We start from the raw sequence: 57671 nt of genomic DNA, 5'->3' as shown, positions 1-57671 counted from the left end.
GTCACGGACATACAGGTGCTGCGGCTGCTCGCCGACGGGCGGCAGTCGCAGCGGCCTCGTGCGGAACGGCCGGAGAAAACTCCTCCGGCTGTGTAAACGGCTACATCGCCCGCCGCGTTTCGCGGCCAGGCTTGATCTGTCACCACGGCACAGGGGGAACAGTGAGCAGTGTGGGAGCGGTCAGCAGACTGGTGGTCTTCGGCGACGTCAGTGGTTCGGGCACGCTGGGGATGGAAGCCAAGAAGCGGATGCGGAACGCGCTGTACGGGGCGTTCGACGAGGCGTTCGCCGCGGTGGACATCGATACCCACGGCCTCCACCAGGAGGACCGCGGGGACGGCATCCTCGCCGCGCTCGACCCGGGCACACCGTCGTCGCTGATGGTCGGCGGCTGGCTCGAAGCGCTCCACCAGTACCTGCGCGAGCACAACGAGGACAGCGCGCGGCGGCTGCGGCTGCGGATCGGGATGAACGCGGGGCCCGTGTTCGACGACGGCAGGGGGCTGGTGGGCCGGGCGGTGGACCTCGCCTGCCGGCTCTGCGACAGCCCGACGGCCAAGCGGATCATGGCCGACGCGCCCGGCTCCGACCTGCTGCTGGTCGTCTCCGACTGGCTGTACGTGAACGTGGTGGCGGAAGGCGGGCGCCAGGTGGAGCCCGAGCACTACGTGGGAACACAGGTCCGGTTCAAGGAGACGGACGAGACCGCCTGGTTCCACATCCCGCGGTTATCCGCGTCCGCGCTCTCCGGCCTGGCCGGGGTGTCCGGAGCGCCCGACGGGGGCGCGCCCCCGGACGGCGGGGGCGCGGCGCGGCAACAGACCGGCGGTGGGCCGACACCGGGGGACGGCCCACCGCCACCTTCCACGGGGAGGGTCATCACCGCCCAGGGTGACCTCCAGTACTTCGAGAACAACGTGATCCACGGATTCACCGGCATCCGCAAGAGCCGGGGCCCCGCCTCTCCGGAGCCGGGTGAGCCCGCATGAGCGACCTGGACGAGGCACCGGACGTACCGGATCCCCAGGACGAGTCCGAGGACCGGTCGTCCGAGAAGAACGCGGCCGACAGGAAGTCCGACAAGAAGGCCGACAAGCCCGAGAAGGGCGCCGACCGGCGGACGCCGGGCGACGGCCCCGAGCCCCCCGAGCCCAACCCCTTCGACCAGGCGGGCCGCAACCCGCTCGGCAGCTCGGGCGGTACGGGCGGCTCCGGTACGGCGCACGCGGCGCTCCAGACCTTCGCGGCCGGCAAGACGGGACGCGCCATCGGATTCGGCGCGGACGGCCAGTACTACGAAGGCAACACCTTCATCGGCCGGCTCGGCATCGGCGCCGGGCACGCCATGGTCCAGGGCCCGGTCCCGGCCGAGGAGCTGACCCGCCTCGCCGGTGTGTACTGCGAGGCCCCGGACTACGAGGAGATGGAGAAGCGGCTGCGCAAGCGCGGTCTGCTGGTGCTCTGCGGAGAGCGCAACAGCGGCCGTACGGCGACGGCGCTCACCCTGCTCGCGGGCGTGGCGGGGGACAAGGTGACCCGGCTCGACCCCGGCGTCAAGGTCCACGAGATCGAGGAGATCCAGCCGGGCCACGGCCATCTCCTGGCGATCGAGTCCGAGGACACCGGATGGCAGGAGACGGAGCAGGTCAACGGCCGCGCCAGGACCCGGGTCCGGCGGGCGGAGCCGACCGAGCTGCACCTCGACGGCCTGCGCAGCAAGCTCGTCAAGGCGGGGGCCTTCGGCGTGCTCCTCGTGGAGAACGGCGAGCTGGCCGACCGGCTGCTGCGCGGCCGGTACGGAGTGGCCTGTGCCTCGCCGTCCTCCGAGAAGGTCCTCCTCCAGCACCTCCGGGTGCTCCTGGCGGACGCGCCCGACGGCGCCCTGGACGAGGCCCTGGCGCTGGCCGCGGAGGAGGACGTCACCGCCGCGCTCGGCCTGGACGAGCTGCGCCCCGGCGAGGCCGCCCGGCTCGCCGACCATCTCGCCCGCCGCCAGAAAGGAGAACTGACCCACCGTCAACTCCTCGCCGACTGCGCGACCTTCGTCGACGCGCAGGCCAGGACCTGGTTCGCGGGCGCGGACCGCCCCGGCACCCTGCCCGAGGCCCTGCCGACCCTGAGCGCCGCCGCGTTCCGTATCGCCGTCGCCGTGTTCAACGGTTCGCCGTACAGCCTCACCGCGGAGGCGGGCGAACAGCTCGCCTGGGAACTGGCGGTCACCCTCGACCCCGGGACCCCCGCCGGGCGCAGGCTGTTCGGCACCCACGCCGTGGCCAGGCCCGTCGCCGCCAGGTCCGTGCTCCAGAACGGTGAGCTGGACCTCGGCTACGCCAAGGTGCCGGTACGGGCCATCCGCTTCCAGGGGGAAGCCCTCGCGACCGCGGTGCTCCGGGAGGTCTGGGACGGCTACCACAACGCGCGCGGCCCCCTCGTCCGCTGGCTGCGGACCCTGTGCGACGACCCGCGGCCCGTCCTGTGGGTACGGGCGTCCATCGCGGCCGGGGTGCTGTGCTCCTGGGACCTGCCCTACGTGTCGGGTGAACTGGTCGTGCCCATGGCGGCCTCCGACAGCCCGTTCCAGCAGATGTCGGCGGCGACCGCGCTGGCGGAGGCGGCGCGTGAGCCGTCCGTACAACCCGCGGTCGCCGCCCTGCTCAAGGAGTGGGCCAAGAGCGGTCACGAGGAACTGCTGACCACCGCGGTCCTGGCGCACGGCTACGGGATGGCGGCCGGGTCCGTCGCCGCGTCGCTCGACGCCCTGGCCAAGGTGGCCGTCCGCGCGCACGACGACACCGACTCCGCCCATGACACGGACATCCTGAACGACGCGTCGTTCAGCGTCGCCCGGCTGCTGGCGGGACCGGAGCCGGAGGTCGTCGTCCAGCGTCTCGACACCTGGCTGCGCGGCACCCGGCGGGGGCCCGCCAACCTCGCCCTGATGACCGTGATCAAGGCGCTGCGCACCCGTACGACCTTCCTGTGGGGCCTCCATGACATGCCCGACTTCGAGGCGCACGGCAAGCGGATGCTGGTCTCCGCCCTGCTGGAGACCAACCCCGAACTGACCGGGCGGCTGGCCTCCCTGGTCCGGCGGGCGCTGGCCACCCCGCGCGCCGGCGCCGCGACCCAGGACGCCCTCGCCCTGCTGCTGCCCCAGGCCGCCGCGGACAGCCACCAGTTGGACTTCGTCTGCCGCCTCCTGGTCCGGCTGGCCGAGGAGCGCAGGGACCGCGACCGACTGCGCCACCTGCTGGCACGACTGGTCAAGGACCCGGACGAACCGTTGGACAAGAGCGCGGCCCGCACGATGTGGGACGCGGTGGGAGAGGGGGCCGAGGCATGAGCCCGTCACCGTACGAAGAGCGATCCGCGGAGGGGAACCGTGACCGCCGCGGCGAAGAACAGTACGCGCAATGGCTGCACGAGGAACGGCCCCGCCGACGCGCCGGCGAACAGCGCGCCGACGATCCGCGTGAGGGGGAACGACGCAACGGTGAGCAGCGGTACGGGGAGCGGCGCCCGGGGTACGGGGCGCCGGACCGGCGAGGCCCGGACCTGACGGAACAGCCGGTGGACGGCGACGGGGTGGAGCAGTACCGGGACAGCCCGGTCGGCCCGCTGGTGCGCGAGCGCAGGCCTCCCTACCGGCGCGAGAGCGGCCAGATCGCCGCCGTACTGCTGTACCAGAACGGCGGGCACAGCGTGGTCTGGCCCGACCGCAGGGACGACCACGACAAACCCAGACTCCGGCCCCCGTACACCGTGTTCGAGGTGCTGCTCGGCCGGAACGTGACCTCGTTCGAACTGGCCCTGCCCGCCGCGGGCGACGCCCAGTTCTTCGAGGCCAGGGCCGAGGTGCACTGGGAGGTCGAGGAGCCGCACACGGTCGTCATGAAGCGCGTCTGGGACGTACGCGAACTCCTCCACGGCGAACTCCTCCTCGCGCTGCGCCAGCTCTCCCGCCGCTTCCGGCTCACGGACGCGCAGCGCGCCGACGAGGCGGTCCAGGAGGAACTGGCCAAGGGCCGTATCGACCTGGGACGCGATCTCGGACTGCGGCTGCGCATACACGTGTTCATCGATCTGAGCGATGTCGTCCGACAGCGCAAGAGCGAGCGCGACGACATCGACTTCGACATGTCCAGGGACGAGGCGCAGGCCGAGGCCGACCGCCGCAAGGACGCGATGGAACGCAGGCTCGTCAGGGAGCGCGCGGCCGAACTCGAAGCGGTGTTCCGGCGGGGCCAGGAGGCCGAGATCATCCACCTCATGGCGCGCAACCCCGCCAAGGAGTGGGAGATCCGCGAGGCCATCCGGGAGCAGAAGCGCGAAGGACAGACCGACCTCATCAACCTCTTCAACCGGCTGCTCGACACCGGACACCTCGAACGCCACGACATCGGCGACCAGATGTTCGAAACGCTGCGGCTGCTCCGTGAGAGCGGGGGAGCGGTGCTCGGCGGCGTCACGGACCAGATGCTCCTCGGCCAGCGGCCGAGGCACGAGCTGGAGGAGGGCCCCGCCGCCCGCCGCCGCCGCGAGGAGGCGCCCCGCGCCCACCGGACGGACGACGGGGACGGCTTCGGCGACGACGCCCGGAGCGGCCACCGGGACGACCGGGGGAACGGCTACGCGGACGACCACGGCGAACCGGACCGCCCCCCGTGGGACGACGAACCGCGGGTCTACCGGCCGACCAGGGTCGAGTCGTCCGCGGAACGCGACCGCGACGCGCGCCGCGAGCGCGCCGACCGGGGCGACGAACACGGCAGCGCACGGCGCGGCTCCAGGCCCAGCGCCGACTTCGACGACTGGGGGGACGAATGAGCGGCGGAGTCCCGGCCTTACGGCCGGAAGGATCCGACAGCGCCGATGTCAGGTATCTGGCCGAACGCCTGGTCGTCTCGGTCCGCGAGGACATAGGGAGGGCCGACACGAAGGCCGCGATCCTGCTCTCCGGGGCCATCGCCTTCTGCGCCGTCGCGTTCACCAAGGACGGACTGCACGAACCCCTCGCACCGGTGAGGCTCTCCCTGCTCTCCGCCGGCGGAGTCCTCTGCGTCGCCGGACTGCTGATGCTGATCGCGGTCGTCCTGCCCCGCACCCGGATAGGAGCGGAGAGCACCTTCCTGCACGACCTGCTCTCCGGCACCCCGTCCGACGAACTGCTGGTCCGGCTGAACACGACGGGCGAGGACGTCGTGGGCTGGCTGCTGAGCCAGGCGACCGTGCACGCCGCGGTGCTGGCCGCCAAGTACCGCTGGCTGCGCATGGGGGGCTGCTCCCTGATGCTCGGCGCGGTGCTGGTCCTACTGAGTGAGCTGTGGTGAGAGACGGTGCACATGAGAAACACGACGCGCGCGACACACCTGGCCGGAGTGAGACATCTGGCCGGAGTCCTGCTCGCCCTGGCCGGACTGCTCGCCGCCACGGGGGCGGCCCCGGGCCACGCCACCGGCGCGCCCGGCCGGGTCGGGGCGGTGGCCGAAGGTGCTGATCCGATCGACTTCGCCGTGGTCGTCGACCAGTCGGACAGCCTCTCCGAGGACGACCTGAACCGTGAGGTGGAGGCCGCGGCGCTGATCGCCCAGGGAGAGATCTCGGACCGTTCACGCGCCACCGTCATCGGCTTCGGCAGCTCCGAGAAGCCCGGCCAGACCCCCGTCGACGAGGTGTGCCCCCCGACCGTCGCCGACTCCTCGGGACGCTCGTACCTGAACGGCTGCGTCAAGGAACTCTCCCGCCGCGACGCCACGATGGGCCCTGGCACCGACTTCCCGGCCGCCCTGCGCCAGGCACTGACCCGGCTCACCGAGAAGGGCGCGCCCGACGCGCCGAAGGTGATCTTCCTGCTCACCGACGGCAAGCTCGACGTCCGGGACAGCCCGGAGTACGGCGCCGACGCGGCCAGCCGCCAGACCGACGCCGCCCGCCAGCTCGGCGAACAACTCGCCCGCGCCCGCGAGGAGTCCGTGCAGATCTGGCCGCTCGGCTTCGGCGACGCCATCGACCGGGACGCCCTCAAGGCGATGGCCGAGGGCGGCTTCCGCAACGGCTGCGCCGAACTGGCGTCCGCCACCCCGCGGCTGCGGGTGGTCGACAGCGCCGCCGGGATCGACAAGGCGCTCCAGGAGACCTTCGCCGCCGCCCGCTGCGCCCAGGTCGTCCAGGGCACGGAGGGCAAGCCGCCCGCCGACCTGTACGTGACCATCCCCAAGATCGCCACCGACGGTTCGATCACGGTCAGCAAACACGATCCGAAGGTGAGCGCGACCTACTACGATCCGCGCGGCCGGAAGGTCGTCACCGACGGGTCGTTCGACGGCTCGACCTTCGAGATCACCGGCCAGAGCGGCCCCGTCGAGGCGCTGCGGGTGAAGAATCCACGCCCCGGACGCTGGCGCGTCCACCTCGACGCGCCCGAGGGACACCGGGAACGCGTCGTCGCCGTGCGTGCCATCTGGCAGGGCCGGCTGCGCTCCTCCGTCATCCTCGACCCCGCGTCTCCCCGCCCCGGCGAGAAGACCTCCGTCGAGGTACGGATGCAGACCCGGCGCGGCGTCGTCATCGACGACCCGGACGAGCTGAAGGGCATCACGGTCGCGGCCCGGCTCACGGGCAGCGGCTTCGAACCGGTGTCCGTGCCGCTCACGGACGACGGCAAGGCACCGGACGCGCACGCGGGGGACGTCCGGTTCGCCGGGACGCTGACCGTACCGTCCAGCGCCGACGGCGACCTCGCCCTGACCGCCGAGATGTCGGCGCCCGGAGTCACCGGCGACCACCGGCCGTTCAACGCGCGCATCACCTCGGGCCCCCCGCCGGTCACCGCCGCGCTGACCGTGGAGCGGGACACCGTGCACCCGGGCGGGACGGTCACCGGCCTCCTGAAGGTGGACAACAAGAGCAAGGAGACGCGTACGGTACGGCTCGCCCTCGCCGATCAGCCGCCCGGCAAGGAGCTGACGATCAGCCCCGCCCAGGTGGAGGTCCCCGCGGGCGAGGGCAAGAGCGTCCCCTTCCGGGTCGGGATCGGCTCCGGCACCGCGCCCGGCGAGATCGACGCCCGGATCACGGTCGCCGACACCGACGACGGGGGACGCGTCCTGGACAACACGTTCCTGGAGGTCGACGTCGACCCCGTGCCCACCTGGTGGGACCTGTGGTGGTGGGTCGTCGCCGTGGCGGGCGCCGTGCTGCTGGCCGTCGCCGTGTTCCTGGCGGTGCGGTACGCGGCACGGCGCCGCCGCCGCGATCTCGTCGGCGTGAAGCTGGAGTTGCGCGGTGAGGGGATCCGGTCCGACGAGCTGACCGTACGGGCGGGACAGAGCCCCGGCGGAGAGTTCCACTTCGTGATCGACCGCGCCCGGGGCGGCGCGCCCTCGCTCCAGCGCGGCGGCCCTGGCGCGGCGGCCTCCCACCGGCTGCGGCGCACCGCGGCGGGGGAGTTCCTGCTCAAGCCGCCGCAGGGCCGTGAGCGCGCGCTGCGTCCTGAGGAGGCCGCCGCGCTGGGCGACGGGCTGGAGCTGGTGGTCCACGACCGGCGCGCCGCCGCAGGCCGGGGCCGCGGCGGCCGTGACCGGACCAGGGACGGCAGGGGAAGCCGTACCGGCGACCGGGACAGGGATCGGGACAGGGACAGGGACCGCAGCAGGATCCGGGGCAGGAACCGGGACCGTACCGAAGGCCGGGACGGCGCCCGCGTCAGGCCGCCCCGTACGCCCGCCGGGGGAGAGAACAGACCGTCGGGCGACGGCGGCAGCGCTTCTCCCGGGGAGGGGGAGCAGCGGGCGGGCGCGAGCCGGTTCGACCCGAATTTCTGAGTTCTGAGTGACGACGGGCCGTCGTCGCGACGCGGCGACGGCCCTACGGGAGACGACATGAAGATCTACCAGCCCATGCTGTTCGTCGGTCTGGGCGGCACCGGAGGCAGAATCGGCGCCGAGCTGGAACGCGGTCTGCGCCGGGAGCTGTGCGGCCCCGACGGTACGAAACTGGTGTCGGACGGCCGGCGCGCGCCCTTCCAGCTTCCGGACTGCCTCCAGTTCGTGTACGCCGACTTCAGCGAGTCCGAGCTGAACCGGCTGCCGCATCTCAGCGCCAAGGGCACCGAGGCCGCGGCGTACGCGCGTACCGCGCGCGTGATCCACGACCTGCTGCCGGCCAACTACGACAGTTCGCCCGAGGTGACCCGCATGCTGCGGGTCGCCCTGCACGACGAGACCCACGACTGGCTGCCGCCCCAGGACCGGCAGCCGCGCGTGGCGCCGCTGCACAACGGCGCGGGACAGCTCCCCACGGTGGGCCGCGCCGCGCTCTTCGCGACACTGCGCAGCGGCCTGGAGCCGGTCCTGCGCCAGCTCCGCGCCGCCATCGGCACGATCTCGGGATCGGCCGGTGATCTGCGCGAGATGGGCGGCCGGCAGATCCGCGGCTGCGACGTGTTCGTGGCGTTCTCCGTGGCGGGCGGTACCGGAGCCGGTATCTTCTACGACTTCCTCCACCTCATCGGGCACGAGTTCCGCAAGTCCAAGGTGCCCGGGGTGAAGATCTATCCGCTGGTGGTCATGCCGTCCGCGTTCCCGCCCGAGGCCGGCGGCGGCCGGGAGGCCGAACTGAACTCGGCCCGCGCGCTGGTGGACCTCTCCCGGCTGGTCGACGACCAGAACGTGCCCGACGCGCAGGACGACCTCGGCGATGTCGCCCAGCGCGGTGTGCTCGGCGTCCGCTACCCCGGGGACGGTTTTGTCGCGCTGCGCCCCTCGACCGTACAGACCGCGTTCCTCTTCAGCCGGCCCTCCGGCATCCGGCCCGAGGACCTGCGCCGGTCCATCACCGCCATGGTGCTCTCCCTGATCGGCACGGAACTCGGTGACGAGAACAGCCAGGGGCGCGCGGAGGGCGACCACCAGTCGTTCGCCGCCGGTTTCGTCAACAAGAGCGTCGAGCGCTCCACCCCGTCCCGCTCGGGCATCGGCTACCGGGGCATGTCCACGAGCCTGGCGGCCTCCCTCACCGTCCCCGTCGACGACCTCGCGGAGATCGTGGCGGGACGGCTGCTGGCCCAGGCTGTACGCGGCATGGCCGAGGACGCCCGGCGCCACGACGAGGACGGCACCCAGCTCGTCAGGGACCTCTTCGACCGGTCCGGCATCGGACGGCTGTGGACGCGCGAGTCGCCCGAGGTGCCCGCGCCCGACCCGCTGCCCAAGGGCAGCCGGGCGATCAGCCAGGCGCTGCGCGACCGGATCGGCGACATGGAGGACGGGCTCGGCCGGCTCGACCGGGAGCTGGACCGGGAGATCCCCCGGCTCGTGGAGGACTTCAAGCCGGGCACCGGCGCCCGCGAACTGCTGGGCCTGCTCGGCCCGTTCCGGCTGGAACGGGTGATCGCCGGGCTGCCGGGACACCCGCAGCGCCCGGCCGAGGCCGGATTCGCCGGGATGCTGGACAACCGGAAGAACGACCCGGAGCGCCCCGAGGGCGTCGAGCCCTCCGCGCCGCAGATCCCCCGCATCAGGCGTTCGGCGGGCGGTATGGTCCCGGCCCGCTGGGGCGACCCGGACGTACAGGACGCGGTGGAGGAGCAGGACGCCTGGTACCGCTGGCGGGCCAACCGGCAGTGGCACCGCGGCTGGAAGGAGCACGAGGCCCGCTGGCGCCCGCCGCTGATGCGCTCCATGAAGGAGGTCACCGAACTGGTCCGGGCGCTGCGGGCGCACGAGGAGGACGAGCGCAAGCTGTTCGCCGAGCGCCGCAAGGAGCTCTACCGCGACGACCGCACGGGCGTGTCGTACCTGCTGCCCCCGCAGAACAACCTCCGGGCCTTCTACGACGATGTCTTCGACCGGCTGGCCCAGCACGAGAGCCTGCCGGAGAACGCCGACGCCGCCGGGCTGCTGAGCAGGCTGGTCCACGCCGAGGACTGGCAGCGCGCCCTGGACGCGGTACGCCGCTCCCCGCGTGCCGCGGTGAAGGAGATCAAGCAGGTCGTGGAGCGCCGCGTCAAGGCGCTGTTCGGCGAGGCGAGCGTGCTGGACGACCGTCCCCTGCTGCCCTCCCTCGGGGTGCTGCTGCGCGCCGCGGCCGGGGACGAGGACGCGGTGGCCACGGTCGACAGCCGCTGGCTGGAGCAGTTCCGCTCACAGCTCGCCGGGCTGCTGCCGGTGGGCTTCACCCCGGACGGCAGCGGCCCGCTCAAGGTGCTCATCGTGCACCCGCAGAGCGAGGCCGACGGACGCGCCGCCCGCTACCTCCAGCAGGAGCTGAACCTGCCCAGGGACCCGGGCATCGCCCCGGAGTTCCGGGCCGTGGAGGCGGAGTCCATCACGGTCGTGCTCTTCCGCAGCGGCATGAGCCTCACCGACGTCTCCGAGGTCCGGCACGCGCTGCGGCTGTGGGCGGAGGCGCGCGAAGCCTCCGGCGGGGACGACTTCCTGCACTGGAGGCAGCGTCTCGGCCACCGCGACGACTGGCTGGCCAGTACGGAGGAGGACCGCACGCGCATCCTGCACCGGCTGCTGTGCGCGATGTGGAACGACCGGGTCGACATCGAGGGCGACCCGGCCTCGCCCGGGCTGATCCGTATCCGGCTCCAGGACGGCGACTCCGCGACGATGACGCTGCGGCTGGACTCGTTCGACGGAAACGTGTCGAGCTGGGCGGGGCTGCTGCGCGCCTACGAGCAGTGGGCCCTGCTGGACGAGGGGCAGATCATCGAGGACTTCTGCGACCGGCTGATGCGGACCCAGCCCACCGGCCTCTCGACGACGCCCGCCCCGCCCTCGCGCATCTTCCGCAGGCTGGTGCACGAGGTGGCGCCCCGGCAACTGGCCCTGCTGAACGAGTTGTCGGGGCAGTTCACCGCGGAGGACGAGGAGTGGCTCGTACCGCTGCGGCACTTCTGGGAGGAGACCTTCGCCGCCGCGCTCGACCTGCGCTTCCCGGGCGCGCAGCGGCCCACACGGCCCACGCTGCGCGCGCTCGACCAGCGGCACACCCAGGGCCCGGGGGCGGGCAGGGGAGCCGCCGCCAGGACCAACGGCCACCGCCGCGCGGCGCCGTCCACGGAGCAGCGCGAGGAGGAGCCGAGGGTCGTCAGGCCGCGCCACGAGGAGCCACCGCGCCACGAGGAACGGACCCGCCGCGAGGAGCCGGTCCGGTACGACGAGGACTCGCGGTACGAGGCGGACCGGCGGTACGACGAGGGGCCCCGGTACGACGACGCGCGCCACGAGCCGCCGCGGTACGACGACACGCGCCACGACGACACGCGCCACGACGACACGCGCCACGACGACACGCGCCACGACGACGCGCGCCACGAGCCGTCGCGGTACGACGACGCGCGGTACGAGGACACGCGGAGCGAGTCACGGCGGTACGAGGACCCGCCGTACGAAGACCCGCCGTACGAGGAGCCCCGTGACGAGCGGCCGCGTGTCGAGGAGCCGCGTGACGAGCGGCCCCGTTACGAGGAGCCGCGTGACGAGCGGCCCCGGCGCACGGGGTCCCGCCACGACGCGTCGCGGTACGAGAAGCCGGCCCGGCACCGGGAGCCCAAGCCCGACGAGCGCGGGGGCGCGGCGGCCCCGGCACGCGGGGCGGACCCGTGGGACGACGACGAGTGGGGCGACGGCGAACCCGACGACATGGGGCGGGGCGCGCCGCGCCGGCGCGACGACGGACAGGAGGGGACCAGGCTGTGATCACGGACCGACTCCAGGCCGGGGTGGTCTGCCTCGACCTGCGCCACCGCGGCGATCCGGCCGACGCCCCCGCCGCCCTCCACGGCGAGGTGGGCGATGCCCTGGCGCGTACGCGGCAGTCGGACGTACGGCGCTTCCTCGTCCTCGACGACGCCGCCGAACTCGTCGCGCACCAGCTCCTCTACGAACGGCTCTACGCGTACGGACCGGCCCAGGTGCTCTGTCTGGCGCAGGGCGGCGGGGGCGACCGTGCCCTGCGCCGCCCGCACGCGCTGAGCCCGCCGTCCGCCGGAGTGCTGTGGATCCCCGACGTGTTCGCCGGGGCGGGCGGCCGGGACGGCGGACCCGTACCGTCCCCCGGCGAGGCCGACGAAGCGCTGCGCCCGCTGGTCGAACTGCTCGCCGACGCCTCCCTCTTCGACACCGTCCTCGGCGAACTGGGGGAGGTCCTGCACAGCGTCGCGGTGCCCGCCGCTCAGGTCCTCGAACACGATCTGACGGAGGAGGCCAGGACCCGTACCTGGCGGCGGACGCTGGAGAACCTGGCGGGCCAGGACATTCCGGCGCCCGTCCTCGTCACCGACGGCTCCCCCTCGGGCGCGGGCGACTCCGTCCCCGCCGAGCTGGCCCGCTTCCTCGGCGACGTGCAGTCGGGGACCCTGGCCGACGGCTCCTGCCTGGTGCCGGGAGGCCCGGCCGACGAGGCGCGACGGGACGGCGACCGGGCGCTGCGGGACGCCGAGGACGGATACGAACAGGTGCGCCGCCCCACCTCCCTGTTCACCCCGCGCGCCCGCGCCGTGGACCTGCCCGAGCGGCTGGAAGCGCTCTCCGAGGCGCTCGGCTCGTACCGCGACACCATCGCCGGCGCCCTCAGTGACGGGGGCGGCGACCGGCTGCGGCCTGAGCAGCGCGGCCGTCTCCTCAAGCGGGGCATCCGGCTGCCCGAACTCCCCGAGGCGCCCCGCGCCGATGTCGGCCCCGGCCTGCGTACGTACACCGAACGGCTGCTGGCGTACGGGCTGCCGCTGCGCTCCGTCGCCGCCCGGCTCGGCGCGGTCTCGGACCTGTCCGCCCCGGCGGGCAGCGCGGCGCGGCTGGCCAGGCTCGACGAGATCTGCCCCGGCCGCCGCGTGGCGGAGCTGGCCGTGCCACCCCCGTTCACGGTGCGCGGCTCGCCCTTCGCGCACGCGGCGCCCGTCTTCCTGCTGGCGTTCGTCGCCGGGCTGTGGCCCCTGCTCGGCTGGGTGCTGGGCCCGCTGACGGGGTTCGCCGCGGCGGCTCTCACCCTGCTCATGGTGCGGCGCAGGCCGAGCCGCTCCTACGACGGCCGTCTCGACGGCGGCGGCAGCACCCGCTCAGGGCTCCGACTGATCGCGGGCCTGGTGGGCGGTGCCGGCGGCGCGCTGACCGGACAGTTGCTCGATCTGCCGCTCTGGGCGGGGGCGGCCGGGCTGGGCGTGGCGCTGATCGCTCTCGGGCTGCTCGTGGCGCGGGACTGGACGGACGCCGTCGACCTGTGGTGGCGGGAGACGGAGGCGGAGTTCGCCGCGGACGCCCTCTTCGCCGTCGACGGGCTGCTGACCGAGACCGTCCTGCACGACTGGCTCTTCGCCGACGCCCGCTACCACTGCTCGGACGGGGCGCGCGCGGTCTCCCTGATGGTCCGGGGCCTCGCCGAGACGGTCGAGGAACGGCTGATGACCGCCGCCGCGCCCTCCGCCGCCCGGGGCGGAGCCGAACGCACGGCCGGTCAATCGTCATACCTCACGACCCAACACCCCACCACGGAGGGCGCCTTCGGCCAGGACGGTCCGGCTCATCATCCCGGCGACGCCTGGAACTGGGACAGTTGGGGCGACAGCTCCGCCGACGACGGCTGGTCGGGCAGCGTGGCGGGTACGGAACCGGCGGCGGCCCCCCTGGAGTACGACCTCCCCGAGGACCCCTGGCACCCCGCCGCACCGGCCGATCCGCCCTGGCTGGAGCGGGAGTGGGGCGACGGCGGCCCGGCGCTCGTGGACACGCTCCTCGCCGACCTCGCCCACGGCGTCCGGGGGATCCTCGCCGGACGGTGGGCGGCCGTCGAGCGTGACCCGGCCGAGGCAGGCAGGGTCTCCCTGCACCGCCCGCTCCTCGACGTGCTCGACGAGGAGCACTCCGTCCTGCTGCGCGACGGCGGCACCTCGGCGCCGCACTTCGCCCGCGATCCTGAACTGCGCCCGGGAGCCGCCGAGTTGCTGGGCGTGGAGGCCGACCACGCGGCCCGGCTGATCGCCACCGCCGACGAGGAGGACGAGGTGGTGCCGTTGTGCGCCGCCGAGGACCGCAGGATGCTCTCCAGGGATCCGACGGGCATACGGCGGGTCAGATTCGCCCCCGAGGCGATGCGCCGGGGCACCGAACAGGATCCCGCGCACGACGGCGGAGCCGGGGCGGGCGAAGACGTGGTGTGGACACCCGGAGGCCGGCACGCGGGCGTGCTGCGACTGGTCCCGCTGCGCGGAGAGATCGTCAGGACCGTCCGGGCCGAGCAGAGGGACGCGCCATGATCACAGGCAACGACGGCACGAGGAAGGGCAACGACCCCACGGCCGGGGGACCCGGCCGCGCAGGCCCCCGCGACAACGGAGGCAACGCAGGCAACGCAGGCAACGCAGGCGACCCCGGCGGAGGCGGGGCCGGCGCCACCTGGGCGCACGGCGACTCCGTGGAGCTGGAGTTCTTCACCCACGGCGGCGAGGCCGTCCGCTTCGCGGCCCGGCTGCACAGCGACCTCCGGATGCCCGAGCCCGCACCCCTGCTGGCCCGTCCCGTCACCCTCGGCGAGGGATGGCGCGTCCTGCAGTACCGGCTGCCGTACAGCGCGCAGAGCGACCCCGCCGCGTACAGCGCGCTGGAGCGGCAGGTGAGCGCCGGCGTCGCGATGGAACGGCGGTACGGCTCCGAGCGGTACGGCGAGGTCTTCACCCGCATGATCGGCTTCGACCTGGAGGCACCGGAGCCCTTCGTCCTCTACCGCGTCCCGGACGGCGAGCCGATCGCCCGCCGCCAGGGCACCCTCACGGTCGAGGAGCAGGGCAAGGTGATCGCCCAACTCGTCCTCGCGGTACGCCTGCTGGACGAGGTGGGACTGGTCCACCGGGCCATCACCCCGTACACCGTCCGCTGGGACGGGACCCACGTCCGGCTCGCCGAGCCGTACGGCGCGCTGCGCGCCGACGAGCCCCGGGAAGCCTACGGCGCCGCGCCCTGGGCCTCGCCCGAACAGCGGGAGGGCACCGGCAGGACCGACCCCAGGGACGACCTCTGGTCCGTCGCCCAGCTCGTCTACTTCCTGCTGGCGGGGCGCCCGGGACCCGGCTCGGGGCCACCCGCGGACCTCGGGGAGTTCCGCCGGCTCGCGGCGCTCCACGAAGGCGGCGCCTTCGCCCCGCGCGCCGACCAGCGCCCGTCCGCCGGTGAGCTGATGCGGCTCCTGAACGTCCCCGACCCGCTCGCGCACGCGTCCGGCGGCGCGGACGTACTCAGCAGGGCACGCGCCGAGTTCGACATCCAGCGCGCCAAGAAACGCCAGGAGACCGGGCGGGACGACCCGCCCGAGGAGGCGGCCGAGGACCGGACCTACTACGAGTCGCCGCCCCCGCGCCGTTCCCTGCGCTCCTGGCTGACCGGTACGGACCCGGCCCCGCCGCCCCGGCCCGTCGAGCACACCCCGCGCCCGGCGCAGCCGCTGCGCCGCCCCACGCTCTGCCCGCACTGCCTGCTCCCGGTCTCCTTCGACCAGAGCCGGCTGGTCACCCTCGACTCCAAGAAGGTGGCCAAACCGCTGGACCTCAGCGCGGAACGGCGCCCCATGCACTACCAGGACGCGCTGCGCCAGGCGTACCAGGCCTGCCCGCACGCCCCGGCGGCGGCGCCGCACTATCTGCCCGTGCCCTACCTCAACAGCGGCGAGCCGCTCACCATCGCCCTCGTGGGCAGCTCGGCGGCCGGCAAGACCCATCTGCTCGCCGCGATGCTCGGCGAGATCGAGCAGGGCGGCCTCGAACCGTACGGACTGAAGTGCCTGCCCCTCAACCCCGACACCCACCGTGAGTTCCTTCAGGAACGGGTCCAGCGGCTGCACCGCGGCAAGGTGCTCGAATCCACCGGACACGCCTCCTTCGCGCACTTCACGGACGGACTGCTGGTCACCGGGGCCGACGGCACCCGGCCGGTCGTCTTCTTCGACCTCGCGGGCGAGGACCTCGCGCAGAACGGTGAGGTGACCAGCTTCCTCATGGGCGTGGGCGCCTTCATCTTCGTCCTCGACCCGCTGCGCGCCCTGCGGCTGCCGTCGCTGGACCCCGTCCGCGTGCGGACCAGACTCCAGCAGCGCGATCTGGGCGACGAGGCGTTCACCACCGTCCTCAACCGGATCCCGCGGCTCGGCGCCTACATCGAGGCGCCCGCCGCCGTCGCCCTCAACAAGAGCGACCTGATCCGCTTCGACCCGTCCGCCGACCGCTGGCTGAGCCGCGCCCTGCCCGTGGAGCTGGACGAGGAGACCCTGCGCGCGGAGAGCCGTGACGCCTACGCGTTCGTCGCCCACCACGGCAGCCCCGCCTGGCTGAAGCCGTTCGACGACTGCGCGCGCTGCACGCTCCACTTCGTGGCGGCGACCGGGGCGCAGGAGCGCGGCGACGTCTACCCCCACGGCGTCAGACCGCGCCGGGTCCTGGCACCACTGCTGTCGATCTTCGCCATGTGCGGGCTCCTCCCCGGAGCGGAACTGAGAGAGGTGGGGACCTGATGGCCCTGATCACCCGTCAGGAGGACCTGGTGGACCAGATCGTCTTCCGCTGGGACACCGAGAACAGCCTGGGCACGACCGGATTCGGCCCGGTGGCCTGGTCCTGCGACCGGGACACCGCCGAGAGCCTGTTCAACGGCGCCGCGCCGCTGCTGCGCACCACGGCCTCCGAGACCGTCCCGGCCCTGGTCAAGCTGGAGAGCCGGGGACAGGTGGTGCTCGTGCGCCGGGCCCCCGTACTCGACCTGGACGGGCACTCGGGGGCGGTGTGCCACGCGCTCTTCGGCCCGGCCAAGACCCTCGACCCCGAGACCTGTCTCGGGCTGCACGACTGGGCGTGGGAGGGCGGTGGGCTGCCGCTGGGCGAGGTCAGGGGCGTACTGGAACAGGTGCGCGTGGCCGGGTTGCTGGCATCGGCCGAGGACGGACAGCGAGTGCTGCTCGCCGGACTGCCCGAGCTGGCGGAGCCCCTGACCACGATGGCCGCGGAGCTGCTCCGCCACCCGGGCCAGCGGTTCACGGTGCTCGACCGGCACGGCGGCGACGCCCCCTGCCGGATGCTGTGGGGGCTGTACGGCATCTTCAGCGGGCTGTTCCCCGAGGGCTGGACGTTCGCGACACACGACACGGTCGAGACCCCGGCGACCCGCTTCGTCTTCGTACGGCGCTGGCCCGGACCGGCCCCGCAGTCCACGGAGCGGCTGCGGACGGACCCCGAGGAACGGACCGACGACCGCGCCCAGGCGCTGGCCGCCGGGCTGGTCGGGCACTATCTGCGCCGGGTCGAACGGGGCGAGGGCCGCGAGTACGAGGTGGCCGAGGCCCTGGCGGCGATCTCGGGCCCGTGGCCGCCCGGCGCCCGCGGCACTCTCCTGGACACGGCGGAGGACGCGCTCGCGCGCCTGGCCGAGCGGCAGCCGCGCGGAAGGGGACGGGACCCGAGGGAACGCGACCTGTGGGAACAGGTCCCGAGGGAACAGGCCCCGAGGGAACGCGACACCAGGGAGCGGGATCCGTACGAGGAGCGCCCGCCGTCCCCGAAACGGGTGCCGTACGACCGCGACCGCCCGGAGGAGCCGCGGGCCCCGTACGAGCAGGGCGACGCGTACGACCGCCACCGCCGCGACCGGTTCGGCGACGGCGACCGGTACGGCGACGGCGACCGGTACGGCGATGACGACCGGTACCCCGCCCCCTACCGCGACCGGCGGGACGACCGGCACGACGACGGTTACGCGCCCTCGTACACCCAGGCGCCCCCCGTACAGCAGGCGCCCGAGCCGCGGCGGCAGGGACGCCGGATGTTCCGGCCCGTTCCGCCCGAGTGGCCGGTCGCGCCCGACTCGGCCGGGTTCTTCGCGACCCGCCGCAAGATCACCGTCGAACTCGATCACCTCCTGGCCGTGCTGCACACCTTCCAGGAGCCGAACGCCTCGGCGCGCAACGTCAAGGAGGCACTGCGCGGCAGCGGCAGCAAGAGCCTGATCGCCGCCGTGGGGGAGGACGGGCTGCACTACGCGGCGGTCACGGCCCTGGTGGGCGAGATCGCCACGCGGTACGCCGAGTGGCCGCGGAACCGACGCCAGGAGCTGTGCGAGGCCGTGCTCAAGAGGGAGCTGTTCGTGGGGGACCGGGCCTGGCCGGCCGCCGTGGGCCTGCCGTCCCGCGAGACCCGCGCGGCCAACGCCGCCGCGCTCTACGGCTGGGCGGTGGGACCGCTGGCGGGCATGGCGCCGGTCAGGGCCAGGCTCCTCGAACTGCTGCCGCGGCTGAGCGGCGACGCGGGCGGCGCCGGCCGGGCCGCGGTCGAACAGATCCTGGAGGGGGAGAAGGACCCGGGGCTGGGCAAGGACGTCTGGCTGGCGATCGTCAGGTCCGGATGGCGCGACAGCGGACCCTCCCCGGTCGCTTCCTTACCGCCCACGCCACCCGGTACGCCTCCGTACGCACCGCCTCCGTACGCACCGCCACCGCCACCACTGCCGTCGCCACCACCGCCGTCGCCACCGAATTCGCCGCCCCCGCCCCGGCAGGAGACCCGTCCGGGTGTCGCGGCCGGCCCCGGCGTGCCCGGCCCTCCTCCGTACGAGCCGCCCCGGCCGGAGCGGCCCCCGGGCCGTCCTGCCGGCCCTCCCCTCCTGCGCCGCCTCGCCCGCTTCTTCGGAGCCGACGCCACCGCCGGCCCGGACGACCGGCCCGAGCCGGGGCCCGAGCCGGGGCCCGAGCCGGGGCGGCGACCGCCCGACGGCCGGAACTTCGTGGCCGGTCTGATGGTCGTCTTTGTCGTATTCGTCGTCTGTCTGGTGATAGCGCTGTTCCACTGATCGGGCGACGATGGGGGCATGGGATTCCATGTCGACTCCGAGACCGGGCGGCTGCGCCGCGTCATCCTGCACCGCCCCGATCTGGAGCTGAAGCGCCTCACCCCCGGGAACAAGGACACGCTGCTCTTCGACGACGTGCTCTGGGTGCGGCGCGCCCAGGAGGAGCACGACGCGTTCGCGGCGGTCCTGCGTGACCGGGGGGTCCAGGTCCACCTCTTCGGGGATCTCCTCGGCGACTGCCTCGACCTGCCCGAGGCACGCGGCCTCGTACTGGACCGGGTCTTCGACGAGAAGGAGTACGGTCCGCTCGCCACCGGCCATCTCCGGGAGATCTTCGACGGGCTGCCGACGGCCGAACTGGTGGAGGCGCTGGTCGGCGGGGTGACGAAGCGGGAGTTCCTGGAGCGGCACGAGGAGCCGACCTCGGTCCGGTTCCATGTGATGGCCCTGGACGACTTCCTGCTCGACCCGCTGCCCAACCACCTCTTCACCCGCGACACCTCCGCCTGGATCTACGACGGCGTCTCCATCAACGCGATGCGCTGGCCCGCCCGGCAGCGCGAGACCGTGCACTTCGAGGCCATCTACCGGCACCATCCGCTCTTCGCCGCGTCGTCCGCCGGGGCCTTCCACCACTGGTCGGAAGGGCAGGACGACTACCCGTCCACCATCGAGGGCGGCGATGTCCTGGTCATCGGCGCGGGCGCCGTACTGATCGGGATGAGCGAGCGCACCACCCCGCAGGCGGTCGAGATGCTGGCCCGCGGGCTGTTCGCGGCCGGTTCCGCCACCACCATCGTGGCGCTGGACATGCCCAAGCGGCGGGCGTTCATGCACCTCGACACCGTGATGACGATGGTCGACGGCGAGACGTTCACCCAGTACGCGGGGCTCGGCATGCTCCGCTCGTACACCATCGAACCGGGCGGTGACGGTACGGAGCTGAAGGTCACCGACCATCCGCCGGAGCACATGCACCGGGCGATCGCGGCGGCGCTGGGGCTGCCGGAGATCCGGGTGCTGACCGCGACCCAGGACGTGCACTCGGCGGCCCGGGAGCAGTGGGACGACGGCTGCAACGTGCTGGCCGTCGAGCCCGGTGTCGTCGTGGCGTACGAGCGCAACGTCACGACCAACACCCATCTGCGCAAGCAGGGCATCCAGGTGATCGAGATCCCCGGCAGCGAGCTGGGCCGGGGCCGCGGCGGCCCCCGTTGCATGAGCTGCCCCGTCGAGCGGGACGCCGTGCAGCGGAGCGGGCAGTCCGTATAGCAATACAGGTCATCGTATAGAGTTCCAGTCTCCACCATGACCGTCCCTCACGATTCGCGCCCCAGGAGCAGCCACCATGGCCATACACCTCGAAGGCCGCCACTTCCTCAAGGAGCTGGACTTCACGGCCGAGGAGTTCCGCGGCCTGATCGATCTGGCCGCCGAGCTGAAGGCCGCGAAGAAGGCCGGTACCGAGGTGCCGCGGCTCCGTGGCCGGAACATCGCGCTGATCTTCGAGAAGTCCTCGACGCGTACGCGCTGCTCCTTCGAGGTGGCGGCGGCCGACCAGGGCGCGTCGACCACGTACATCGACCCGGCGGGCTCGCACATCGGCTCGAAGGAGTCCGCGAAGGACACGGCCCGCGTCCTCGGCCGGATGTTCGACGGCATCGAGTTCCGCGGGGCGGACCAGGCGACGGTCGAGGAGCTGGCCGCGTACGCGGGCGTCCCCGTCTTCAACGGTCTGACGGACGACTGGCACCCCACACAGATGCTCGCCGACGTGCTCACGATGACCGAGCACAGCGCCAAGCCGCTGCCGGAGATCGCCTTCGCCTATCTGGGCGACGCCCGGTTCAACATGGGCAACTCGTATCTCGTCACCGGCGCCCTCCTCGGCATGGATGTACGGATCGTCGCGCCGCGCGCCTACTGGCCCGCCGACGAGATCCTGACCCTGGCCCGGGAGGCCGCCGAGGTCAGCGGCGCGCGGCTCACCCTCACCGAGGACATCGCGGAGGGCGTGGCCGGCGCGGACTTCGTGGTCACGGACGTCTGGGTGTCGATGGGCGAGGCCAAGGAGGTCTGGGACGAACGGATCGCGGCGCTCGGCCCGTACGCGGTGACCATGGACGTGCTGCGCGCCACCGGCAACCCGGACGTGAAGTTCCTGCACTGCCTGCCGGCCTTCCACGACCTGGGGACGGTGGTCGGCCGCGAGATCCACGCGCGGCACGGGCTGACCGAGCTGGAGGTCACCGACGAGGTCTTCGAGTCGGCGCACTCGGTCGTCTTCGACGAGGCCGAGAACCGGATGCACACCATCAAGGCGGTGCTGGTCGCGACGCTGGCGAAGGACGAGACCGAGGCCGGGGCCTAGCTAGGCCGAGGGCGAGGCCCGGGGAGAGGCCTGAGGGCGAATCGCCCCGGCCGGGTGGCGCGTTCCCGCTCAGACCGCGGGCAGCGTGAACCAGACCGCCTTGCCCTGGTCCGTGGCGCGGTGGCCGCAGGCCGAGCTGAGCGTGCTGATCAGCAGCAGGCCGCGGCCGTCCTCCTGCCAGGGGTCCGGCATGGACCCGGGGTGCGTCAGATTGCCCGGCGGCGCCGGGTCGCAGTCGTGCACCTCGACCTGGCAGCCGGTCGGCAGCAGCTCCACGACCAGCTCGATGGGCTCGTCCCCGTCGGTGTGCTGGATGGCGTTGGCGACCAGTTCCGCCGTGAGCAGTTCCGCCGTGTCGCTGTGGATGGGCTCGGCCAGGTGCGCCAGCGCCGAGCGGACCATGGCGCGCGCGAGCGGCACAGCTTCGACGCTGTGCGGCAGCGTGACCCTCCAGGGGGAGGGTCCGGCGGCTTGTGGCATGCGGGGCGTTCCGATCGGGGCACGGTGGGGGCCGTGGTGGGGACGAGGGAAATTGCTATCGCGTTCAACCATACGGAGCGTGAGCAGGTTGACAAGGGGCGGCGGCCTGCCGGACTTGGGACCTATGTCCTGTGTCGCCCGGGACCTTTGGCAGCCTACGGGAGGGATGTCGCGGTCACGTCACGGGTCTATCGCGTACTCGTGACGGAAGTCACGAAGGGGTGATACGGTTCTGTGGCGAGGCTGTGACGAGGGCCGTACATCGGTGGTGGCCGCCACCGCGAGCCCACGGCGCTCGCCGAGGGAGGCCGCTCCATGAGCCCGTTCTCCGGTTCCGCACCCCGCACCCCGGACTGGCGCCACCTACGGCTCACGCGCCGTGACGACGGGGTCGCCACCGTCACCCTCGCCCGCCCCGCGAAGCTGAACGCGCTGACCTTCGGCGCCTACGCCGATCTGCGCGACCTGCTCGCCGAGCTGTCCCGGGAGCGTTCCGTACGGGCCCTGGTGCTGGCCGGCGAGGGGCGCGGCTTCTGCTCGGGCGGCGACGTCGACGAGATCATCGGCGCGACCCTCGGCATGGACACCGCCCGGCTCCTCGACTTCAACCGGATGACCGGGCAGGTCGTCCAGGCGATCCGCGCGTGCCCCTTCCCGGTGATCGCCGCCGTGCACGGGGTGGCGGCCGGCGCGGGCGCCGTCCTCGCGCTCGCCGCCGACTTCCGGATCGCGGACCCCTCGGCCCGCTTCGCCTTTCTCTTCACCCGGGTCGGTCTCTCCGGCGGCGACATGGGCGCGGCCTATCTGCTGCCCCGCGTCGTCGGCCTCGGCCACGCGACCCGGCTGCTGATGCTCGGCGAACCCGTCCGGGCCACCGAGGCCGAACGCATCGGCCTGATCAGCGAGTTGACCGAGGAAGGGCGGGCCGACGCGCGCGCCGCCGAGCTGGCGGGGCGGCTCGCCTCGGGTCCCGCGCTGGCGTACGCGCAGACCAAGGCGCTGCTCACCGCCGAACTGGACATGCCGCTCGCCGCGGCCGTCGAACTCGACGCCGCCACCCAGGCGTTGCTGATGCACGGCGAGGACTACGCCGAATTCCACGCCGCGTTCACCGAGAAGCGGCCCCCGAAGTGGCAGGGGCGCTGACCATGCACCCGACGCCGACACGGAGCAGAGGCATGCGGAGCAGTGCCGCACAGAACAGCCCCCGGAGCGTGACGCGTGTCGCCGTCATAGGCGGCGGCCCCGGCGGCCTCTACGCCGCGGCCCTGCTCAAACGGCTCGACCCCGCCCGCGAGGTCACCGTCTGGGAACGGAGCGCCCCCGACGAGACCTTCGGCTTCGGGGTCGTCCTCTCCGACGAGACCCTGGGCGGTATCGAGGACGCCGACCCCGTCGTCCACCGGGCGCTCCAGGCCGAGTTCGTCCGCTGGGACGCCATCGACATCGTGCACCGCGGCCGTACGCTCACCTCCCGCGGCCATGGCTTCGCGGCCCTCGGCCGGCGCAGGCTGCTGGAGATCCTGCACGAGCGGTGCGTGTCCCTCGGCGTACGGCTCCTCTTCCGTACGGAGGCCCCGCCCGCCGGTCAACTGGCCGCCACCCACGACCTGGTGATCGCCGCGGACGGCGTGCACAGCCGCACCAGGGAGACCCACGCCGAGGTCTTCGCCCCCACCGTCACCACCCACCGCTGCCGCTACATCTGGCTCGCCGCCGACTTCGCGTTCGACGCGTTCCGCTTCGAGACCGCCGAGACCCCGCACGGGGTGATGCAGCTCCACGGCTACCCGTACTCCCCGCACCGCAGCACCGTCATCGTCGAGATGCGCGAAGAGGTCTGGCGGGCCGCGGGCTTCGACGGCCTCGACGAGCGGCAGTCCACCGAGCGGTGCGGCCGGATCTTCGCCGACGCTCTCGGCGGACGCCCGCTGCGCTCCCATGCCTCGGCCTGGACCGCGTTCCGTACCGTCGCCAACGCCCGCTGGAGCGACGGCCGTACGGTACTGATCGGCGACGCCGCGCACACCGCGCACTTCTCCATCGGCTCCGGCACCAAGCTCGCCGTCGAGGACGCCCTCGCGCTCGCCGCCGCCGTCGAGGCCCACCCCGACCTCCCGGCCGCGCTCGCCGCGTACGAGAGCGAACGCCGCCCCGTCGTCGAGTCCACCCAGCGCGCGGCGGCGGCCAGCCTGCGCTGGTTCGAGGAGCTGGCCACCTACACCGGACAGCCGCCCCGCCGGTTCGCCTTCGGGCTGCTCACCCGCAGCCGCCGCGTCACCCATGACAATCTGCGGCTGCGCGACCCCGGCTTCACCCGGGACGTGGAGCGGGACTTCGGCTGCCCGCCCGGCACCCCACCGATGTTCACACCCTTCCGGCTGCGCGGACTGACGCTGCGCAACCGGATCGTCGTCTCGCCCATGGACATGTACGCGGCGCGCGACGGAATGCCCGGCGACTTCCATCTCGTGCACCTCGGCGCCCGCGCGCTCGGCGGCGCGGGCCTCGTCATGACCGAGATGGTGTGCGTCAGCCCCGTGGGCCGGATCACCCCGGCGTGCACCGGGATCTACACCCGGGAACAGGGCGACGGCTGGCGCCGTGTCACCGACTTCGTCCACGCGTCCTCGCCGGGCACCGCCATCGGTATCCAGCTCGGCCACTCGGGGCGCAAGGGTTCCACCCGGCCGATGTGGGAGGGCATGGACGAACCGCTTCGGACGGGCAACTGGCAGGTGTGGGCCGCCTCCCCGCTGCCGTACCGCCCCGGAGTCAGCCAGCTCCCCAAGGAGTTGAGCATCCGCCAACTCGACACGGTGCGCGAACAGTTCGCCTCCGCCGCCCGACGGGCCCGGCGCAGCGGCTTCGATCTGCTCGAACTCCACTGCGCCCACGGCTACTTGCTCTCCGGTTTCCTCTCCCCGCTGACCAACCGGCGGACCGACGCGTACGGCGGCTCGCTGGAGGGCCGGCTCCGCTTCCCCCTCGAAGTCTTCGACGCGATCCGCGCGGACTGGCCCGACGACCTGCCCATGACGGTACGTATCTCCGCCACCGACTGGGCGCCGGGCGGCACCACCGCCGAGGAGGCCGTCGAGATCGCCCGCGCCTTCACCGCGCACGGCGCCGACGCGATCGACGTGTCCACCGGTCAGGTCGTCGCCGACGAACGCCCGGAGTTCGGCCGCTCCTACCAGACGCCGTACGCCGACCGGATCCGCAACACCCTGCACGTCCCGGTGCTGGCGGTGGGCGCGATCTCCTCCTGGGACGACGTCAACTCCCTGCTCCTGGCGGGCCGTACGGACCTGTGCGCCCTCGGACGGCCCCATCTCCACGACCCGCAGTGGACCCTGCACGCGGCGGCGGCCCAGGGGTATACGGGACCGGGCGCGCCCTGGCCGCTCCCGTATCTGGCGGGCAGCCGCCCGCCCCCGACCGGCCGGAGCGACCCACCGAAGCCGCGTCTCACCCCGCGCTGAGGGGCGGCTGCACGAACGCGAGCCCCGCGTCCCGCAGCCGTGCGTGCAGTTGGGCGAACACCTCGGCGGAACGTTCCCCCGGCCAGTCCTCCGGCAGGAGTTCGGCAGGCAGGCCCGGATCCGCGTACGGCAGGCGCCGCCAGGAGTCCAGGGCCGGCAGATAGTCCCGGTAGGCGTCCCGTGGCGCGTCCTCGGCCGCCCCGGGGGGCCCGTTCTCCCAGCGGCGCAGCACCGGCTCGTGCACCGCGAGGAACTCCTCGTGCCGGCCGGCGATCGCCGCCAGGTCCCACCAGCGCGCCACGGCCTCGGCCGTCGCCTCGAAGCCCAGATGCCGTCCGCTGAACAGATCGACGTACGAAGCGAGTTGGAGCCGCTCCAAGGTGTGGCGCGTCTCCTCGTGGAGCCGCGCGGGGGCGATCCAGACCCCCGGCGCGACCGTCCCGAAGCCGAGCCGGCCCAGCCGTGAGCGGAGCAGATGGCGCTTGTGGCGCTCGGCCTCGGGGACGGTGAAGACCGCGAGCACCCAGCCGTCGGCGAGCAGCGGCGCGGGACGGGCGTAGATCCTGCGGTCCCCGTCGTCGAGGAGCTGGCGCGCCTCGTCCGACAGGACATAGCCGGCCGCGCCCGCCGCCGTACGCTCGGAGAGCAGCAGACCGCGCCGCTTGAGCCGGGAGACCGCCGAGCGCGCCGACGGCGCGTCCACCCCGACCGCCTCCAGCAGCCGGATCAGCTCCGCGACGGGGAGCGGCGCGTCGTCCGGCGCCCGGCCGTACGCGCCGTACAGGGTGACGATCAGGGATCGGGGGGTGTGCTGGTCGGCCACATGGTCACTTTAGGCCAGGGGCCGGCGGCGCGACCGGGCCCGGGGTGCGCAACAGGTAGCGCTGGAGTTTGCCGGTGGGGGTACGGGGGAGCGCGTCCCGGAAGACGAACACGCGCGGGCACTTGTACGGCACCAGCCGCGCCCTGACGAACTCCCGCAGCGCCGACGCCATCCGCTCGTCGCGCGCCGCCCCGTCCCGCAGGACGACATACGCGGCGACGATCTGGCCGCGCAGCTCGTCAGGGCGGCCGACGACCGCCACCTCCAGCACGTCGGGATGGGCCAGCAGGGCGTCCTCGACCTGGGGCCCGGGGATGTTGTAGCCCGCGGAGATGATCATGTCGTCGGCGCGGGCGACATAGCGGAAGTAGCCGTCGGGCTCGCGTACATACGTGTCGCCGGTCAGATTCCAGCCGTCCCGCACATACTCCGCCTGGCGCGGATCGGCGAGATACCGGCACCCCACCGGACCCCGTACGGCCAGCAGCCCCGGCTGCCCGTCGGGCACCGGCGCCCCAGCCCCGTCCACCACGCGCGCCTGCCACCCGGGCACCGGCACGCCCGTCGTGCCCGGTCTGATCGCCTCGTCCGCCGCGGAGATGAAGATGTGGAGCAGTTCGGTCGCCCCGATGCCGTTGATGATCCGCAGCCCGGTGCGGCGGTGCCAGGCGTGCCAGGTCGCGGCGGGCAGGTTCTCGCCGGCCGAGACACACCGCCGCAGACTGGAGACGTCGTACGGTCGGGCACCGGCACCGTGGGTCGTTTCCGCCGCGTCGAGCGCGTCGAGCATCACCCGGTAGGCGGTCGGCGCGGTGAACAGGACCGACACCCGGTGCTCGCCGATCGCCGCCAACAACGCCTTGGGCTGGGCCTGTTCGAGCAGCAGCGCGCACGCCCCCGCCCGCATGGGGAAGATCACCAGACCGCCGAGGCCGAAGGTGAAGCCGAGCGGCGGGCTGCCCGCGAAGAGATCGCCGGGCTCGGGGCGCAGCACCTCGCGCGAGAAGGTGTCCGCGACCGCCAGCACATCGCGGTGGAAGTGGACGCACCCCTTGGGCCGCCCCGTCGTCCCCGAGGTGAACGCGATCAGCGCCACATCGTCCGCCGCCGTCTCCACCGCCGCGTACCGCTCCGGCTTGCGGCGGGCCCGTAGCAGCAGATCGTCCGGCGCGTCCCCGCCGTACGCCATGATCCGCAGCCCGGGCACCCGTGCCCCGGCCAGATCGTCCAACGACCGTACATCGCACAGGGCATGGCGGATCCGGGCGATCTCGCACATGGCCGCGAGTTCGGGCGACCGCTGCTGGGCGAGCACCGTCACGGCCACCGCGCCCGCCTTCAGCACCGCCAGCCAGCACGCCGCCAGCCAGGGCGTCGTCGGGCCGCGCAGCAGCACCCGGTTGCCGGGCACCACCCCGAGGTCGTCGGTGAGCACATGCGCGATCCGGTCGACGTGGCCGCGCAGTTCGCCGTACGACCAGACCTCACCCGCGGCGGTACGGAAGACGGGACGGTCCCGGCCGGACCGTTCGGCCGTACGGTCCAGCAACTCGACCGCGCAGTTGAGGCGTTCGGGAGTGTGCGTCCCCTGTGGGAAGGGGAGGAGCCGGGGCCACTGCTCCGCCGGAGGCAGCTGGTCGCGGGGGAAGGTGTCGATGTGGGCGGACGGTGTCAGCTCCATGGTTCGCCCCCTGGTGATGTGTGGGGTCGCCCATCGAGCGTATCGTGAAGTTGACGACAGTCAACGGCGCGTCATAGGCGCGCTGGAGGTGGTGCCCGGATGTCCGTGTTCTCGCTCGATCCGGTACGGACCGCGTGGTGCGCGGAGCTGCGCGCCCTGACCGCGCGACGGCTGCGCCCGCTCGCGGAACGGGGCGAGCCGGGCCGGGTGAACCGCCCTCTTGTCGCGGAGCTCGGCCGACTCGGTCTGCTCGAACGGGTGTTCACCTCTTCGGCGCTGGACCTCTGTCTGCTCAGGGAATCCCTCGCCCAGGAGTGCACGGAGGCCGAGACCGCGCTCGCGCTCCAGGGGCTCGGTACGTACCCCGTCGTCCTGGCCGGTACGGAGCGGCAGCGCGCCCGGTGGCTGCCGGAGGTGTGCGCGGGGCGCGCGGTCGCCGCGTTCGCGCTGAGCGAGCCGGGCGCCGGGTCGGACGCTGCGGCGCTCGCGCTGCGGGCCGCACCGGACGGCCGGGGCTGGCGGCTCACCGGGGAGAAACGGTGGATCTCCAACGCGCCCGAGGCGGACTTCTACACGGTCTTCGCCCGAACGGCCCACGGCGCGGACCCGGCCGGGGCCCCGGACACGGCCGGGGCCCCGGACACGACCCCGGTCGCGGGCACGGCCCCGGAACACGGCACGGCACCGGCACCGGCACCGGCCCCGACCCCGCGCTCCGGGTCCCGGGGCGTGACGGCCTTCCTCGTCCCCGCCGACCGTCCTGGGCTGACCGGATCGCCCCTGGAGATGCTCTCCCCGCACCCCGTCGGCGCCCTCGCCTTCGACGCCGTGCCCGTGACCCGCGAGGACGTCATCGGCGAGGTGGGCCGGGGCTTCCGTACCGCGATGACCACCCTGAACCTGTTCCGCCCCAGCGTCGGCGCGTTCGCCGTCGGCATGGCGCAGGCGGCCCTGGACGCGACGCTGGAGCACACGTCCACCCGTACCGCGTTCGGCGGCCCGCTCAAGGACCTCCAGAGCGTCGCGCACCAGGTCGCGGAGATGGCGACCAGGACCGAGGCGGCCCGGCTGCTCGTGTACGCGGCGGCTTGCGCGTACGACACCGGCGCCCCGGACGTGCCCGCCCGCTCGGCCATGGCGAAGCTGTACGCCACGGAGGCCGCGCAGTACGTCGTCGACGCCGCCGTCCAGCTCCACGGCGCCCGCGCCCTCCAGCGCGGCCATCCGCTGGAACACCTCTACCGGGAGGTCCGCGCGCCACGGATCTACGAGGGCGCGACCGAGGTCCAGCGCACGATCATCGCCAAGGAGCTGTACGGATGAGCCCGGAGCGCGTCAACCCCGCAGGCCTCGCGCCCGCCACCGGCTTCTCGCACGCCGTGGTCGCCACGGGCGGGCGGATCGTCCTGCTGGCCGGGCAGACCGCGCTCGACGCGGGCGGCAGGATCGTCGGCGCCGACCTGCCCGCGCAGTTCGCCACCGCCCTCGGCAACCTGCTGACCGCACTCGCGGCGGCGGGCGGCGCGCCGGGCGATCTGGCCCGGGTCACCGTCTACGCCACCGATGTCGCGGACTATCGCGCCCACACCGCCGAACTCGGCAGGATCTGGCGCGAGTTGGCGGGCCGCGACTACCCGGCGATGGCGGTGATCGGAGTCGTACGCCTGTGGGACGAGCAGGCGCTGGTGGAGCTGGACGGCCTCGCGGTCCTGCCCTGAGACGGCCCGTACCTGTGCGGCGGGCGCCGTACCCCCGTGCACCACGACGGGCCGTGACGGCGACTCCCCGGCCGGAACCGGTGCGCGGTCCCGGCCGGGGAGAGTCGTTACGGCCGGGGAGAGCCGTCGGCCGTCACGAGTCGATCGGCGTCGTCTTCGTGCAGTTGGTGAACGGGACCCAGGGGCGTCCGCCGCCGCTCTGCGGGCCGGTCGCGTACGTCGGGTTCCCGGTGATCTTCTGGTTGCGCTCCTCATGCGTGATGTCGATGCCGAAGAGCTTGAAGCCGAGGGTGAACTGCCCGGCGGAGACACCGAATCCGATGCCGAGCGAGGCGTTCCACCAGTCGGTGTTGGCCTCGTAGTCCAGCCGGGTGAGCTTCCCCTTGTCGTGCAGCAGCCGGTCGATCGGGCCCGCGTCGTCGGTCAGCGGCTCGGCCGCCGAGGTGGGGGAGGGGATGGACTTGCCGGCCGGGTTGTCACCGCGCCCGCGCAGCCAGTCCTCCACCGCCTGGCTGTCCGCGTCGTTGTCGAGCTTGACCTCGGCCGACTCGGTGTGGACCTGCGACTTGATGGTGCCGCCCCCGCCGCCGACGTCGATCGTCACCGGACCCGCGTTGGCGCCCCCGCCGACCTGGACGCCGGGGCCGTCGCCGCTCTCCTGGCTGGAGGTGATGACCAGCTTCTCCGGGTGGTGCGGCTGGTCGTCCTTCTCCTCCTGGTCGTAGGCGGCGGCGTCGTACGTGATGGCTATCTGCTGCATCCGGCTGCCCTTGGCCTGCGCGACCGCGCCGACCGTACCGTTCAGGGAGAAGGTGTAGATGAAGGTGATCTTCCCGGCGTCGGGCCCGGTCTTGGTGCGCATCACCACCACGTCGTTGCTCATCGCACCCGCCAGCCCGTCGGCGGAGACATTGCCGACCTCCTTGGTGTCCTTGGCCGAGCCGATGACGCTCTTGCTCTGGGACTCCTTGATGAGTTTCTCCAGCGCCTCACCCTTGACCTTCGGGTTGTTCTTGGTGACCTCCTTGGCGATGTTGTCCTTGAGGGCCTTGACCGCCTTGTCGTCCTTGGCGAACGACTTGCCGAAGCTCACCCCGCCGGACAACTCCGTGGAGGCCTTGGTGATGTCGACGTCCGGCGCCTTCTCCGGATCGATGTCCGGCCTCTTCTTCTGCGCTTGGTGGCCGCATATCATCCCCAGCTCGGCGGAACGGGCCCCGGCGGGACGGCTCTGACACTTCTCCGCCGCCTTGAGGAATTCGGCGAACTGCTTGGCGTCCTCAAGGTTCGCCTCCAGGTCCGCCTGCGCGTCGCCGCTCTTGTTCCCGTTGAACAGCCACTGGCCGCCGCTGCCGCTGCTCTTCATGTAGCTGCCGCTCAGCGAGGCGCTGCCGCCCCAGTCCTTCAGCCCGGGGATCTCCGCCGAGATGCTCGCCGTGACACCGCCCCCGGTCTCGGTGACGCGCTCCAGGGTGACGGTGCCGTCCGACCACTGGCTGACCTTGATCTGCTCCGAGCTGCTGATCTTGATGAAGAGGATCTGCACCACGACGGTGGTCTTGGTCTGGTCGACGGAGAGCAGGCACTTCGCGGGCTGGAACGGATCGTCCACGGGGACGATCGGATCGTCGCCCTTCCCGTCCCCACCACCGCCGTCGTCGTCCTTGCCGTCCCCGTCCCCGTCCTTGCCGTCTTTTCCGTCCTTGTCGTCCGAGACATCGACCTTGGCGCAGGACTCGGCCCCGCCCCACGGGTTCATGGCACGGCACGCCGCGTACCGCAGGCCCTCGTTCTCCGCCCTGGACAGGGCCGCCACCGAGATCCCACCGATGAGCAGGACCACCACACCGAGGAGGGCGAGGTACTCGATCCCGGTCTGGCCTCTGCTGCCGCGATAAGGGTGACAGGCCGAATATCCCGGATATCCGTCCTGCGTGTGCCTCTCGCGCACCCCTCGGGAGCGCCTCATCCGTACTCCTCACCCGTGCCGTCGCCGTTCCCCCGAGCGCCGGTAGCCTAAAGATGAACATGGGCCCAACGGCAGGGTCCGAGGGCCCAGTTCAGGGCCCAGGTCCAGACCTATGACCGGGTGTCGCATAGGCCCTGAGCAGCCCGGCGAGGGCCGGCGGCGGCGCGGAGGGGCACGGGACGGTGTGGGCCCGTGCGGGCCGGCGCGGGGAAAAAAATCGGATCCGGGCACTCCGCGAATGAACCGGCCGGGGCCAACTCCCGTCTTCCGGGCCGATCCGGGTTGGTCAAGTCTTTACTTCATCTCTTTACTTCATCATTGGGGGAGAGTTGCACCGAAGCACACGCAGAGCCGGCGCGGCCATGGTCGCGGCACTGCTCACCGCGGGACTCACGACCGGGGCGGCCGCGGCCGGCCAGGACACGGCGGGGACGGCGGGGAACACCGCCGGGGACACCACCGCCACCCAGGCGTTCGAGGCGAAGGCCCGCCAGGCAGCGCGCGGTTCGTCCGTGGTCACCCTGATCACCGGGGACCGGGTGCATGTGGACGCCAAGGGCCGGGTGGCCCGTATCGAGCCCGCGCAAGGGCGCGAGGGCATACGGATATCCGTCAACCGGGTCGCCGGTGCCACCTACGTCGTCCCGTCCGACGCGAACGCGCTGATCGCCCAGGGCACGCTGGACCGGCGGCTGTTCGACGTCACGGGGCTCATCAAGAACAAGTACGACGACGCGCACCGCTCCACACTGCCGCTGATCGTCTCGTACACGAAGGACAAGGCGCGGGCGAAGTCGGCCATCTCGGCCGCGGACGTCTCGGTCCGCCGGAACCTGCCCGCCGTCAAGGGCGAGGCCGTGACCGCGCCGAAGACGGACTCCGCCGACGTGTGGCACGCGCTCACGGCGTCGTCCACCGCGCGCCGCGGCGCCGACCGTACGGTGGCGACCGGCATCGAGCGGGTGTGGCTGGACGGCAAGCGCCGGGCGAGCCTGGACAAGAGCGTCCCGCAGATCGGCGCGCCCACCGCGTGGAAGGCCGGCTACGACGGCAAGGGCGTGAAGATCGCCGTCCTGGACACCGGAGTCGACCAGACGCACCCGGACCTCAAGGGTGTCGAGATCGCGGAGAAGGACTTCTCCGGCTCGGGCAACATCGTCGACCACGTCGGCCACGGCACGCATGTCGCGTCGACGGCCGCCGGTTCCGGCGCCAAGTCCGGCGGGAAGTACAAGGGGGTCGCGCCCGGCGCGAAGATCCTCGACGGCAAGGTGCTCGACGACGCCGGCTTCGGCGACGACTCCGGCATCATCGCCGGTATGCAGTGGGCCGCCGACCAGGGCGCGCAGGTGGCCAACCTCAGCCTCGGCGGCGGGGACACGGCGGAGGTCGACCCGCTGGAGGCGGCGGTCGACAAGCTCTCCGCCGAGAAGAACATCCTGTTCGTCATCGCGGCGGGCAACGACGGTCCCGACGCCAGGACGATCGGCTCGCCCGGCAGCGCGGCCTCCGCGCTCACCGTCGGCGCGGTCGACCGCAAGGACGCGATCGCGGACTTCTCCAGCGTGGGCCCGACGGCCGACGGCTCGCTCAAGCCCGACCTCACCGCGCCCGGCGTGGACATCGTCGCGGCGAAGGCGGCCCAGGGCCAGCTCGGCGACCCGGCCGCCGACGGCTACGTGGCCATGTCCGGTACGTCGATGGCCACCCCGCACGTGGCGGGCGCAGCGGCGATCCTCGCCCAGCAGCACCCGGACTGGAGCGGGCAGCGGATCAAGCAGACGCTGACCGCCTCCGCCAAGCCCGGCACCGGCCTGACCGCGTTCCAGCAGGGCACCGGCCGCACCGACCTGACCAAGGCGATCACCCAGACCGTGGTCAGCGAGCAGACCTCGGTGAACTTCGGCGCCCAGCAGTGGCCGCACACCGACGACAAGCCGGCGACCAAGAAGATCACCTACCGCAACAGCGGCAAGGCGCCGGTCACCCTCGACCTGTCGGTGGAGTCCACCGGCCCCCAGGGCAAGCCCGCCCCGGCCGGCTTCTTCACGACGGGCACCGGCCGCGTCACCGTCCCCGCCGGCGGCACCGCGACCGTCGCGCTGACCTCGGACACCCGGGTCGGCAGCCTCGACGGCACATACTCCGGCGCGCTCGTCGCCAAGGCCACCGAGGGCGGCCAGAGCGTCCGTACCTCCTTCGGTGTGAACCGTGAGGTCGAGTCCTACGACCTCACCATGAAGTTCATCGACACCAAGGGCAAGCCCGCCGTGTCGGCGGCATCCGTCTACGGCCACGACGGCGACGTCTGGGAGAACACTCCCGGCAACGGCAGCGTCAAGGTCCGGCTGCCGAAGGGCACGTACCTGCTCGAAGCCCCGGTCGAGACCCCGAAGGCCGGCGGCGGTGACCCGGACCTGGCCGTGATGGCGCAGCCGAAGTACTCCGCCACCAAGAACGGGACGGTGACCTTCGACGCCCGCAAGGCGAAGCCGATCTCCATCACGGCGCCGGAGTCCGCGAAGTCCACGGACGCCTTCCTCAACTACGCCCTGGAGACGCCCGACACCAGCTACGGTGCCACCTACTTCCTGGGCAGCTTCCAGGGCATCCGGACCGCTCAGGTCGGCGCCGCACTGCCCGCGAAGCAGTTCGACGCCCAGGTCGGCGGCCTCTGGCAGAAGGGCGGCACCAGTTACAACCTGCTCTACACGCGCACCGGTTCGCTGTACACCGGCTTCAGCCACAAGACGGCTACGAGCGAACTGGCCCAGCTCAACCTGAAGATCGGCTCCTCCGCCAAGAGCCGCTACGGTGTCGTCAACCCCTTCTGGTCCACGCCGTCGTACGGCATCGGCATGGTGAGCGACCCGTTCGCGCTGCCCGCCACGGCGAAGACGTATGTCACCGCGCCCAAGGGCATCAACTGGGAGTTCTTCGTCAGCCAGCAGGGCCGTACGGAGGACGGCGGCGAAGCGTACCTCGGCGCCGACCCGGCCAGGACGTACGCCCCGAAGAAGACGTACGACCGGACGTACAACGTCGGTGTGTTCAGCCCCAAGGTGGACGAGAACAACCTGGCCCAGCGTCTCGGCAACGAGATGATGGTCTGCGTCGAGGAGTTCAGCGACGGCGCCGGGCACTCCGGGTCCTCGCCGGTGACCAAGCAGCAGACCGTCATCAGCGCCGACGGCAAGAAGCTCGTCGACGTGAAGGAGCCGCTCTGCCAGTACTCCGACGCGCTGCCCTCGAAGTCCTCCCGCTACGTGATCAGCACGGACGTCTCGCGCTCCACCAAGGTCGCGGGCGTCACGAGCCGCCTCACCGCCGCCTGGTCGTACACCTCGAAGAAGCCCACGGCCGACACGCCGGTGACCCTGCCGCTCTCCACCGTCCGCTTCGCCCCGAAGCTGGACCTGGCGAGCACCGCGGCGGCGGGCAAGAAGCTCACCGTTCCGCTGTCGATCCAGGGCCCCGCCGCCGGGAAGGGCTTCAAGTCGCTCTCCGCGCAGGTCTCCTACGACGGCGGCGCCACGTGGACCAAGGCGCCGGTCACCACCGCGAAGGACGGCAGGAAGAGCCTGTCGCTGACCCACCCGAAGAAGGCCACCTCGGTCTCCTTCAAGGCGAAGCTGACGGACAAGAACGGCAACACCTACGACGTGACCGTCCTGAAGGCCTACCTGCTCAAGTAGCCAGGACGCACAGGGAAGTTACGTCACCATCCGCGCCCGGGGAACGAACACCGTTCCCCGGGCGCGGCCCTTTTCCGGCCTCGCCGCCGGACGTGAGTACGGGTACTCAGCGGCCCGGCGCCCGAGTTGAGTACGCAGGCCGTGCCGCCCCGCCTCCCCTGCCGCGAAGCTGACGCCATGGAGCTGAACACACGTGCCCTCGCCGCGGCCACCCCGGCCGGCCGGGACCGGTACATCGATCTGCTGCGCGTGGCCTCCCTGGGCACCGTCGTGCTCGGGCACTGGCTGATGGCGGCGGTGACGGTCGACGCGGACGGCCGCGCCGGGGTCGGCAATCTGCTGGCGGTCGAACCCTCGTTGCAGCTCCTGACCTGGCTGCTCCAGATCATGCCCGTGTTCTTCTTCGTGGGCGGCTTCTCGCACGCCCTCTCCTACCGCTCACTGCACCGCCGGCTCGAAGGACAGGGTGTGTACGCGGCCTTTCTGCGGGCCCGGCTGCGCCGGCTGCTGCGGCCGGTCATGCTGTTCGTCACCGTCTGGGGCCTCACGGCCTTCGCACTCCAACTCATCCTGCCGGAAAGCCAGTTGGCGAACATCGCGGCACGGCTGGTCGCCCAGCCGCTCTGGTTCATCGGGATCTATCTGGCGATGGTCGCGCTCACCCCGCCACTGCTGAAGCTGCACGAGCGTTACGGATGGGCCGCGTTCGGCGCGCTCACCCTCGCCGCCGCCACCGTCGACCTGCTGCGCTTCGCCCTCGCCGTACCCTACGTCCCGTTCCTGAACTTCGCGTTCGTCTGGCTCGCCGTCCACCAGCTCGGCTTCCTCAGGGCGGACGGCCGGCTGCGCACGCCCCGGCTCCCGGCCGCGCTGGCCGCGACCGGGCTGATCGCCGCCACCGCGCTGGTCGCCCTCGGCCCGTATCCGCTCTCCATGGTCGGCATGCCGGGGGAGAAGATCAGCAACATGGCGCCGCCGACGTTCGCGCTGCTCTGCCACGGCGTCTGGCTGGTCGGCGCCGTCGAACTGCTCCGCGCCCCCGCCGCCCGGCTGCTGGCACGCCCCCGGGTGTGGCGTGGGGTCGTCGCCGCCAACGGCGTCGCGATGACCGCCTTCCTCTGGCATCTCACCGCGATGCTCGGGGTGTACGCGCTCGCCCTCGGGCTCGGCGCGCCCTTCCCGGCGCCGGGGACCGGGGCCTGGTGGGCCCAGGTCCCGGTCCGGCTGGCGGTCGCGGCCGTAATCACGGCACTGCTGGTCGCCGTCTTCCGCGCCGCGGAACGCCCGCCGGGCCCGGTCTCCGCCCGTACGGTCGCGGTGTCCGGCCGTACCACCGCGGAGCGCGCCCGGACCGTCCGGTGGGGCGGTCCGGGCGCGGCCCTCGGTGTCACACTCACCCTGTTCGGTGTGCTCGGGCTGTCGGCGGTCGGCTTCGCCGGGCTGCTGGAGGGGCACTCCGCGGTGCTCGTCGCGGTCCCGGTCACCGCTCCCGTCGCCGTGGCCATGACGGCCGCGGGCTGGCTGCTGGTCGAGGCGGCGGGCCGGCAGCCGTCACCCGGCGGGACATCAACTCACGGTGCAGGCCGAGCCGTTCAGAGTGAACGCCGCAGGCTTCCCGTTGGTCCCCGTCCATGAGGCCGTGAACCCCACGGCGACCGTGGCGTTCGGTGTGATCACCGCCGTGTAGGAGGCGGCGGCGACACTGACGGCGGCCCCGCTCTGGGACGCCGTACCGCCCCACACGTTGGTGATCCGCTGCCCGTTCGGGAAGGTCCAGCCGAGCGTCCAGCCGTTGACGGTGGAGCCGCCGGTGTTACGGATGACGATCTCCCCCTGGAACCCGCCGCCCCACTGGCCGCTGACCGTGTAGGCGACCGCGCACGACGCCGTCGACCCGCCGCCCGGCGCGGTGGTCACCCGGACGGTCGCCGACCGCGCCGACCGGTTGCCCGCCGCGTCCCGCGCGTAGACGGCGAAGTCGTAGGCCGTGGCGGCCGACAGACCGGTCACCGTCACCGACGGGGTGGCGGAGCTCGCCGCGCTCGTCTCGGCCGTCCCGCTGACGCGGACCACGTCGTACGCCGTCACCCCCACCGCGTCGGTGGACGCGGCCCAGGACAGGGCGACCGAGGTGGCGGTGACGTTCGAGGCGGTCGGTGTTCCGGGGGCGGTGGGCGCCGTGGTGTCCCCGCCGGGCGAACCGCCGTACACCGTCGCCTGCTTGGCGGTGGCGGCGATCCCGTTGGCACCCCGGAAGATGCGCTGACCCCATGCGCTCAGCGCGTTCGGGTCGAAGCCGGTCGCCATGTCGAGATACTCCACACCACCGCTGTTGCCACTCCACGACCAGCCCAGATAGCCGAGGCCCAGGGACTGGGTGGTGGACATGATGGCGTCCTCGTCCGGATCCCCGTCGGAGTGCAGTTGGCCGAACTCGCCGACCAGGATGGGCAGTCCGGCGCCGACGAAGGTGTTCAGGTACGAGGAGACCTCGGCCGCCGTGTCGAAGACGCCGTACATGTGGATCGAGAACATGGTGTTGCGGGCGGGGTCGGCGGCGAAGACCGACGCCGCGTTGTCCCGCATGGTGAAGGACCAGTCCTGGCCCCAGTTCGGCGCGTCGACCATCAGGGTGTGCTCGAAACCGGCGCTCCGCAGCCGCTGGATCGCCGCTTTGGTGTCGGCGGTCCAGCCCGCGTAATTGGTGTTGCCGTACGGCTCGTTGCCGATGTTGACGACGACGTAGTTCTCCTGGCCGGTCAGCGCGCTCTGCACACTGATCCAGTAGTCGGCGGCGCGGGAGAGGGAGACCGCGGCGCTCTGCTCGCCGTAGCCGGTGGTGTCATGCGCCTCCAGCACACAGATCAGCTTGTTCTGCTTGCACTGCGCGACGATGTTCGCCACATCGGTGGCGTCGTTCCTGGTCCACTGGTCGCCGGTGCTGAGCACCACCCGGACGGTGTTGGCACCGAGCGCCTTGATGTCGCTCAGCGCGGCCGTGGTCCGGCTCGGGAACCAGGTGTGGGCGTGGTTGACGCCCCGCATGACGAAGTCGTTGCCGTTGCCCTCCAGCAGCCGCCCGTCGCTGATGTGCAGACCGGTGGCGCGGACGGCCGCCTGGGCGGGCGTGGCGGCCAGACAGAGAGCCAGGAGCGAGAGGACGGAGAGCAGCAGGCCGAGGAGTGTGGCCGTGGACGTTCGGGTGGGGGGTCGTGGACTCATGGGGTGTGGACGCATACGGGTCTCCTGATACGTGGACGGTGCGGGTGTGCGCGGCTCAGGCGCGTCGGACCGGTGAACAGCCAGGTCGGCGCGGAATCAGGCGCGTTGGGCGTACGTCGCTTCAGCCGGCGGTGCAGCCGCTGACCTGCGCGGCGGGCGTGGCGGTCCCCGGCCGGGTGGCGATGAAACCGAAGGCCGTGGAGGCGCCGGAGGCGAGCGCGCCGTTCCAGGACACATGGCCGACGGTCGCACCACCGGTGGCCGTGGTCAGCACCCCGTTCCACACCTGGGTGATCGTCTCACCGCCCGGCAGCGTGAGCCCGACGGACCAACCACGCAGCGCGGAGGCGCCGTTGTTCACCACGGTCACCTCCGCCTGGTAGCCGCCCTGCCAGGACGAGACGGTCCTGACCGACGCACCGCACCCGGCGCCGCCCGGATCGCCCGGGGTCGGCGTGGGCGTCGGGGTCGGGGTGCCGGGCGTCAGCAGCGCGGTCAGCGCCGGATACCAGCGCGCGGCGATCTTGGTGTCGCCGGAGCTGTTGGGATGGACGCCGTCGTTGGTGTCGGCGGCGGTGCTGAAGCCGGTCCACTGGTCCACGGGGATCACCGGCGAGCGCTCGGTGGTCCGCGCGGCGGCCCAGGCGGGGATACGGCTGTTGAGATCCACCACCCGCTGGGCGCACTCGGCGCAGGAGCTCGGGTTCATCGGGATGAGCTGGGCGACGAGGACCTTCATGTCGGGGTTGCTCGCCCGCATCTGGCCGACGAGCGTGTCGTACGCCGCCAGGATCCGGTCGGGCGCGATGTTGCTCCACACGTCGTTGGTGCCGAAGTGCATGACAACGATGTCCGGGCGAGTCGCGTCCAGCCAGCCGGGAAGCTGGTTCTGCGCGGCCACATTGGTCGCCTGGAAGCCTCCGTGGCCCTCGTTGTCCCCGTCGTACGGCTGCCCGCACCCCTGAGGGCCGAGCGTGCCGACGAAGTCGACCGAGGTGTAGCCGGAATCCTGGAGACGGTTCCAGAGTACGGAGCGCCAGCAGCCGGGAGACCCGGTGATCGAGTCGCCGAGCGGCATGATCCGCACCGGATCGGCCGCCGCGGAGGCGGCGGTGCCCGGGTGCGTGACCAGCGCGGCGAGCAGGGCGACGGTGAGCGCGAGGACGGCCAGGAGTGCCCGTGGAGCTGTGCTGTTCCGCATGGCCAAGGTCCCTTCTCGTGTATGCGGAGCGAGAGGACGGCGGCCCGTCGAAGAGATATGGGAGCGCTCCCACTCGCGGCCGGAGTGGTCCGCGTTCCGTTCGGGGGCCTGGGCACATCAATGCACCGTTGTCGAAGGCACGTCAAGAGTTCCGGCACACATGGCCGCCGCCTGGTACCGGCTCCGAGCGCCGCCGGGTACCGGCTCCGCGCACCGGTCGTCGGTCGTCGGCTGAAGGCCCGCTCAACCCGCCGAGGCGATCAGACCGTTCAGCAGAGCCAGCAGGGCCCGGCGCCCAGGAGCGTCCCGGAGATAGAAATGGCCCCCTTCCACCACGGTGGTCCGGCTGGGACCCGTGGTGTACCGCGCCCACTCGGAGAGCAGACCCGGATCGAGGTCGTGGGAACCGCCCATCACGTACAGAGGGCAGTCCGGTACGGGTCCCGGCGTGGGCCGGTAGGTCTCCGAGACCGACACGTCCGCGCGGAAGGAGCGCATGAGCAGGGTGCGTACGGTCTCGTCCAGCAGGAGTTCCGTGGGAACGCCGCCGCCGTACCGTTCGTCGATGGCCGTGAGCAGTTCGGCGTCCGGCAGATCGCGCAGTCCCTCGTCCCGGGGGTGGTGGGGCGGGGCGCAGGACGAGATCACCAGGAAGCGCGGCCCGGCGCCGCCCCGCGCCACGATCCGCCGGGCCGTCTCATAGGCCAGCAGGCCCCCCATGCTGTGGCCGAAGAAGGCGAAGGGCGGGGTGAAGTCGACCTGGTCGAGCACTCCGTCCAGTACCTCGGGCAGGGTGGTCAACGCCGCCGCGCCCGCATGGGAGCCGCGCCCCGGGAGCTGGACGCCCCGGAGGGTTGCGCCCGGCAACTCGTCGGCCCAGCGCAGGAATTCCCCCGGTGATCCGCCGCTGTGCGCGAAGCAGTACAGGGTCAGGCCGGCTTCGGCCGGTGTCCTGCGGCCCACCAGCCAGGGGGTGGTGGGTTTCCTTCCGGTGGTGGCGCGGTTCATCGTGGTGTCCTCGCTCGGAGAGGGTCGGCCGACAACCGGACCTCCGTGCCCGCGCCTTCGGCCCGCGCGCGCCGCAGGACGGACCGTGCGGCGACGACGTCCTGTACGGCCAGGCCGAGCGAGGCGAAGACGGTGATCTCCCGCGCGGAGGTCCGGCCCCGTACCGTGCCGAGCAGCACCTCGCCGATCTCCGCGCGCAGGTGCTCCTCGCCGATGATCCCCTCCCGGATCGGGACGAGCAGGTCGCCCGCCTCCGCGAGGGCGGAATCCCGGCTGTCGGTGAAGACGGTGGAGCGGGCGACCAGCGCGCTCGTCAGTTCCCGCCGGGAGGGGAAGACGGCTCCCACGGCGTTGATGTGGGCTCCGGGCGCCACCGCCGCCACGTCCAGTACGGGCTCGCTCGCGGCGGTGACGGTGCAGATCAGGCCGGCGCCCGCTGCCGCCTCGGCCGCGTCGGGGAACGTCACCACGGAGGTGTGCCGTCCGCTGCCGGCCAGGATCTTCCGGCAGTCCTCCGCGAAGGCGCGCGCGTGGCCGGGTGTGCGGCCCCAGACGCGGATCTCCCGGCACGGCCGTACGAGGCAGAGGCTCTCCACGTGACTTCGGGCCTGGGCCCCCGTACCCAGCACCGCGAGGACGTCGGCGTCCGGCGCGGCGAGCAGATCGGTGGCCACGGCCGAGGCCGCCGCCGTACGGATCAGGGTGATGCTGGTCGCGTCCACCAGCGCCTCGGGGGCGCAGGTGTCGGCGTCGAGCAGCAGGACCACTCCGGGGTGCGGGTCGAGCCCCCGCGCGGGGTTCGCGGGCTGTACGGCGATCGCCTTCAGCCCGAACCCCGCCAGGTCCGCGCCGGACATGTCGCCGGTGCCCGGCGTGGCGGGCGCACCCGGTGTGGCGGGCGTGCCGGAATCGGCAGACGTACCGGATGGGGCGGGCGGCGGCAGATAGGCCGGCATGGCCGCGAGCACCTCGCCGGAACCCTCCCCTGGAGTCATGACACGGCGGGGCTGGGACGCCCGTCCCGAGCTGTAGAGCAGGAAGGCGGCCCGCATGTCCTCAATGGCCCGGGACATGGGGTAGAGCGCCCGCACCGCGGTGTCGTCGATCACGATCATCGTCGCCTCCTCAAGGGCTGTACGCGGCAGGACCGGGCCCGGACCAGGTCCGGAACATGCTCGTACCGCGTCCGGATCCGACCGCTACAGGGGCAGGGACTGCCCGATGATCTCCTTCATGATCTCCGTGGTGCCGCCGTAGATCGTCTGCACACGCGCCTGGGCGTAGACCCGGCCGACGAGGAAGTCCGTGGTGAAGCCGTACCCCCCGTGCAGTTGCAGGCACGTGCCCACCACGTCGTTGCACAGTTCGGAGTTCCACCACTTGGCCATGGACGCCTCCTCCACGCTGAGTTCGTCCCGGTCGAGGGCGCGGACACAGACGTCCGTGAACGCCCGCGCCACCCGCACGGCCGTGGCCATCTCCGCCAGCCGGAAGCGGTTGTGCTGCATGTGCCCGATCGGCTGCCCGAAGGCCCGCCGCTCCCGGCAGTACGCCATCGTCACCTCCAGCACGCGTTCGGCGAGCGCCAGGGAGGTGACGGCGATCGACAGGCGCTCCCTGGGCAGGTTCTGCAGCAGATAGAGGAAACCCATACCGGGCCGCCCCAGGACATCGCCCGGCTCCACCCGTACATCGGTGAAGGACAGCTCCACCGTGTCCAGGGAGTGGAGGCCGATCTTCGCCAGGGGCTTGCCCACCAGCAGGCCGTCCACCGGAGGGCGCAGCACGACAAGCGTGCAGGCCGGCGGGCCGTTCGGCCGGCGGGCGCCGGGGTCGAGCGCGGCGACGATGACGAGCCCGGCGATCGAACCGTGGGTGACGAAGCTCTTCCTGCCGTTCAGCAGGAAGGAACCGTCGCCGCTCGGCGTCAGCCGGGTGCTGATCGCGGCGACATCGCTGCCGGCCTCGGGCTCGCTGATGGCCACGGTGCTGATCAGCTCGCCGGAACAGAAGCCGGGCAGCCAGCGGCGTTTCTGCTCCTCGGTGGCCAACTGGGCGAAGTAGCCCCCCGCCACCTCGCTGTGCAGGTTGAAAGCCGGGCTGAGAGTCCCGGCCCGCGCCAACTCCTCGCCGCGCACCACGTGGTAGCGGTAGTCGCCGACCCCTCCGCCGCCGTGGGCGACGTCCATGTCGGGCGCCAGCAGCCCGTGCTTGCCGGCCGTGCGCCAGACCTCGGTACCGACGCTCCCCGCCGCCTCCCAGGCGGCGAGGTGCGGGGTGATCTCGCGCGCGACGAACGTCCTCACCACCTCGCGGAACGCCTCGTGGTCCGCGGTGAACAGATCACGCGCCACCGGGTCCCCCCGCGTCGGGTACGGATGCCGCGGCTTCCCGACCGGGCAGGCAGGCCGGGAGCAGGGTGCGCAGACGCTGGATCATGACATGGCAGTACCCGGCGTTCTGTTCCATGGTGCGGTGCCGGGGTACAGGCATCTTCCCCTGGCCGGGGTGCTCGAACCGCAGCTCCGACGGGGCCGGCGAGCCGTCGGGGAGCAGGCCCAGTTCCACCGGAAGGTTCTCCAGCCCCGGAGGCAGCCCGATCGTCAGCGACGTACTGGTGGCGCCCGTCAGCCGCGCCTCGGCGAGGGCCAGCCCGGGGCGCTGGACGGGCTCACGGTAGATGTAGGGACGCGCCACCAGATCGAGGTCGAGGGCGAGCCGCGCGGCGGGATCGGACCACCAGGGCTGGGCGCGGGCGAACTCGCCCAGCAGACGGTCGAATGCGGCACGGTCGGAGTGCAGGACGAGGTGCGCCGCCTTGCCGATGTTCAGCAGGTCGTAGTTGTCCGCGGTGGAGACGCTGTCGGCGACGAAGCGGCTGAGGGCGTTCCTGGACCGCTGCCAGTACCGGGTCGCCGCGGCGAAGAACTCGTCGTACGGCTGAATCCCGGAGCGGTCCAGGTAGCGGGCCAGCCAGAAGGCGCCCCGCGCGTTGTAGAGGCTCTGCACGAGGTAGTAGAACCACGCCCCCTCCTCGCAGTCCGCCCGGTCGACCCAGCGGGTGGCGACGACGACGTCCGCCTCCGCCGCGGGATCGGGCGCGCGCTCCGTCTCCACGCCGAACGTCTCCCGCTGGTCGTACAGGGCCGTGTTGTGCAGCAGGAGTTGCGGGTACACCGTCAGGGTGTCGGCCTCCATACGGCACAGCCGTGCGATGCCCCTCTTGAAGGTGGCCAGACTCTCCCCGGGCAGCGGCCAGATCAGCTCGATGAAGGAGCTGATGTTCTTGGCGTTCAGGCTGCGCTGAAGATCCGTGTACGTCGTCTCCCGGATGTTCTGGCGGTCGATCAGGTGCAGCGCCTCGGTGTTGACGGTCTGCAGGGAGATGGGCTGGCTGGTCACCAGCCCGCCCCGGACCAGGATCTCGGTGATCTCCGCCACCCGTTCCGGCCGGTTCTTCGCCGCCGCGATCACCATGGAACTCGGGAAACCGTGCTCCTCCTTGCAGCGCACGATGTGCCGGCTCAGATCGACGTCCCTCGGCGACAGGCCCCAGTTGGCGTCCGCGATGAAGACGCTCGACACCCCGTGCTCGGCGATCCACTCGATGTCCCCGCGGACGCGGTCCTCCTCGAACTTGTAGACCTTGGAGTTGGTCGCGGCGCCCCAGAAGCAGAATCCGCAGTGGAAGGGGCAGCCCCGGTTCGTCTCCAGGACGGTGAAGGTGTACTCGCCGTCGTCGAAGAGCTTCTGGGCGAAGGGGGAGGGCAGTTCGTCCAGCGTCTTCATACGGGGCGGCTGCTCGGTGGTACGCAGCTCCCCGTCCTCCCCGCGGTAGCTGACGCCGCTGACCCGGGAGAGATCGGGGCGGTCCGAGACGACCTGGTGCAGGAACTCGTAGAAGGGCTGCTCGCCCTCGCCGTTGCAGACCACGACGTTGCGCGCGTCCGGGCCGATGTACTGCTGCGCGTGGTTGATCACCTGCGCCCCGCCGAGGATGATCCAGGCGTCGGGCCGCCGCGCCACGAGCTGGTCGAGCAGGACGCGGACCAGTCCCATGTTCCAGATGTAGCAACTGAACGCGTACACATCGCTGTCCCGGGCCAGCAGGTCGTCCAGCAGCTCGTCGGGGTCGGTGCGCAGGCCCCGTGTGAAGAACTCGAACGCGCAGGATTCGGCGATCCGGCTGTCCTGGGTGGCGTACGCCTGCAAGTAGCCGGAGACCAGAGGGACCGTGTTCTCGTAGACGCTCAGCTCGACGAAGGTGACGCGGCGCGGCCGGGCGGGGGCGGTGAGGGTCACGGGGATGCCTCCTCGGGGGCGGAGTGCGGTGCCGGAGTCCCCTCGGCGGGGGGAGCGACGGCGCGGGCGAGATCGGCGAGTACGGGATGGGCGTACACGTCCTCGGGACGCAGTCGCAGGCCCTGTCGGCGCGCCCGGCTCACCAGACGGATGACCCGGAGCGAGTCACCGCCCACCTCGAAGAAGTCGTCCCCCGGCACGGCGGACGGGGTGCCCAGAACCTCGCACCACAGCGGTTCGAGGACGTCGAGGACCGCCGCCGCCGGGCCGTCGGCGCGGTGTGCGCCGGGGGAGTGCGCCGCCGCGAGGGGCCGCCGGGAGAGCGCGGCCCGGTCGACCTTGCCCTGCGGGGTGAGCGGAATCTCCGGGACGACCGTGACGAGGGAGGGCAGCAGGAACTCCGGCAGGCGGCGGGCGGCCCAGTCGTGGATCTCCCGCGTCCCCACGCCGTCCCGGAGTGTGGTGACGAAAGCGGCGAGCCGCGGCTCCGGCTCGTCCGTACCGACGACCACCGCCTGCGCGAGGGCCGGATGAGCCCGCAGTACGGTCTCGGTCTCGGCGGGTTCCACCCGGATCCCCCGGATCTGGATCTGGTCGTCGCGGCGGCCGAGGTAGTGCAGAACCCCCTCGGCGTCCTGCCGGACCAGGTCCCCGGTGGCGTACAGCCGGGCACCGGTACCGGGCCGGAAGGGATCGGGACGGAAGGCGCGGGCGGTGCCGGCGGGGCGCCCCGCGTAGGCGTGGGCGAGCTGCGGGCCACCGAGATGGAGTTCCCCCGCGGAACCCACCGGGACCGGGGTCCCGTCCGGGCCGAGGACATGGGCCGTCACCTGGGGGAGCGGCCTGCCGATGGGCGGGGGCTCCACACCCTCGGCACCGACGGCACCGTCGGTGGGTGTCACCGGGCAGTCGTCGGCGGGTGACACCAGGCAGCAGGTGGCGACGACGGTGCACTCGGTGGGGCCGTAGTTGTTGTGCACCCGGAAGGGCAGTCCGGCGGGTGGCCTGCGGTGCATCCGGTCCCCGCCCACGAGCATGTCGCGCAGCGCGCACGCCGCCCCGGGGGCCGGCCAGTCCAGCGCGAACAACTGCTCGGCCAGCGGGGTGGGGACGAAGGAGAGGGTGATACCGGTGTGGCACAGCCAGTCCCGCAGCAGTTCGGGGTCCTTCAGCGCCTCGTCCGGTGTGATGTGCACCGAGGCCCCCGCGCACAGCCCCGTCCAGGTCTCCAGCACGAATGCGTCGAAGGTCGGCCGCGCGAGCTGGCTCAACCGGTCGCCGGGACCCGCGTCGTACCGCTCCTGGAACCAGTCGACGAGGTGGGAGAGGCCCTCGTGCCCGATGACCACCCCCTTGGGTCTGCCGCTCGAACCGGAGGTGTAGTTCATGTACGCCGCAGCCGCGCCCCCGCCCGGCGGGCGCGTGGGCGCGGCGGTGCCCGGTTCGGATCCGGCTCCGAGGGGGCCCAGCTCCACGGGGGGCGGCGGGCGTCCTGGCCCGCCCCGTACGGCCGGCGGGACCGCGCCGACGACCGCCCGCGCCCCGCTGTCGTCCAGCAGCGCCCGCAGCCGCTCGGCCGGGTGGGACGGGTCCAGTACGAGATAGGTGGCGCCCGCCGCCATGACGCCCGCGCAGGCGGCCACCGTCTCGACGGAGCGCTGCCCGCAGACGGCGACGATGTCGCCGGGGCGCACCCCGCGCGCGCCCAGCCGGCCGGCCGCCGTCCGCATGGAGGAGAGGAGCGCGCCGAAGCTGAGCGTCCGCGTCCCGTCGACGAGGGCCGGGGCGTCCGGTCGCCGCGACGCCTGCGCGGCGATGCGCTCGGCCACCGTGGAGTGGGGGAACGGGGGAGTCGTCGTGCCTGGAGTCGCGTCGAACACTCCGGTGCCTCCTCGGGTGAGATCTCCTCTTCGGGCTTCGCCGCGGTCGCCGTCGACCACGCCTTCCCCGCTCGGCACCACAGGGGACGCACACCTGTGCCCGCCGGCACGACAGGGAGAAGGAACAGCGGGCACAAGTCTGAGCCGCGACCGGGACCGCCCGCCATGGGACCCAGGTCCCGGGTGGCCGCTGCGAGTGGCGCACCGGCCTCCCCGGGTGTGTATGGCTCACTCGGTACTGGTGTGACGGCGCCGATCGCTATAGGCAGGGGTGGTGGTTCCGTCAGCGCGAGCCGGGGGTGGTCGTGGTGTACGCGTCAGGCATGCCGGGGGACTGGTTTCCGCGAAGGGGGCGGCCCGGGTCACCGGCCGCGTCCGGAGTACGGAGCAGCGCGCACGCTCCCCCCGAACTCCCGTCGGCGGTACGGCTCTTCTGCTTCCCCCACGCCGGCGCGGGGGCCGCCGCGTACGGGCGGTGGGCCCGCGCGGCTCCCCCGGGCGTCGAGGTACGCGGGGTGGAACTGCCGGGCCGGGGTTCGCGCTTCGGGGAGCCACCGCGCCGGAGACTCCACGAGGTCGTGGACGCCCTCACCGCGAAGCTCCCGCCCCTCCTGGACGCACCGTACGTCCTCCAGGGGCACAGCATGGGAGCGCTCCTCGCCTTCGAAACGGCCCGCCGACTGCGCGTGCTCGGGGAGTTGGACGGAACCCGGCAGCCCTCGGGACTCGTGGTCTCCGGCATGCCGGCCCCGCCTCGGTGGCCGAACCGGCCACCTCTGCACCGCCTCGGACGCTCCGCGCTGCTTCTGCGCGAAACGGAACTGGGGATCCCCGCCGAGGTGTGCGAGGACACGGACCTGCTGGATCTCCTGCTGCCCGCCCTGCTGGCGGACCTGGAACTCACCGAGACCTACCGCTACCGGCCTCCCGCCGAGGGGCGCCCCCTGAACCTGCCGCTGACCGTGCTGAACGCCACCCGTGACCCCCGTGCCCCGGCCGGGGGAGCGGCCGCGTGGGCGGCGATGACCGAAGGCGCCCTCGGCATCCGCACCTTCGAGGGCGGGCACTTCTTCCTGCACGAGCACGACGGCGTTCTCGGGGCGCTCCTCTCCACCCCCGGTCTCGCCGCGGCCGGCCGGTCCCCGAGCCCCGGCGAGCGGTGAGGCGGATGGACGGCGAGGCGACGGCGGAACTCCACGAGAAGGCCCCGGAGGACGACGCCGGCCCCCACCGGGACCGGGCGGTCGCCTTTCCCGAGCGGTTCGACCACTGGCTGCGCCTGGCGGGCCTGGAACGGCTGAAGCTGGCCGTCCGGATCGCGGAGAGCGAGGGGCGCGGACGCGGGGACGGCGAGGGCGACCCCGACTCGGTCGGCCAGGCGGTGCGGTGGCTGTGCGAGGGGCGCGACGAGGTCGTACCGCCCCTCGTGCTCGAACACATCGCCACGTACACCAGGACCGTCGACGACGAGGCGAGGCGCGACACCCGGCGCGCCTCCCAGCTCACCGCCGCCACCGCCGCCCTGATGGAGAGTGCCGAGGCGACCCGCGAGGATCGGTGCGGCGACCCCCTCGGGACCGGTCACCCCGCGAACCTCACGGACCGGGAGTACCAGGTGCTCCTGCTCATCGGCGCTGCCCTGAAGAACCGTCAGATCTCGGCGTCCCTGCAGATCTCCGAGAAGACCGTCAAGAACCACATCACGTCCCTCTTCGCGAAACTGGGCGTCTCCGACCGGACGGAGGCCGTCATCACCGGGCTGCGCGAGGGGCTGCTCACCGTCCCCGACGACGGGCGGACGGCCGAGGAAGAGGACGAGGTACGGCCACGCCGCCGGCGCGGCCACGGCGCGCGGTGACACCCGCCCGGGTGGGCCCGGGGTCCCAGACGGGCGGCCACCGGGCCCGTCGCCGGGGGGCGGCGGAAGCCTCTTCCGGGACTTTCAACCCATGGTCGCCCTGTCCGCCCTTCCCACACACTGAAGCTCGATCCGGTGCCGCACGCAGCCGGGAACGGCGTGCCGCGCCGCGGGAGATCCCGGGAGCTCCCACCTTCGGGAGCTCCCACCCAGGACGGAGGGAACCCCTTGCCAGGCGATCAGCGATACCCGGGCGATCAGCTCTGCACGGTCGTGATCAACGAGGAGCTCCAGTACGCCACGGTCCCCGCCACCTGGCCCGTACCAGCAGGCTGGCGGCAGACCGGGGCGAGCGGCACCGAGGAGGAGTGCGTCCGCTATGTCGAGACCCACTGGACCGATATGCGCCCCCTCTCCCTGCGCCGGGCGATGGAGGAGGACACCGTGACGCCCCGGGAACACCGATGACCCCGCTCGTCCGGCGGCCCGCCGCGCGGGTCCTCGCCGGCGGACGAACGGACGGTGAGCTGTGAGCACAGCACTGCGCTTCGGACAGGGCCCGCTGCACGACGTCGATCTGAGCAACCCGGTGGTCCACGCCGAACGCGACCTGCGCCCGGTGTGGCGGCTCCTGCGGGAGCGCACCCCCGTCGCCTGGCACCCGCCGACGCGCGGCGGTCCCGGCTTCTGGGTCGTCACGCCCTACCGCCTGGCGATCGAGGTCTTCGGCGCGACCGACCGCTTCACCTCCGGACACGGAAACAACATCGCCACCCTCCTGCACGGGGGCGACCCGGCCGGCGGCCGGATGCTCGCGGTGTCCGACGGCCCCCGGCACAAGCAGTTGCGCAGGGAACTCGGGCGGGGCTTCACCGCGGGGGCCCTCGCCCCGTACGAGCGGCGGATCGCCGCGAACATCGACGGGCTGGTGCGCGACGCCGTCGCGCGCGGGGACAGCGACTTCGCCCGCGAAGTGGCCAGGCCCGTCCCCATGGCCGTGGTCTGCGACCTGCTGCGCGTTCCCGAGGCGGACCGCCCGGCTCTGTACGAGGACGCCAGCGCCGCCCTGGCGTCGGAGGCGCCCGTCCCCGCTGACCTGGACACCCGGCTCGCCCGCAACCAGATCCTGCTGTACTTCGCCAAGCTGGTCCGCTCCCACCAGAAGCAGGAGGACGACCTGCTGGGACTGCTGGTCCGGCTGACGGAGACGGCGGTCGAACTCAGCGAGGACGAACTGCTCTACAACTGCTACAGCGTGCTCCTCGGCGGCGAGGAGACGACCCGCTTCGCCATGAGCGCCTCCGTCCAGGCCCTCGCCCAATGGCCGGGCGAGTGGCGCCGTCTCGTCCGAGGCGAGGTGACGGTCGCCTCGGCGGTGGAGGAACTGCTGCGCTGGACCACCGTGTCGATGCACTCGGGCCGCACCACGCTCCACGACACCGAACTCGGCGGTGTCCCCATCGCCAGGGACGACATCCTCACGGTCTGGAACAGCGCCGCGAACTTCGACGCCGGCCAGTTCCCCCACCCCGACCGCCTCGACCTGGGCAGGGACCCCAACCGGCACCTCAGTTTCCTGCACGGGCCGCACATCTGCCCGGGCGCACGGCTGGCCCGTCTCGAACTGACGGCCCTGCTGCGCGCACTCCTCGACCACGCCGACCACTGGGAGCTGACCGGTGAGCCGACGCCCGTCTACTCGACGTTCATGAAAGGGCTGTCGGGCCTGCCGGTACGGTTCACCCCCCGCCGGGGCCCCCGTCCGCGGGCGGTGCAGGCGGCTTCGTCCACGCCGACGACACCGTCCACACCGACCACGCCGACCGCACCGTCCACGTCGTTCACGGAGGGAGCCCGGTGACCGCGGACGTGTCCACTCCCAGCCCCGGCCCCGGTGCCGGGGAGTCACCGCCCCTGCTCCTCCACGAGCGCTTCGCCGCGGTGGCCCGCGCCCTGCCGGACGCCCCCGCGATGACCTCACGGGAGGGAACCGTCGGATACGCCGCCCTCGCACGGCGCGCCCGGCACCGCGCGGCCTGGCTGCGTGCCGCCGGGGTGGGGCCGGAGGCGATCGTCGGTATCCATCTGGACCGCTCCGCCGAGGCCGTGGTCACGATGCTCGCGGTGCTGGAGGCGGGCGCCGCCTATCTGCCGCTGCCGCTCGACTACCCCGCCGCGCGGCTGACCCTCATGGCCCGGGAATCACGGATGCTGACGGTGGTGGCGCGCAAGGAGGCACCCGGCCCGTTCACGGACGTGGCGGCCCTCTTCCTGGAGGAGGAGCCGGCCGCCGAGCCGGCAGAGCCGCCCCAGCCGCCCGAGCCCGTGGCGGTCCACCCCGACAACCTCGCCTACCTCGTCTACACCTCCGGCAGCAGCGGCGCCCCCAAACCGGTGGGCGTCACCCACCGGAGCGCGGTCAACCTCGTCGACCCACGCCAGGACTACGTGGACTTCCGCCCCGGCGAGACCTTTCTCCAACTCGCGCCCCTCGCCTTCGACGTGGCCGCGTTCGAGATCTGGGGCGCGCTCACCAACGGCAGCCGACTGGTGGTCCCCGCCCCTTCCTACCAGGCGGTCGAGGAACTTCCCGATGTCCTGGTCCAGGAACGGGTCACGACCATGCTGATCACCACCACGCTGTTCAACGTGCTGTGGGACGCGCGCCCCGAGGCCCTGGACAGCGTGCGGCGGCTCATCGTCGGTGGCAGCGTGATGTCCGCCGACCGGGCCAGGCAGTTCCTCGAACGCCACCGCCGACGAGGCGCGGACAACCGGCTCATCAACGGCTACGGCCCGTCGGAGGCGACGACGCTGGACAGCGCGTACTCCATGGAGACGCTCCCGGAGGACGAGGACAATCCCCCCCTGGGCACCGCGATCGACGGCGTCTCCCTGCGGCTGCTCAACGACCGGCTGCGCCCGGTCCGTACGGGCGAGGAGGGGCAGATCTTCATCGGCGGGACCGCCGTCACCCGGGGCTACCTCCACCGTCCGGGCGCCACCAGCCTGCGCTTCGTACCCGACCCGTACGCGGTCGGAGCGCGGATGTACGCCACCGGCGACAAGGGGCGGCTCCGGCGGGACGGGCTGATCGAATTCACCGGCCGCTTCGACGACCAGGTCAAGGTGCGCGGATACCGGGTGGAACTGGGCGAGGTCGAAGCCGTGGTACGGGACCACGCGCGGGTACGCGACGCCGCTGTCGTCCTGGTCCGGGGGGACTCGGGTGCGGAACGGCTGGTGGCCCACCTGGTCCCGCGCACGCCGGGCGCGGACCTCGGCGCCGCGGTGGCCGCCCATGTCGCGGACGTGCTGCCGGAGTTCATGCGGCCGGCGTCGTACGTCCACCACGAGGTGATGCCCCGAGGGCTCACCGGCAAGATCGACCGCGAGGCGCTCGTCCGGCTGAGCGTCCGTGCGCGGGACGGCGGCGGGGGGACAGGCTCCGCCGGGCGGATGTCCCGGACCGAGGCGGTCCTGGCCGGGATCTGGTCGGAGCTGCTCGGGGTGGAGGAGGTGGGCAGGGAGGACGACTTCTTCGACCTCGGCGGTGACTCGCTGCTGGCGGTGCGCGCGGTGCTGAAGGCCGAGGAGCGGGGCGTACCCGTCACCCTGGCCCAGGTGTTCACCCTCACCGGACTGGGGGAACTCTGCGAGGAGCTGGACAGGAACGAGGCCGCGGGGACGGGCCGCGAGAGCGCACCCTCCGGCTGACGGCCCGGTCGGGTCACGGAGCCGGACCGACGGGCCGCAGGGTCCCGTCGGTCCCGGCTCCTGTGCCGGGTACGAGGTCGTCCAGCGCGCTTCAGGATTCCGCGAGCGTACGGAGTTCGTACTCCTCGCCGTACTCACGGTGCGCCCAGCGGTTGAAGGCCACCACGCACAGATCGCGGAACCCGCCGCTGTCACCGGTGCATTCGATGTCGGTGGCGTGGTGCCACATGGCGCTGTCGTCGAAGACCAGTGCCTGTCCCGGCTCCAGCGTGATCTCGAAGAACGGCTCACCGCCGCCCGTCGGCAGCAACTGGCTGACGCCACCGGAGACGTTCTTCCGGCCGAGTACCGCGATCATGCTGAAGTCATGACCGTCGCGGTGCGGCCCTTCGGGCACCGCGACGCTTTTCTCCCCGGGGAAGGCGAGCAGCCGGTTCTGGTGGACGTTCAGTTGCCAGCTCTCGTTCCGGTCGAGCTGGAGCGCGTCCGCCCCGGCGGTGATCAGCGGGGCGAGATCCACCCGGATCGGCTCGAAGTGCCGGCGCACACCACCGGCGAAGCCGTTGACCCGGGCGGACTGCACGAACGGCCGGTGCGGCAGGAGTTCGAGCGCCCGGCCGCCGTCGGTACCGGCCTCCATGCGGAACTGCGAGAACCGCCGGTGCCGCTGCCGGCCCCCGGCGTACGGATCGAGGGGCAGCGTCGCGTAGTCGGCGAGCGTGCCGGGCTCGGGCGGCGGCAGATCGATCACACGGTGGAAGCGGTCCGGGAACGGTGTCATGGTGCCTCCTTGTCGAGGTCGCGCACGCGGGTGGAGCCGGGGGAAACCAGCCGGGGGACACCCCGGCTCACGAGCCACAGGACACAGCCCAGGCCGATCAGGACGCCCGTCCGCACGTACACGTCGGCGGACCGCCCCACCAGAGGGCTCGCCAGGCACAGACAGGTGACGACTCCGATCACCGGCAGTACGGTGGGCGCCCGGTAGTGCCGGTGGGCCACCGGATCCGCGCGCAGGACCAGCACAGTGGCGTTGAGCACGGCGAAGACCGTCAGCAGCAGGAGCACACTGGTGTCGCCGAGCCCTTCCAGCTCACCGGTGGAGACCAGGACCAGGCCGATCGCCGCGCTCAGCAGGATGCCGGTCACCGGGGTACGCCGTACCGGCAGCACCGTGCCGAGCGCGCGCGGCAGGACGCCTTCCCGGGCCATGCCGTAACAGAGCCGTGAAGCCATCATGAGGTTGATCAGCGCCGAATTGCTCACGGCGCAGAGCGCCATGAGGGCGAACAGCCAGCCGGGGAACGCGGAGCCGGCCACCTCCATCACATGGAGCAACGGCGCCGACGATCCGGAGAGTTCGCGGGCGGGCACGAGAACGGAGGAGACGAGCGCGATCAGTACGTAGAGCAGGCCGGTCAGTGTCAGCCCGAGCAGGATGGCACGCGGATAGTCCTTGACCGGATCTCTCGCCTCCTCCGCCATGTTGACCGAGTCCTCGAAGCCCAGGAAGGAGAAGAACGCCAGGGCGGACGCGGAGAGCAGCGCGGGCAGGAGCGCCTGGCCGGAGGGGGCCGCGAAATCGGTCAGCCGGGAGGGGTCCCCCGCTCCACCGGCGACCGCCACCGCGCCGACGCCGAGGACGGCGAGCAGCCCCAGCACCTCGATGACGGTCAGTACGGTGTTGGCCTTGACCGATTCCGAGACGCCTCGCAGACAGAGGACCGCGAGGCCGACGACGAACAGGAGCGCCACCAGCGTCGGGGACACCCGCACCAGTCGCTGCATGTAGTCGCCGCCGAAAGCGCGGGCGGCGGCGCTCATCGAGGCCAGCCCGGAGCAGTACACCATGAAGGCGATGAGGAAGGTGACGAACGGCCGGCGGAAGGCACGCTGTACGTACACCGCGGCCCCGCCCGCACGCGGGTACTTCGTGACCAGTTCGGCGTACGAGACGGCGGTCAGCAGTCCCACCGCGTACGCCACCAGGAACGGCAGCCACAGCGCCCCGCCGGAGCGCCCGGCGACTTTTCCCATCACGGCGTAGACGCCGGCGCCCAGGATGTCACCCACGACGAAGAGGACGAGGGTGCGCCGCCCCATGACGCGTTTCAGACCGCCCGGCCCGGCCGGCCCGCCCTGTCCTTCCCGCCCTTCGCCCTCCTCGGACCCTTTGCCCCTCTCCGACCCTCCGGACCCGGCAGCACTCACAGCGCTCCTCCTTCGTCGGCCGTGACCAGTGGTGGCCGTTCGGCACCAGGGGATGAGACCGGCGCGGGCCGAGCGCCGTGGAGGTGATGACTTCCCCGGACCGGGGCGGCATAGCCGGGACGGATCGGCGAAGTCCGGAACCGTACGGGTGCGAGGAGGGCACCGCCCTCACATGAGCGCGGCCATGAACGTCCCGAGCCGGGCGATGCCTTCCCGCAACTCGTCCGCCGACGCCGCGTACGAGAGACGGACGTGGGTGTCGGCGGTGTGCGTGCCGAAATCCCGGCCCGGGGTGAGGGCGACACGCGCCTCCTGGAGGGCGCGCTCGCAGAACTCCCAGGACGTGAGTCCGGTACCGCCGACGTCGAAGTAGACGTAGAAGGCGCCGTCCGGAGGGACCGGGACCGGGAGTCCGATCCGGTCCAGGCCGTCGAGGACGAGCGCGCGCCGCTGCGCGAACTCGACGCGGCGGGCCTCGCAGACCGCCAGGGATTCCGGGGTGAAACAGGCCAGAGCCGCATACTGCGCGGGCGCCGAGGCACAGAGGAAGTAGTTCTGGGCCAGGCGCTCCATCGCCGGTACGAGCGCGTCCGGGACGACACACCAGCCCAGCCGCCAGCCGGTCATGCCGAAGTACTTCGAGAAGCTGTTGACGACGATCGCGTCCGGGTCGTACGACAGGGCGCTCCGCGGCGGCCGGCCCCAGTCGTCGCGGTCGCTCAGGTCGAGATAGATCTCGTCGACGAGACGCCACGCCCCGCGCTCGCGTGCGAGGCGGCAGATCGCCGCCAGTTCCTCGGACGGAACCGAGGTGCCCGTCGGGTTGGACGGGGTGGCGACCATGACCCCGCGCGTGCTCTCCGTCCAACTCGCCCTCACCGACGCCGCGTCGAGCTGGAAGCGGGTCTCGGCGGTGGTGGGCACGAGAGCGACGCGGGCGCCGAAGCTCTCCACGATCTGCCGGTTGCAGGGATACGACGGGTCGCCGATGACCACCTCGTCACCGGGGTCGACGAGTGCAGCGGCGGCCAGCACCAGCGCGGCCGAGGCCCCCGCGGTCACGACGACGCGGGAAGGAGCGACATCGACGCCGTGCCGGTCCCCGTAGAACCGCGCGATCGCCTGCCTCAACGCGGGGAGCCCGAGCGCCGCCGTGTAGGGCAGGGGCCTGCCGTCCATGACCTCGCGCATCGCGGTCAGCACGGCCGGGGGCGCGCCGAAGTCCGGTTCGCCGATGCTGAGTTTGACGACATGGTGCCCCCGCGCCTCCAGAACCGCGGCCTGCTTGCCGAACTCCATGGCGTAGAACGGGGATACGGCCTGGGCGCGTCGCGAGATCCTCATGCTCCGGCCTCCGGTTCGATCGCGGCGAGAAGGGCGAGAAGGGCGAGAAGGGCGAGAAGGGCGAGAAGGGACCGGTTGGCCGGGACGTCGATGCCATGGCGTTCGGCGGCCCGGACCACGGCTCCGGTGAGGGCGTCGTATTCGAGAGGCCGGCCGGCCAGGCGGTCCTCCCGCGTCGAGGTGGTGCTGCCCTCGGGGACGTGCCGGAGCCAGTGGAGGGCGCGGTCGACGTGCGCGTCGGTGAGCGCCGCGCCGTCCGCCCGGCCGGCCAGAACGGCTTTGGTCATGAGGCGCCGGGCGACGCGCTCGATGCCGGGGTCGCGCATCACGTCAGCACGCCGGCCGGTCAGGGCGGTCAGGGGATTCGCGGTGTTGTGCCCGGCGGTACCGGCCGGGTCGGTCACGTGCTGGACGGGCCAGGTCTCCGCTGTGCCGTCCTCGGTGACCTCGATCCGGTCGACGGGCTCGCGCCCACCGCAGACCGTGATCGACCGGCCTGCACGGGCGAGCGCGGAGGCCGGTGAGAGGCCGATGGCGCCCGCGCCGATGAGCGCCACAGGGGGCTCGTTCGCGGAGGGTTTCATGTCGTCTTCCCGGTGGGGAGGCCGGCGGACGCCCTGACGGGTGACGGGGGCGTGACGGCCGGGGCGGATGGGGCCTGTACCCGACGGCGCTGAGCACCGATGGGCGTGCTTGCGCTTCTTCTGTGCATCCCCCTGGTGTACTGACCCGTGAGGTTGGGGACGCGGGTGGCGGGTGGTTGGCCCTTGAGCGCGGTGTGTCCGCGGTGGTGATTGTAGGTGTGCAGCCACCGCGGGTAGGCGTCGCGTCGTTCCTGCTCTGAGCGGTAGGTCTTCGCGTAGGCCCATTCGTCGAGGAGGGTGCGGTTGAACCGCTCGACCTTCCCGTTGGTCTGGGGCCGGTAGGGCCGGGTTCGCTTGTGTGAAATCCCTTGTTCAGCAAGGGCGTTGCGCCACAGGTGGGACTTGTAGCAGGAGCCGTTGTCGGTCAGGACCCGCTGGACGGTGATCCCGGCGTCGGTGAAGTATGCGTGGGCCCGCTGCCAGAATCCGACAGCGGTTTCCTTCTTCTCGTCGGTGAGGATCTCGCTGTAGGCGAGGCGGGAGTGGTCGTCGACCGCGTTGTGCAGGAAACTCATGCCGGCGCCTGCCCGGTTCTTGCGGCCCGCTTGCCGGCCGAGGACCTTGTGGCCGCCGCCGTCGGGGATGTTGCCGAGTTTCTTGATGTCGACGTGGACGAGGTCGCCGGGGCAGCATGTTCGTAGCGGCGGATCGCGCGGCCGGTGGCGCGGTCCAGGTGGGCCATGCGGGCAAGTCCGTAGCGCGTCAGGACGCGGTGGACGGTGGCCGGGTTCAGGCCCAGGAGGTAGGCGATGCGGGCAGGTCCCCAGCGGCGCAGGGTGCGGACCTTGATGATCCGGCGCTCGGTACGGGTCGGGGTCCGGCGCGGGCTGCGGCGGGGCCGGGAGGAGCGGTCGGTCATCCCGGCCTCCCCGAGTTCGCGGTAGCGGCCGGCCCACCGCTGGGCGGTGGTGGGCGAGACCTGGAAACGCTCGGCCGCCCGGCGCAGCGGCCAGTGGTCGTCGACGACGCAGCGGGCAAGCCGCAGACGTCCGGTCTCGGTCAGGGGTGCATTACGGTGGGGCATGAGGGCCTTCTGATCGTTCGTGTAGATGTCGCAATCCACACCGAACCCGGAAGGCCCTCACTCGTTCAAGATCACCCAGCCGTGATCACTGTCACCAACCTCCGTGGACAGAACACCTAGTGTCCTGCGCCGGAAATCCTGGCGATATATTTCGCTAATGAGTTGAGGATTTCGTCGGCGCTCTTGGTCCATGCGAACGGTTTGGGGTCCT

At 72.4% G+C, this 57671-nt stretch carries 38 protein-coding genes and 1 pseudogene (1 of these 39 running past the window's edge); 23 read left to right on the top strand and 16 right to left on the bottom strand.

Translation table 11 applies throughout. From position 1 onward, the window contains the following. The 12 genes from ACIBJC_RS32360 to argF form a co-directional block, all read left to right on the top strand. Positions 1-96, top strand: the 3' portion of a protein-coding gene (locus tag ACIBJC_RS32360) for a Crp/Fnr family transcriptional regulator (RefSeq protein WP_399298658.1). Its footprint begins 636 nt before the window's first position; 96 of the gene's 732 nt are visible here — the last part of the coding sequence; its start codon lies off the left edge, out of view; the stop codon is at positions 94-96. Positions 97-161: 65 nt separating this feature from the next. Further along, positions 162-989 (top strand): hypothetical protein, encoded by an 828-nt coding sequence (locus tag ACIBJC_RS32355; protein ID WP_399298656.1) that lies wholly within the window; start codon positions 162-164, stop codon positions 987-989. Further along, a complete protein-coding gene (locus tag ACIBJC_RS32350) occupies positions 986-3343 on the top strand; it encodes a hypothetical protein (protein ID WP_399298654.1) in 2358 nt (785 codons plus the stop codon). The genes ACIBJC_RS32355 and ACIBJC_RS32350 overlap by 4 nt, the downstream gene beginning before the upstream one ends. Beyond that, on the top strand, positions 3340-4827 hold the full coding sequence (locus ACIBJC_RS32345; RefSeq protein WP_399298652.1) for a hypothetical protein: 1488 nt from the start codon (positions 3340-3342) through the stop codon (positions 4825-4827). Before ACIBJC_RS32350 ends, ACIBJC_RS32345 begins: the two co-directional genes overlap by 4 nt. Then, the gene (locus ACIBJC_RS32340; RefSeq protein ID WP_399298650.1) at positions 4824-5330 is read left to right on the top strand and encodes a Pycsar system effector family protein; all 507 of its coding nucleotides are present in this window, start codon (positions 4824-4826) and stop codon (positions 5328-5330) included. The genes ACIBJC_RS32345 and ACIBJC_RS32340 overlap by 4 nt, the downstream gene beginning before the upstream one ends. Before the next feature lie 12 nt (positions 5331-5342). Further along, positions 5343-7823, top strand: coding sequence for a VWA domain-containing protein (locus ACIBJC_RS32335; RefSeq protein ID WP_399298648.1), 2481 nt, complete (start codon positions 5343-5345; stop codon positions 7821-7823). Positions 7824-7880: 57 nt separating this feature from the next. Beyond that, positions 7881-11708, top strand: a complete 3828-nt coding sequence (locus ACIBJC_RS32330; RefSeq protein ID WP_399298646.1) for a tubulin-like doman-containing protein — start codon at positions 7881-7883, stop codon at positions 11706-11708. Continuing rightward, positions 11705-14260 (top strand): hypothetical protein, encoded by a 2556-nt coding sequence (locus ACIBJC_RS32325; RefSeq protein ID WP_399298644.1) that lies wholly within the window; start codon positions 11705-11707, stop codon positions 14258-14260. The genes ACIBJC_RS32330 and ACIBJC_RS32325 overlap by 4 nt, the downstream gene beginning before the upstream one ends. Continuing rightward, entirely contained in the window at positions 14257-16503 is a 2247-nt protein-coding gene (locus ACIBJC_RS32320) for a hypothetical protein (RefSeq protein WP_399298642.1), read from the top strand. Before ACIBJC_RS32325 ends, ACIBJC_RS32320 begins: the two co-directional genes overlap by 4 nt. Next, on the top strand, positions 16503-18827 hold the full coding sequence (locus ACIBJC_RS32315; RefSeq protein ID WP_399298640.1) for a hypothetical protein: 2325 nt from the start codon (positions 16503-16505) through the stop codon (positions 18825-18827). Before ACIBJC_RS32320 ends, ACIBJC_RS32315 begins: the two co-directional genes overlap by 1 nt. Before the next feature lie 18 nt (positions 18828-18845). Continuing rightward, complete coding sequence (locus ACIBJC_RS32310) at positions 18846-20099, top strand: arginine deiminase (RefSeq protein ID WP_399298638.1); 1254 nt, start codon at positions 18846-18848, stop codon at positions 20097-20099. 76 nt (positions 20100-20175) lie between these two features. Further along, entirely contained in the window at positions 20176-21198 is a 1023-nt protein-coding gene (gene argF / locus ACIBJC_RS32305; RefSeq protein ID WP_399298636.1) for an ornithine carbamoyltransferase, read from the top strand. Positions 21199-21267: 69 nt separating this feature from the next. On the opposite strand, the gene ACIBJC_RS32300 is transcribed toward argF, so the two are convergent. Continuing rightward, a complete protein-coding gene (locus ACIBJC_RS32300) occupies positions 21268-21678 on the bottom strand; it encodes an ATP-binding protein (protein ID WP_399298634.1) in 411 nt (136 codons plus the stop codon). Between the two features lie 315 nt (positions 21679-21993). Between ACIBJC_RS32300 and ACIBJC_RS32295 the strand changes: the two genes are divergently transcribed. After that, positions 21994-22824, top strand: a complete 831-nt coding sequence (locus tag ACIBJC_RS32295) for an enoyl-CoA hydratase family protein (protein ID WP_399298632.1) — start codon at positions 21994-21996, stop codon at positions 22822-22824. 32 nt (positions 22825-22856) lie between these two features. Further along, a complete protein-coding gene (locus ACIBJC_RS32290) occupies positions 22857-25163 on the top strand; it encodes a bifunctional salicylyl-CoA 5-hydroxylase/oxidoreductase (protein WP_399298630.1) in 2307 nt (768 codons plus the stop codon). Here ACIBJC_RS32290 and ACIBJC_RS32285 read toward each other — a convergent pair. Continuing rightward, on the bottom strand, positions 25150-25986 hold the full coding sequence (locus ACIBJC_RS32285; RefSeq protein ID WP_399298627.1) for a PaaX family transcriptional regulator C-terminal domain-containing protein: 837 nt from the start codon (positions 25984-25986) through the stop codon (positions 25150-25152). The two genes, ACIBJC_RS32290 and ACIBJC_RS32285, sit on opposite strands and share 14 nt — an antisense overlap. 4 nt (positions 25987-25990) lie before the next feature. Continuing rightward, complete coding sequence (locus ACIBJC_RS32280) at positions 25991-27667, bottom strand: AMP-binding protein (protein ID WP_399298625.1); 1677 nt, start codon at positions 27665-27667, stop codon at positions 25991-25993. A 99-nt stretch (positions 27668-27766) separates the two neighbouring features. Between ACIBJC_RS32280 and ACIBJC_RS32275 the strand changes: the two genes are divergently transcribed. Further along, on the top strand, positions 27767-28990 hold the full coding sequence (locus ACIBJC_RS32275; protein WP_399298623.1) for an acyl-CoA dehydrogenase family protein: 1224 nt from the start codon (positions 27767-27769) through the stop codon (positions 28988-28990). After that, positions 28987-29385 carry a RidA family protein gene (locus ACIBJC_RS32270; RefSeq protein WP_399298621.1) on the top strand — a complete coding sequence of 133 codons (399 nt, stop codon included), beginning with the start codon at positions 28987-28989 and terminating at the stop codon, positions 29383-29385. The genes ACIBJC_RS32275 and ACIBJC_RS32270 overlap by 4 nt, the downstream gene beginning before the upstream one ends. 133 nt (positions 29386-29518) lie before the next feature. Here the strand turns inward: ACIBJC_RS32270 and ACIBJC_RS32265 are convergent, their stop codons facing one another. After that, a complete protein-coding gene (locus ACIBJC_RS32265; RefSeq protein ID WP_399298619.1) occupies positions 29519-31354 on the bottom strand; it encodes a hypothetical protein in 1836 nt (611 codons plus the stop codon). 329 nt (positions 31355-31683) lie between these two features. Here ACIBJC_RS32265 and ACIBJC_RS32260 point away from each other — a divergent pair, with 329 nt between their 5' ends. Both ACIBJC_RS32260 and ACIBJC_RS32255 read left to right on the top strand, forming a co-directional pair. Further along, complete coding sequence (locus ACIBJC_RS32260; protein ID WP_399298617.1) at positions 31684-35049, top strand: S8 family peptidase; 3366 nt, start codon at positions 31684-31686, stop codon at positions 35047-35049. Between the two features lie 177 nt (positions 35050-35226). Further along, positions 35227-36684 (top strand): acyltransferase, encoded by a 1458-nt coding sequence (locus tag ACIBJC_RS32255; RefSeq protein ID WP_399298615.1) that lies wholly within the window; start codon positions 35227-35229, stop codon positions 36682-36684. Here ACIBJC_RS32255 and ACIBJC_RS32250 read toward each other — a convergent pair. The 7 genes from ACIBJC_RS32250 to ACIBJC_RS32220 all read right to left on the bottom strand — a co-directional run bounded on the left by ACIBJC_RS32250 (position 36616) and on the right by ACIBJC_RS32220 (position 46662). Then, positions 36616-38271, bottom strand: coding sequence for a cellulase family glycosylhydrolase (locus ACIBJC_RS32250; RefSeq protein WP_399298613.1), 1656 nt, complete (start codon positions 38269-38271; stop codon positions 36616-36618). The genes ACIBJC_RS32255 and ACIBJC_RS32250 overlap by 69 nt on opposite strands. A 121-nt stretch (positions 38272-38392) precedes the next feature. Further along, on the bottom strand, positions 38393-39472 hold the full coding sequence (locus ACIBJC_RS32245) for a GDSL-type esterase/lipase family protein (protein WP_399298611.1): 1080 nt from the start codon (positions 39470-39472) through the stop codon (positions 38393-38395). Between the two features lie 243 nt (positions 39473-39715). Then, on the bottom strand, positions 39716-40480 hold the full coding sequence (locus ACIBJC_RS32240; protein ID WP_399298609.1) for a thioesterase II family protein: 765 nt from the start codon (positions 40478-40480) through the stop codon (positions 39716-39718). Further along, positions 40477-41595: an ornithine cyclodeaminase family protein gene (locus ACIBJC_RS32235; RefSeq protein WP_399298607.1), complete on the bottom strand. Its 1119-nt coding sequence runs from the start codon at positions 41593-41595 to the stop codon at positions 40477-40479. Before ACIBJC_RS32235 ends, ACIBJC_RS32240 begins: the two co-directional genes overlap by 4 nt. Positions 41596-41679: 84 nt before the next feature. Beyond that, positions 41680-42834 (bottom strand): acyl-CoA dehydrogenase family protein, encoded by a 1155-nt coding sequence (locus ACIBJC_RS32230; RefSeq protein ID WP_399298605.1) that lies wholly within the window; start codon positions 42832-42834, stop codon positions 41680-41682. Then, positions 42824-44782 carry a B12-binding domain-containing radical SAM protein gene (locus ACIBJC_RS32225; RefSeq protein ID WP_399298603.1) on the bottom strand — a complete coding sequence of 653 codons (1959 nt, stop codon included), beginning with the start codon at positions 44780-44782 and terminating at the stop codon, positions 42824-42826. The genes ACIBJC_RS32230 and ACIBJC_RS32225 overlap by 11 nt, the downstream gene beginning before the upstream one ends. Then, on the bottom strand, positions 44779-46662 hold the full coding sequence (locus tag ACIBJC_RS32220; RefSeq protein WP_399298601.1) for a non-ribosomal peptide synthetase: 1884 nt from the start codon (positions 46660-46662) through the stop codon (positions 44779-44781). The genes ACIBJC_RS32225 and ACIBJC_RS32220 overlap by 4 nt, the downstream gene beginning before the upstream one ends. 323 nt (positions 46663-46985) lie before the next feature. On the opposite strand from ACIBJC_RS32220, the gene ACIBJC_RS32215 reads away from it, so the two are divergent. The 5 genes from ACIBJC_RS32215 (at position 46986) to ACIBJC_RS32195 (ending at position 52237) form a co-directional block, all read left to right on the top strand. After that, positions 46986-47825: a thioesterase II family protein gene (locus ACIBJC_RS32215; protein WP_399298599.1), complete on the top strand. Its 840-nt coding sequence runs from the start codon at positions 46986-46988 to the stop codon at positions 47823-47825. A gap of 5 nt (positions 47826-47830) precedes the next feature. Further along, positions 47831-48520: a LuxR C-terminal-related transcriptional regulator gene (locus ACIBJC_RS32210; RefSeq protein WP_399298597.1), complete on the top strand. Its 690-nt coding sequence runs from the start codon at positions 47831-47833 to the stop codon at positions 48518-48520. A gap of 228 nt (positions 48521-48748) precedes the next feature. Then, complete coding sequence (locus ACIBJC_RS32205) at positions 48749-48988, top strand: MbtH family protein (protein WP_399298595.1); 240 nt, start codon at positions 48749-48751, stop codon at positions 48986-48988. A gap of 61 nt (positions 48989-49049) precedes the next feature. Then, positions 49050-50381, top strand: a complete 1332-nt coding sequence (locus ACIBJC_RS32200) for a cytochrome P450 (RefSeq protein ID WP_399298593.1) — start codon at positions 49050-49052, stop codon at positions 50379-50381. Continuing rightward, positions 50378-52237, top strand: coding sequence for an amino acid adenylation domain-containing protein (locus ACIBJC_RS32195; RefSeq protein WP_399298591.1), 1860 nt, complete (start codon positions 50378-50380; stop codon positions 52235-52237). Before ACIBJC_RS32200 ends, ACIBJC_RS32195 begins: the two co-directional genes overlap by 4 nt. Positions 52238-52328: 91 nt before the next feature. Here ACIBJC_RS32195 and ACIBJC_RS32190 read toward each other — a convergent pair whose 3' ends face one another. The 5 genes and pseudogenes from ACIBJC_RS32190 to ACIBJC_RS32170 form a co-directional block, all read right to left on the bottom strand. After that, positions 52329-53018, bottom strand: a complete 690-nt coding sequence (locus tag ACIBJC_RS32190; RefSeq protein ID WP_399298588.1) for a 2OG-Fe dioxygenase family protein — start codon at positions 53016-53018, stop codon at positions 52329-52331. Further along, entirely contained in the window at positions 53015-54340 is a 1326-nt protein-coding gene (locus ACIBJC_RS32185) for an APC family permease (RefSeq protein ID WP_399298585.1), read from the bottom strand. Before ACIBJC_RS32185 ends, ACIBJC_RS32190 begins: the two co-directional genes overlap by 4 nt. 276 nt (positions 54341-54616) lie before the next feature. Further along, entirely contained in the window at positions 54617-55792 is a 1176-nt protein-coding gene (locus ACIBJC_RS32180; RefSeq protein ID WP_399298583.1) for a pyridoxal phosphate-dependent aminotransferase, read from the bottom strand. After that, positions 55789-56376: a ketopantoate reductase C-terminal domain-containing protein gene (locus tag ACIBJC_RS32175; RefSeq protein ID WP_399298582.1), complete on the bottom strand. Its 588-nt coding sequence runs from the start codon at positions 56374-56376 to the stop codon at positions 55789-55791. The genes ACIBJC_RS32180 and ACIBJC_RS32175 overlap by 4 nt, the downstream gene beginning before the upstream one ends. A 137-nt stretch (positions 56377-56513) precedes the next feature. Continuing rightward, a pseudogene (locus ACIBJC_RS32170) lies at positions 56514-57460 on the bottom strand (IS481 family transposase); the annotation flags it as partial. Positions 57461-57671 lie beyond the last annotated feature (211 nt).

Origin of the sequence: Streptomyces sp. NPDC050509, assembly GCF_044457965.1 — a bacterium.
Classification (GTDB): domain Bacteria; phylum Actinomycetota; class Actinomycetes; order Streptomycetales; family Streptomycetaceae; genus Streptomyces.
This window is presented reverse-complemented; position numbering and strand designations above follow the sequence as displayed.

What these genes read in the sequence shown, in the direction of transcription:
- ACIBJC_RS32265 (WP_399298619.1), bottom strand. Translation starts at nt 31,354, where the DNA reads ATGAGGCGCTCCCGAGGGGTGCGCGAGAGGCACACGCAGGACGGATAT.
- ACIBJC_RS32175 (WP_399298582.1), bottom strand. Translation starts at nt 56,376, where the DNA reads ATGAAACCCTCCGCGAACGAGCCCCCTGTGGCGCTCATCGGCGCGGGC.
- ACIBJC_RS32210 (WP_399298597.1), top strand. Translation starts at nt 47,831, where the DNA reads ATGGACGGCGAGGCGACGGCGGAACTCCACGAGAAGGCCCCGGAGGAC.
- ACIBJC_RS32300 (WP_399298634.1), bottom strand. Translation starts at nt 21,678, where the DNA reads ATGCCACAAGCCGCCGGACCCTCCCCCTGGAGGGTCACGCTGCCGCAC.
- ACIBJC_RS32180 (WP_399298583.1), bottom strand. Translation starts at nt 55,792, where the DNA reads ATGAGGATCTCGCGACGCGCCCAGGCCGTATCCCCGTTCTACGCCATG.
- ACIBJC_RS32275 (WP_399298623.1), top strand. Translation starts at nt 27,767, where the DNA reads ATGTCCGTGTTCTCGCTCGATCCGGTACGGACCGCGTGGTGCGCGGAG.
- argF (WP_399298636.1), top strand. Translation starts at nt 20,176, where the DNA reads ATGGCCATACACCTCGAAGGCCGCCACTTCCTCAAGGAGCTGGACTTC.
- ACIBJC_RS32190 (WP_399298588.1), bottom strand. Translation starts at nt 53,018, where the DNA reads ATGACACCGTTCCCGGACCGCTTCCACCGTGTGATCGATCTGCCGCCG.
- ACIBJC_RS32350 (WP_399298654.1), top strand. Translation starts at nt 986, where the DNA reads ATGAGCGACCTGGACGAGGCACCGGACGTACCGGATCCCCAGGACGAG.
- ACIBJC_RS32290 (WP_399298630.1), top strand. Translation starts at nt 22,857, where the DNA reads ATGCGGAGCAGTGCCGCACAGAACAGCCCCCGGAGCGTGACGCGTGTC.
- ACIBJC_RS32245 (WP_399298611.1), bottom strand. Translation starts at nt 39,472, where the DNA reads ATGCGGAACAGCACAGCTCCACGGGCACTCCTGGCCGTCCTCGCGCTC.
- ACIBJC_RS32330 (WP_399298646.1), top strand. Translation starts at nt 7,881, where the DNA reads ATGAAGATCTACCAGCCCATGCTGTTCGTCGGTCTGGGCGGCACCGGA.
- ACIBJC_RS32185 (WP_399298585.1), bottom strand. Translation starts at nt 54,340, where the DNA reads ATGGGGCGGCGCACCCTCGTCCTCTTCGTCGTGGGTGACATCCTGGGC.
- ACIBJC_RS32235 (WP_399298607.1), bottom strand. Translation starts at nt 41,595, where the DNA reads ATGATCGTGATCGACGACACCGCGGTGCGGGCGCTCTACCCCATGTCC.
- ACIBJC_RS32340 (WP_399298650.1), top strand. Translation starts at nt 4,824, where the DNA reads ATGAGCGGCGGAGTCCCGGCCTTACGGCCGGAAGGATCCGACAGCGCC.
- ACIBJC_RS32315 (WP_399298640.1), top strand. Translation starts at nt 16,503, where the DNA reads ATGGCCCTGATCACCCGTCAGGAGGACCTGGTGGACCAGATCGTCTTC.
- ACIBJC_RS32320 (WP_399298642.1), top strand. Translation starts at nt 14,257, where the DNA reads ATGATCACAGGCAACGACGGCACGAGGAAGGGCAACGACCCCACGGCC.
- ACIBJC_RS32335 (WP_399298648.1), top strand. Translation starts at nt 5,343, where the DNA reads ATGAGAAACACGACGCGCGCGACACACCTGGCCGGAGTGAGACATCTG.
- ACIBJC_RS32270 (WP_399298621.1), top strand. Translation starts at nt 28,987, where the DNA reads ATGAGCCCGGAGCGCGTCAACCCCGCAGGCCTCGCGCCCGCCACCGGC.
- ACIBJC_RS32240 (WP_399298609.1), bottom strand. Translation starts at nt 40,480, where the DNA reads ATGAACCGCGCCACCACCGGAAGGAAACCCACCACCCCCTGGCTGGTG.
- ACIBJC_RS32345 (WP_399298652.1), top strand. Translation starts at nt 3,340, where the DNA reads ATGAGCCCGTCACCGTACGAAGAGCGATCCGCGGAGGGGAACCGTGAC.
- ACIBJC_RS32295 (WP_399298632.1), top strand. Translation starts at nt 21,994, where the DNA reads ATGAGCCCGTTCTCCGGTTCCGCACCCCGCACCCCGGACTGGCGCCAC.
- ACIBJC_RS32215 (WP_399298599.1), top strand. Translation starts at nt 46,986, where the DNA reads ATGCCGGGGGACTGGTTTCCGCGAAGGGGGCGGCCCGGGTCACCGGCC.
- ACIBJC_RS32255 (WP_399298615.1), top strand. Translation starts at nt 35,227, where the DNA reads ATGGAGCTGAACACACGTGCCCTCGCCGCGGCCACCCCGGCCGGCCGG.
- ACIBJC_RS32280 (WP_399298625.1), bottom strand. Translation starts at nt 27,667, where the DNA reads ATGGAGCTGACACCGTCCGCCCACATCGACACCTTCCCCCGCGACCAG.
- ACIBJC_RS32250 (WP_399298613.1), bottom strand. Translation starts at nt 38,271, where the DNA reads ATGAGTCCACGACCCCCCACCCGAACGTCCACGGCCACACTCCTCGGC.
- ACIBJC_RS32310 (WP_399298638.1), top strand. Translation starts at nt 18,846, where the DNA reads ATGGGATTCCATGTCGACTCCGAGACCGGGCGGCTGCGCCGCGTCATC.